The organism is Pseudomonas sp. EA_65y_Pfl1_P113 (assembly GCF_963970525.1).
Classification (GTDB): domain Bacteria; phylum Pseudomonadota; class Gammaproteobacteria; order Pseudomonadales; family Pseudomonadaceae; genus Aquipseudomonas; species Aquipseudomonas tritici.
The window spans coordinates 1-57,671 of the sequence record NZ_CAXAQM010000011.1; the positions used below are offsets into that span (position 1 = coordinate 1).

Annotated in this window: 47 protein-coding genes and 2 tRNA genes (1 of these 49 running past the window's edge); 11 read left to right on the forward strand and 38 right to left on the reverse strand. The window is 60.5% G+C overall.

The annotated features are described in order from the left end of the window. Positions 1 to 194: 194 nt before the first annotated feature. Complete coding sequence (azu, locus tag AACY52_RS12505) at positions 195 to 641, reverse strand: azurin (RefSeq protein ID WP_010213586.1); 447 nt, start codon at positions 639 to 641, stop codon at positions 195 to 197. A gap of 332 nt (positions 642 to 973) precedes the next feature. On the opposite strand from azu, the gene AACY52_RS12510 reads away from it, so the two are divergent. After that, positions 974 to 1,156 (forward strand): hypothetical protein, encoded by a 183-nt coding sequence (locus AACY52_RS12510; protein ID WP_339415674.1) that lies wholly within the window; start codon positions 974 to 976, stop codon positions 1,154 to 1,156. Positions 1,157 to 1,211: 55 nt separating this feature from the next. On the opposite strand, the gene AACY52_RS12515 is transcribed toward AACY52_RS12510, so the two are convergent. The 15 genes from AACY52_RS12515 to rnr all read right to left on the reverse strand — a co-directional run bounded on the left by AACY52_RS12515 (position 1,212) and on the right by rnr (position 21,218). After that, complete coding sequence (locus AACY52_RS12515) at positions 1,212 to 2,102, reverse strand: transglutaminase family protein (RefSeq protein WP_049710283.1); 891 nt, start codon at positions 2,100 to 2,102, stop codon at positions 1,212 to 1,214. Beyond that, positions 2,102 to 4,588, reverse strand: a complete 2,487-nt coding sequence (locus AACY52_RS12520) for a circularly permuted type 2 ATP-grasp protein (RefSeq protein WP_339455636.1) — start codon at positions 4,586 to 4,588, stop codon at positions 2,102 to 2,104. The genes AACY52_RS12515 and AACY52_RS12520 overlap by 1 nt, the downstream gene beginning before the upstream one ends. Positions 4,589 to 4,750: 162 nt before the next feature. Further along, a complete protein-coding gene (locus AACY52_RS12525; RefSeq protein ID WP_339560529.1) occupies positions 4,751 to 8,041 on the reverse strand; it encodes a transglutaminase family protein in 3,291 nt (1,096 codons plus the stop codon). Positions 8,042 to 8,228: 187 nt separating this feature from the next. Continuing rightward, positions 8,229 to 8,666, reverse strand: a complete 438-nt coding sequence (locus tag AACY52_RS12530) for a hypothetical protein (protein ID WP_339415671.1) — start codon at positions 8,664 to 8,666, stop codon at positions 8,229 to 8,231. Next, on the reverse strand, positions 8,666 to 9,592 hold the full coding sequence (locus AACY52_RS12535; RefSeq protein WP_339455632.1) for an NAD synthetase: 927 nt from the start codon (positions 9,590 to 9,592) through the stop codon (positions 8,666 to 8,668). The genes AACY52_RS12530 and AACY52_RS12535 overlap by 1 nt, the downstream gene beginning before the upstream one ends. A gap of 422 nt (positions 9,593 to 10,014) precedes the next feature. Then, positions 10,015 to 10,458 (reverse strand): hypothetical protein, encoded by a 444-nt coding sequence (locus AACY52_RS12540; protein ID WP_339415669.1) that lies wholly within the window; start codon positions 10,456 to 10,458, stop codon positions 10,015 to 10,017. Beyond that, entirely contained in the window at positions 10,458 to 11,375 is a 918-nt protein-coding gene (locus AACY52_RS12545; RefSeq protein WP_339415668.1) for an NAD synthetase, read from the reverse strand. Before AACY52_RS12545 ends, AACY52_RS12540 begins: the two co-directional genes overlap by 1 nt. Before the next feature lie 219 nt (positions 11,376 to 11,594). Next, the gene (locus AACY52_RS12550; protein ID WP_339415667.1) at positions 11,595 to 13,898 is read right to left on the reverse strand and encodes a YgiQ family radical SAM protein; all 2,304 of its coding nucleotides are present in this window, start codon (positions 13,896 to 13,898) and stop codon (positions 11,595 to 11,597) included. 97 nt (positions 13,899 to 13,995) lie between these two features. Next, the gene (gene dnaB, locus AACY52_RS12555; protein WP_049710289.1) at positions 13,996 to 15,390 is read right to left on the reverse strand and encodes a replicative DNA helicase; all 1,395 of its coding nucleotides are present in this window, start codon (positions 15,388 to 15,390) and stop codon (positions 13,996 to 13,998) included. A 110-nt stretch (positions 15,391 to 15,500) separates the two neighbouring features. Next, a complete protein-coding gene (gene rplI, locus AACY52_RS12560) occupies positions 15,501 to 15,947 on the reverse strand; it encodes a 50S ribosomal protein L9 (protein WP_003171376.1) in 447 nt (148 codons plus the stop codon). Between the two features lie 18 nt (positions 15,948 to 15,965). Next, positions 15,966 to 16,859 (reverse strand): hypothetical protein, encoded by an 894-nt coding sequence (locus AACY52_RS12565; protein WP_339560530.1) that lies wholly within the window; start codon positions 16,857 to 16,859, stop codon positions 15,966 to 15,968. Positions 16,860 to 16,895: 36 nt separating this feature from the next. Beyond that, positions 16,896 to 17,126, reverse strand: a complete 231-nt coding sequence (rpsR, locus tag AACY52_RS12570; protein ID WP_002551829.1) for a 30S ribosomal protein S18 — start codon at positions 17,124 to 17,126, stop codon at positions 16,896 to 16,898. Between the two features lie 28 nt (positions 17,127 to 17,154). Further along, positions 17,155 to 17,577: a 30S ribosomal protein S6 gene (gene rpsF / locus AACY52_RS12575; RefSeq protein ID WP_003236224.1), complete on the reverse strand. Its 423-nt coding sequence runs from the start codon at positions 17,575 to 17,577 to the stop codon at positions 17,155 to 17,157. Positions 17,578 to 17,823: 246 nt separating this feature from the next. Continuing rightward, a complete protein-coding gene (gene rlmB, locus AACY52_RS12580; RefSeq protein WP_339415664.1) occupies positions 17,824 to 18,585 on the reverse strand; it encodes a 23S rRNA (guanosine(2251)-2'-O)-methyltransferase RlmB in 762 nt (253 codons plus the stop codon). Beyond that, positions 18,582 to 21,218: a ribonuclease R gene (gene rnr, locus AACY52_RS12585; RefSeq protein ID WP_339560531.1), complete on the reverse strand. Its 2,637-nt coding sequence runs from the start codon at positions 21,216 to 21,218 to the stop codon at positions 18,582 to 18,584. Before rnr ends, rlmB begins: the two co-directional genes overlap by 4 nt. A 224-nt stretch (positions 21,219 to 21,442) precedes the next feature. Between rnr and AACY52_RS12590 the strand changes: the two genes are divergently transcribed. From AACY52_RS12590 to AACY52_RS12605, 4 genes are all read left to right on the forward strand, one after another. Next, positions 21,443 to 21,529 (forward strand) — tRNA-Leu (locus AACY52_RS12590). Between the two features lie 153 nt (positions 21,530 to 21,682). Next, positions 21,683 to 21,769, forward strand: a tRNA-Leu gene (locus AACY52_RS12595). A gap of 158 nt (positions 21,770 to 21,927) precedes the next feature. Next, positions 21,928 to 22,953, forward strand: a complete 1,026-nt coding sequence (locus AACY52_RS12600) for an iron ABC transporter substrate-binding protein (RefSeq protein WP_339415662.1) — start codon at positions 21,928 to 21,930, stop codon at positions 22,951 to 22,953. Next, on the forward strand, positions 22,953 to 24,518 hold the full coding sequence (locus AACY52_RS12605) for an iron ABC transporter permease (RefSeq protein WP_339415661.1): 1,566 nt from the start codon (positions 22,953 to 22,955) through the stop codon (positions 24,516 to 24,518). Before AACY52_RS12600 ends, AACY52_RS12605 begins: the two co-directional genes overlap by 1 nt. A gap of 93 nt (positions 24,519 to 24,611) precedes the next feature. On the opposite strand, the gene AACY52_RS12610 is transcribed toward AACY52_RS12605, so the two are convergent. The 12 genes from AACY52_RS12610 to AACY52_RS12665 form a co-directional block, all read right to left on the reverse strand. Next, a complete protein-coding gene (locus tag AACY52_RS12610) occupies positions 24,612 to 26,546 on the reverse strand; it encodes a methyl-accepting chemotaxis protein (protein ID WP_339415660.1) in 1,935 nt (644 codons plus the stop codon). Positions 26,547 to 26,685: 139 nt separating this feature from the next. Continuing rightward, on the reverse strand, positions 26,686 to 27,975 hold the full coding sequence (locus AACY52_RS12615; protein ID WP_339415659.1) for an adenylosuccinate synthase: 1,290 nt from the start codon (positions 27,973 to 27,975) through the stop codon (positions 26,686 to 26,688). 54 nt (positions 27,976 to 28,029) lie between these two features. Further along, positions 28,030 to 29,217 (reverse strand): ATP phosphoribosyltransferase regulatory subunit, encoded by a 1,188-nt coding sequence (locus AACY52_RS12620; RefSeq protein WP_339435817.1) that lies wholly within the window; start codon positions 29,215 to 29,217, stop codon positions 28,030 to 28,032. Positions 29,218 to 29,511: 294 nt separating this feature from the next. Then, a complete protein-coding gene (hflC, locus tag AACY52_RS12625) occupies positions 29,512 to 30,378 on the reverse strand; it encodes a protease modulator HflC (protein ID WP_017849753.1) in 867 nt (288 codons plus the stop codon). Further along, positions 30,378 to 31,553, reverse strand: a complete 1,176-nt coding sequence (gene hflK, locus AACY52_RS12630) for an FtsH protease activity modulator HflK (protein WP_339415654.1) — start codon at positions 31,551 to 31,553, stop codon at positions 30,378 to 30,380. The genes hflC and hflK overlap by 1 nt, the downstream gene beginning before the upstream one ends. Positions 31,554 to 31,649: 96 nt before the next feature. Then, entirely contained in the window at positions 31,650 to 32,951 is a 1,302-nt protein-coding gene (gene hflX / locus AACY52_RS12635) for a ribosome rescue GTPase HflX (RefSeq protein WP_339415652.1), read from the reverse strand. A gap of 12 nt (positions 32,952 to 32,963) precedes the next feature. Then, entirely contained in the window at positions 32,964 to 33,224 is a 261-nt protein-coding gene (gene hfq, locus AACY52_RS12640) for an RNA chaperone Hfq (protein ID WP_049710299.1), read from the reverse strand. Positions 33,225 to 33,318: 94 nt separating this feature from the next. After that, positions 33,319 to 34,290 (reverse strand): tRNA (adenosine(37)-N6)-dimethylallyltransferase MiaA, encoded by a 972-nt coding sequence (gene miaA, locus AACY52_RS12645; protein WP_339438043.1) that lies wholly within the window; start codon positions 34,288 to 34,290, stop codon positions 33,319 to 33,321. Further along, positions 34,290 to 36,206 carry a DNA mismatch repair endonuclease MutL gene (gene mutL, locus AACY52_RS12650; RefSeq protein WP_370468023.1) on the reverse strand — a complete coding sequence of 639 codons (1,917 nt, stop codon included), beginning with the start codon at positions 36,204 to 36,206 and terminating at the stop codon, positions 34,290 to 34,292. The genes miaA and mutL overlap by 1 nt, the downstream gene beginning before the upstream one ends. After that, positions 36,206 to 37,627 (reverse strand): N-acetylmuramoyl-L-alanine amidase, encoded by a 1,422-nt coding sequence (locus tag AACY52_RS12655; RefSeq protein ID WP_339415648.1) that lies wholly within the window; start codon positions 37,625 to 37,627, stop codon positions 36,206 to 36,208. The genes mutL and AACY52_RS12655 overlap by 1 nt, the downstream gene beginning before the upstream one ends. Before the next feature lie 15 nt (positions 37,628 to 37,642). Further along, the gene (gene tsaE / locus AACY52_RS12660; RefSeq protein WP_049710303.1) at positions 37,643 to 38,113 is read right to left on the reverse strand and encodes a tRNA (adenosine(37)-N6)-threonylcarbamoyltransferase complex ATPase subunit type 1 TsaE; all 471 of its coding nucleotides are present in this window, start codon (positions 38,111 to 38,113) and stop codon (positions 37,643 to 37,645) included. Beyond that, positions 38,101 to 38,961: an NAD(P)H-hydrate dehydratase gene (locus AACY52_RS12665; protein WP_339415647.1), complete on the reverse strand. Its 861-nt coding sequence runs from the start codon at positions 38,959 to 38,961 to the stop codon at positions 38,101 to 38,103. Before AACY52_RS12665 ends, tsaE begins: the two co-directional genes overlap by 13 nt. Positions 38,962 to 39,024: 63 nt before the next feature. Between AACY52_RS12665 and queG the strand changes: the two genes are divergently transcribed. Further along, complete coding sequence (queG, locus tag AACY52_RS12670) at positions 39,025 to 40,089, forward strand: tRNA epoxyqueuosine(34) reductase QueG (protein WP_339560532.1); 1,065 nt, start codon at positions 39,025 to 39,027, stop codon at positions 40,087 to 40,089. On the opposite strand, the gene AACY52_RS12675 is transcribed toward queG, so the two are convergent. Both AACY52_RS12675 and orn read right to left on the reverse strand, forming a co-directional pair. Next, complete coding sequence (locus tag AACY52_RS12675; protein ID WP_069075149.1) at positions 40,086 to 40,700, reverse strand: trimeric intracellular cation channel family protein; 615 nt, start codon at positions 40,698 to 40,700, stop codon at positions 40,086 to 40,088. The two genes, queG and AACY52_RS12675, sit on opposite strands and share 4 nt — an antisense overlap. Before the next feature lie 112 nt (positions 40,701 to 40,812). Continuing rightward, positions 40,813 to 41,355 carry an oligoribonuclease gene (gene orn / locus AACY52_RS12680; RefSeq protein ID WP_010213620.1) on the reverse strand — a complete coding sequence of 181 codons (543 nt, stop codon included), beginning with the start codon at positions 41,353 to 41,355 and terminating at the stop codon, positions 40,813 to 40,815. 109 nt (positions 41,356 to 41,464) lie between these two features. Between orn and rsgA the strand changes: the two genes are divergently transcribed. After that, positions 41,465 to 42,496: a small ribosomal subunit biogenesis GTPase RsgA gene (gene rsgA / locus AACY52_RS12685; RefSeq protein WP_339415645.1), complete on the forward strand. Its 1,032-nt coding sequence runs from the start codon at positions 41,465 to 41,467 to the stop codon at positions 42,494 to 42,496. Between the two features lie 63 nt (positions 42,497 to 42,559). On the opposite strand, the gene motB is transcribed toward rsgA, so the two are convergent. Together motB and motA are read right to left on the reverse strand one after the other, a co-directional pair. After that, positions 42,560 to 43,579 (reverse strand): flagellar motor protein MotB, encoded by a 1,020-nt coding sequence (motB, locus tag AACY52_RS12690; RefSeq protein ID WP_339415644.1) that lies wholly within the window; start codon positions 43,577 to 43,579, stop codon positions 42,560 to 42,562. A 3-nt stretch (positions 43,580 to 43,582) separates the two neighbouring features. Continuing rightward, the gene (gene motA / locus AACY52_RS12695; protein WP_339415643.1) at positions 43,583 to 44,434 is read right to left on the reverse strand and encodes a flagellar motor stator protein MotA; all 852 of its coding nucleotides are present in this window, start codon (positions 44,432 to 44,434) and stop codon (positions 43,583 to 43,585) included. Between the two features lie 166 nt (positions 44,435 to 44,600). Here motA and AACY52_RS12700 point away from each other — a divergent pair, with 166 nt between their 5' ends. From AACY52_RS12700 to asd, 3 genes are read left to right on the forward strand one after another with little or no spacing between them, the layout of a single operon-like run. Beyond that, entirely contained in the window at positions 44,601 to 46,136 is a 1,536-nt protein-coding gene (locus tag AACY52_RS12700; RefSeq protein ID WP_339415642.1) for an HDOD domain-containing protein, read from the forward strand. A gap of 58 nt (positions 46,137 to 46,194) precedes the next feature. Next, positions 46,195 to 47,010 (forward strand): rhodanese-like domain-containing protein, encoded by an 816-nt coding sequence (locus tag AACY52_RS12705; RefSeq protein ID WP_339435812.1) that lies wholly within the window; start codon positions 46,195 to 46,197, stop codon positions 47,008 to 47,010. Between the two features lie 15 nt (positions 47,011 to 47,025). Continuing rightward, positions 47,026 to 47,886 (forward strand): archaetidylserine decarboxylase, encoded by an 861-nt coding sequence (gene asd / locus AACY52_RS12710; RefSeq protein ID WP_339415640.1) that lies wholly within the window; start codon positions 47,026 to 47,028, stop codon positions 47,884 to 47,886. 123 nt (positions 47,887 to 48,009) lie between these two features. On the opposite strand, the gene serB is transcribed toward asd, so the two are convergent. Further along, a complete protein-coding gene (serB, locus tag AACY52_RS12715; protein WP_027604912.1) occupies positions 48,010 to 49,224 on the reverse strand; it encodes a phosphoserine phosphatase SerB in 1,215 nt (404 codons plus the stop codon). Positions 49,225 to 49,357: 133 nt separating this feature from the next. Between serB and AACY52_RS12720 the strand changes: the two genes are divergently transcribed. Next, positions 49,358 to 50,863 carry an AhpA/YtjB family protein gene (locus tag AACY52_RS12720; protein ID WP_339415639.1) on the forward strand — a complete coding sequence of 502 codons (1,506 nt, stop codon included), beginning with the start codon at positions 49,358 to 49,360 and terminating at the stop codon, positions 50,861 to 50,863. A gap of 74 nt (positions 50,864 to 50,937) precedes the next feature. Here the strand turns inward: AACY52_RS12720 and AACY52_RS12725 are convergent, their stop codons facing one another. From AACY52_RS12725 to AACY52_RS12745, 5 genes are all read right to left on the reverse strand, one after another. Next, entirely contained in the window at positions 50,938 to 51,648 is a 711-nt protein-coding gene (locus AACY52_RS12725) for an ABC-type transport auxiliary lipoprotein family protein (protein WP_339415638.1), read from the reverse strand. Between the two features lie 176 nt (positions 51,649 to 51,824). Further along, a complete protein-coding gene (parC, locus tag AACY52_RS12730; RefSeq protein ID WP_339560533.1) occupies positions 51,825 to 54,089 on the reverse strand; it encodes a DNA topoisomerase IV subunit A in 2,265 nt (754 codons plus the stop codon). 73 nt (positions 54,090 to 54,162) lie between these two features. Then, on the reverse strand, positions 54,163 to 55,158 hold the full coding sequence (locus AACY52_RS12735) for an esterase-like activity of phytase family protein (RefSeq protein ID WP_339415636.1): 996 nt from the start codon (positions 55,156 to 55,158) through the stop codon (positions 54,163 to 54,165). Further along, positions 55,158 to 57,062: a DNA topoisomerase IV subunit B gene (gene parE, locus AACY52_RS12740; protein ID WP_339427250.1), complete on the reverse strand. Its 1,905-nt coding sequence runs from the start codon at positions 57,060 to 57,062 to the stop codon at positions 55,158 to 55,160. Before parE ends, AACY52_RS12735 begins: the two co-directional genes overlap by 1 nt. Positions 57,063 to 57,106: 44 nt before the next feature. Continuing rightward, on the reverse strand, positions 57,107 to 57,671 hold the 3' portion of the coding sequence (locus AACY52_RS12745; protein WP_339415634.1) for a YqiA/YcfP family alpha/beta fold hydrolase. Its footprint extends 44 nt past the window's final position; 565 of the gene's 609 nt are visible here — the last part of the coding sequence; the start codon falls outside the window, past its right edge — the gene reads right to left on this strand; it ends in the stop codon at positions 57,107 to 57,109.

Sequence of the window (57,671 nt, forward strand, 5' to 3'; positions counted from 1 at the left end):
GATATTTTGAGTGAAGGTACTCAGGTCAGAAAAGTTGAAAAGGTCGCCGAGGTCGAGCAGGTGCTGCTGAACAGACATAAAAAATCCGATGCCAGATATCTGGCATCGGATTTTCTAGGAACTTCGACGTGAGCTCAAATGCTTAAGTGAACAGCATTAGCCCTTCGGGGCGCTTTTTTTCGACCGGAGTCGGCTTACTTAACGGTCACAGTACCTTTCATCATCGAGATGTGGCCTGGGAACGAGCAGAAGAACGCGTAATCAGTACCGGCGGCCAGCTTCGACACGTCGAAGGTTACCGAGTCTTTCTCGCCAGCACCGATGATCTTGGTGTGGGCGATGATGCGGTCATCGCCTGGCTTGAGGTAGTCTTTGTCGATGCCGGCGGCCATGCCGTCAGTGGCGACTGGCTGCATGTTGGCGGCGCTGGTCAGCACCCAGTTGTGGCCCATGACGTTTTTCGGCAGGTTGCCGGAGTGAGTCAGCTCGACGGTGAAGGTCTTGCAGCTCTTGTCGATTTCGATGGCTTTGGTGTTGAAGGACATTTGGTCAGTGGAGTCGACGGTGACCTTGCACTCTGCAGCAAGCAACTGGCCGCTCGCCAGAGTGAGCAGGGAAACAGCAACGAGTTTGGCAAACATGTGAATCTCCAAGGCAGGGTTTAAAAACGCGTATTGCGACTAGGGTGCCTGAAGCAGGCCGAAATGCTTATGATCTGAATCAACAGATTGTATACAACTTTAGGCTATCAGACCTATCAACACAATCTACCAGCCAAAGTACCGGCACCTGCTTATGATCGGCTCATTCCCCCCTGGAGCCTACGCCATGCACCTCAACCAACTGTTCAACGGCCTGCTGGCTGCCTACGCCTGCGGTAAGTGAGGCACAAGCGCGCTGCTAAGCTGCTACCATAGCGACCCAAGGCAGCTGCCCGCCGCCCACCCTCACCTTCGACCCTAGAGGATCGCCCATGGCCAAACCTAATTACTCCTTCGCCAAACGTCAGAGAGACTTGGCCAAGGAACAGAAGAAAGAGGAAAAACTGCAACGCAAGAAAGCCGCTGCTGACGAAGAAGCGGGCGCACTGAGCCCGGATGCGGAAGGTGAAGTGGCAGTAGACGAAACGGAAACACCGAAAGATCCGGCTGAATAATTTCCTTTGTGCTGAGCCGGCCCGATCGGCGCGACCGGCTCGGCACAATCCACCTCTACTCCAGCGGCATCACCGTCACCCGAACCTCCGGGTCATGACTCCCTCCCCCCAGAATCACCCCTCGCAACGGCGACACATCGGAAAAATCCCGGCCCCAGGCCAGGGTGATGTGCTCCAGAGCCGGCTGCACATTGTTTGTCGGATCAAAATCCACCCAACCTGATACCGGGCAATACACCGAGACCCACGCGTGGGATGCATCGGCGCCGATCAGCCGTGGCTGGCCGGGTGGTGGCTGAGTAAGCAGGTAGCCGCTGATATAGCGCGCCGCCAGGCCCCGTGAGCGCAGGCACGCCAACATCAGGTGAGCAAAGTCCTGGCACACACCGCGCCGGCGCTCCAGCACTTCCACCAACGGCGTCGCGACCTGGGTGGCTTCGGCATCGAAGGTGAATTCGCTGAAGATCTTTTCCATCAGCGCCTGCACGCCCAGCAGTAAAGGCTGGCCAGGCGGGAAACAGCTTTCGGAGAACTCGACGAAGGTCTGCTTCAAGTGCACGTAGGGCGATTCGAAGCGGTAGCGGCACGCTTCGATCAGCTCAGGTGACATGGGATGGCTGCTGTAGGTCAGGCTGTCGCGGGTCTGGTCCCAGGCCGGCGATTGTTGGAAATCCAGCACCGGTCGCGCCAGCACTTCCACGGTCAGCCCGGCATTCACCAGCAATTCGTCATGGGGACGTTCGAACGCAAGACGGGTGATCGGGTTGCCGAACACATCCAGCTCATCACGGCGCGACGTTGGTTCCGGGCTGATCTCCAGCTGCTGCGAGCTGCAACGCTGCCAGGCGCACGGCCGTGGCCACAGGTGCGCCAACTGCTGGGCCAGGGACACCGGGCTGTCGTAGTGGTAATGGGTATCGTGAAAAATCTGGTAGCGCGCACTCATCACACCGACACCGTTTGTTGGCTGACATCATCCACATGGGCAAAGTGGCGTAAGGCCAGGCGATCCGACACTTGCCCACTTTCATCGGCCACCGCTTGCAGCAGGTCGGCCAAGCCGTCCAACGCGGCACGCACGCTGGATTCGCCAAACAGCGGGTTCTCCAGGCAGCCCAGGTCGAAACGCGACAGGCGCTCCACCAACGGCGCGAGACCGGTTTCCCGGGGTACGCCGAAATCGTCGTTGAGACGCCGCAGGGTACGGCTCACCAGTTTGAGCTGGAACAACACCGCATGCGGGTTCTGCTCGTCCAGCAGCAACAGGTCGAGCACAGGGATCAACTGCGGCACCGCCAGGTAGCGCGAGCGATAGGTGATGCTGCTGTTGCCCAGCTCCAACAACCACTCCAGCCCGGCCTGATCGAACACCGCCACACCCCGCAGGAAGGCGGCAAGGCTGCTGCTAAGAAATTGCAGGCGCTCGATGCGCCGGCCCATCATCAAAAAGCGCCAGCCTTCATCGCGTGTCATGTCGTCCAGGGCAAACCCGGACAGCGCCGCCAGGGACATCACCAGGCGGTTGAGGAAATCCAGCAATTCGCCAAAGTCCGGCGTCTCGCTTTCCAGTTCCAGGGCTTCGCGCTGCAGTTCCACCAGGGCCTGCCAGTTTTCCCGGGATAGCTTGCCGCGCACCTGGGACGCCGCCCACTGCAAACGTTGCAGGTTGGCGCGCAGGCTCGAGGGCCAGTCATCACCGAGCAAGGCCGCGAGCAGGCGCTCCGGCAATTCGCCCTCTTCTGGCAGAAGGCGCAGGTTTTCGCCCAACTCGACGGCCGCCTGCAAGGCCAGCGCGTCATCGCCATCGACATACCGCGCCAGCACAACGCGCAACCAGCGAGCGCTGTCATCACAGCGCTCGCAGTAACGACCAAACCAGAACAGGTTTTCTACTACCCGCGACGGCAGATACGGATCGCGGCGCACTAAGTCATGGGCACCAATGGCGCGTTGCGCACGCCAGTGTTCGCTACCGGCTGCGCGTTCGCCGAGCACCCAGGTGTCTTTGCTGGCGCCTCCGCGTTGCATCGACACCACTTCGGCATCGGCCTCGGCGGCCACGCGGGTCAGGCCGCCGGGAAGCACGCGATAACCGTCGGCGCTGGCCACGGCATAAACACGCATGCCGATGGCGCGATGTTGCAGGTGGTCATCCACGGTGTGCCACACCGGTGCCTGGGACAATTGCGCCAGCTCCTGGGCGACGTAGGCGTACGGTCGCGCGCGCATGCGTTCGGCCAGGGCTTGGCGCTCTTCGTCGCTCAGGTCACGGCCGAACACCGGCGCGAAACTTTGCGACGGGAAAGCCGGCTTTATCAGCAGCTCCGGCAACTTTTCCAGAGCCTCGGCCAGCACCGGCGCTTCACCGCACCACCACGTGGCAATGGACGGCAGGATCAGTGTTTCACCGAACAGAAATTCGTTGATCTTCGGCAGGAAGCCGAGCAAACCGGGCGACTCCAGCACACCGCTGCCCAAGGCATTGGCCACCAACACATTGCCTTGGCGCACCGCATCGAGCAGGCCGGGGACGCCGAGGGCTGAATCGGTGCGCAGCTCCAGTGGGTCGCAAAAGTCGTCGTCGAGACGACGCATGATTGCGTGCACCCGGCGCAGGCCGCTGAGGGTTTTCAGGAACACCGTGCTGTCACGCACGGTGAGGTCGCCGCCTTCCACCAGCGGGTAGCCGAGTTGGCGGGCGAGGTAGAGGTGTTCAAAGTAACTTTCGTTGAATCGGCCCGGCGTGAGCAGAACGATCAGTGGCTGTTGATCATTCCCGGGCGCCTGTCGGACCAATGTTTCCTGGAGCGTACGGAAGAACCCCGTGAGGTGCTGCACCTGCAGATCACGGTACAGCTCCGGGAACGCGCGGGACACGATGGTGCGGTTCTCCAGCGCGTAACCAGCACCCGACGGCGCCTGTGTGCGGTCGGCGGTGACCCACCAGCGGCCATCCGGGGTGCGCGCCAGGTCCACGGCGTACAGGTGCAGGAAAGCACCGTCCGGCGGCTGGATGCCCTGGCACGGCCACAGGAAGTTGTTGTGCCCAAACACCAGTTCGGCCGGCAGCAAGCCTTCCTTGATCAGGCGCTGCGGGCCATAGAGATCGGCCAGCACGGCATTGAGCAGCCGTGCACGCTGGGCAATACCGGCCGACAGGTGCTGCCACTCATCGGCTGCGAGCACGTGGGGCAACAGGTCAAGTTCCCATGGGCGGTCGGCGCCCTTGGGGTCGGCGTAGACGTTGTAGGTCACGCCGTTTTCCTGGATCTGCCGGGTCAGCAGCGCCTGGCGTTGGGCCAGTTGCGCGGGTGTGCTGCGTTTCAGGTGGTCGAGCAGGCGCTGCCAATGGGCACGCACCGCGCCGCTGTCGTCCAGCAGTTCATGATAGGTGCCCGCGGTCAGCGGGTAACGGTCGAGCAAATCGGACATGGAACGCTCGGCAGAGGCAAGGGGGCTCAGATTAACTCAACAAACACTGCAAATCCCCTTGTGGGAGCGGGTTTGCTCACGAATGCGGAGGGTCAGTCAATACCTGTATCGGCTGATCTACCGCATTCGCGAGCAAGCCCGCTCCCACATTAGGACCGGCGTTTAGTCATTTTTATTGGGGAAACGCCGTAAGTCCAAGGTCATCGGCAACTCATCGTTAATGACGACTGCCGGCACCGGAAGCTTCCCAGGGCTATGCCCCAACCGGAAAAACCTCGCCATGCGCCGGCTCTCCGCTTCATTGGCATTCACCGGCAAGCTGTCGTAATTGCGCCCGCCCGGATGGGCGACATGGTACTGGCAGCCACCCAGCGCGCGTTGCATCCAGGTATCCAGCAAATCGAACACCAACGGCGCATGCACCGCGATGGTCGGTTGCAGGCAGTTGGCCGGTTGCCAGGCACGGTAACGCACGCCCGCCACAAACTCGCCGACTCGCCCGGTGGGTTGCAAGGGCACCGGAATGCCGTTGCAGGTGAGCAGGTAGCGCTGCGGCGGCAGCCCGGTCAATTTCACCTGAAGGCGCTCAAGGGACGAATCGACATAACGCACCGTGCCGCCCACGGCGCCCTCCTCGCCCAGCACATGCCAGGGTTCCAGGGCCTGGCGCAGCTCCAGTTCGATACCGCTGACGGCATAGTCGCCGACTTTGGGGAAACGGAACCCCAGATGCGCCGCAAACCATTCGGCGCGCAGCGGGTAACCGGCGGCGTTAAGTTCGACGATCACGTCGGCAAAGTCTTGCTCGATGAAGTGCGGCAACAGGAAACGGTCGTGCAGCTCGGTGCCCCAGCGCGCCAGTTTCGGCGGCGCATAGGGTTCACGCCAGAAACGCGCGACCAAGGCGCGCAGCAGCAATTGTTGGGTCAGGCTCATGCGCGCATGGGGCGGCATCTCAAATGCACGCAATTCCAGCAGGCCCAGGCGGCCGGTGGCGCCATCCGGCGAGTAGAGTTTATCGATGCAAAATTCGGCGCGGTGGGTGTTGCCCGTCACATCGATCAGCAGGTTGCGCAGCAGGCGGTCCACCAACCATGGTGGGCACTCTTCGCCGGGCTCCGGCATTTGCGCGAAGGCGATTTCCAGTTCGTACAGCGCGTCGTTGCGCGCCTCGTCCACCCGTGGCGCCTGGGAGGTCGGGCCGATAAACAGCCCGGAAAACAGGTAGGACAAGGAGGGATGGTTATGCCAGTAGCTGATCAGACTGCGCAGCAGGTCGGGCCGGCGCAGGAAGGGTGAGTCCTTGGGCGTCGCGCCACCGAGCACAAAGTGGTTACCGCCGCCGGTGCCGGTGTGGCGCCCGTCGATCATGAACTTCTCGGTGGTGAGGCGGGTTTGCCGCGCTTCCTCGTAGAGAAATTCGGTGCGCTCTACCAGCTCATCCCACGTGGCGGACGGCTGCACATTAACCTCAATCACACCTGGGTCCGGCGTGACGCGGAAGTTGCTCAAGCGTGTATCAGCCGGCGGCTCGTAGCCTTCCAGCAATACCGGGCAATGCAGCTCTTCGGCGGTCGCCTCGATGGCGGCCACCAGTTCCAGGTAGTCCTCGGCGCGCTCCAGCGGCGGCATGAACAGATAAAGGCGCCCGTCCCTAGCCTCCGCGCACAGGGCGGTTCGGGTCAGCCAATCGGCAGACTCGTCGACCTTCGGCACGCGCTCATCGCTGGGAGCGGGTTCGCCGTGGCTTTGCAGCTGAGTGGTGGTCGGCAGCGTCGGCTGATCCTGGTTGGGGTCGGTTGGATGCACAAACGGATATTCCGCCGCCGTGACCCAAGGCTGCGAGGCCAACGGCAGGCGATAGCCCAGCGGCGAATCCCCTGGCACCAGGCGGCAATGGTTATCGCGCAGGTACCAACGACCACTCTGCCAGCGATCATTAGCTGCCGTACGCGCCAGCGGCAGCACTTGGCCGATGACTTTATCCAGGCCCTGACTGAACACTTTGCGCAGGCGTTCGCGCTCCAGGTCGTCGCTCAGGCGCGAGTCTTGGGCGGTGACGTTTTGCGGCAGCGCGCCTTCGCGCCACAGGTAATAGAAATTGTCTTCGAAGGCCGGGAACACAAAGCGCGCCGGCAGCTTCAGGCGCTCGGCGACACTGGCCAGGAAGCGCCCGGCCATGACGCCGTCCGCGCCGTAATCTTCTTGTTCATCGGCAATCAACGCGCTGTTGTGCCAGATCGGCACGCCGTCGCGGCGCCAGTAACAGTTGAGTGACCAGCGCGGCAGTTGTTCGCCGGGGTACCACTTACCCTGCCCGAAGTGCACCAGCCCCTTGGGCGCGTAGTGTTTGCGCATACGCTGAAACAGCTCGGCGGACAGGCGACGCTTGTCCGGCCCGAGCGCGGCGGTGTTCCACTCAGCGCCGTCGGGGTCGTCGATCGAGACGAAGGTCGGCTCGCCGCCCATGGTCAGGCGTACATCGTCTTTGAGCAGGTCGCCGTCGATCTGCCGGCCAAGCGCCTGGATCGCCAGCCATTGTTCTTCAGTGTAGGGCTTGGTAACGCGCGGGGCTTCCCAAATCCGCTCTACGGACATTTCGTGGGTGAATTCGCACTCGCATGGTTCCACCAGACCACTGATCGGTGCCGCTGAAGAGGGATCGGGACTACAGGCCAACGGTATGTGACCTTCACCAGCAAACAACCCGGAGGTGGCATCCAGGCCGATCCAACCGGCGCCGGGCAAATACACTTCGCACCAGGCATGCAGGTCGGTGAAGTCCACCTCAGTACCGGACGGGCCATCGAGGGCTTTGACGTCGGCGGTCAGCTGGATCAAATAGCCGGACACAAACCGCGCTGCCAAGCCGAGGTTGCGCAGCAACTGCACCAGCAGCCACGCTGAATCGCGACAGGAGCCGGAGGCGTTTTCCAGGGTGAATTCCGGCGTTTGCACGCCTGGTTCCATGCGTATCAGGTAGCCGATATCGGCCGCCAGACGCTGGTTGAGGCCGACCAGAAAATCCACGGCAGGCAACGGTGTGCGGTCGATGCCGGCCAGGTAGGCGGCAAACTTCGGCGTCAGCGGCAGCGTTTCCAGGTACGGCGCCAGCTCGCGCTGCTCATCGGCGGCGTAGCTGAAAGGGATTTTTTCGGCGTAAGGCTCAAGGAAAAAGTCGAACGGGTTGAACACCGCCATCTCGGCGACCAGGTCGACTTCGATGCGCAGTTCATCGGTCTTTTCCGGAAACACCAACCGCGCCAAGTAATTGCCCTGGGGGTCTTGCTGCCAGTTGATGAAATGCTGCTCGGGCAGCACTTTCAGCGCGTAGGACAAAATCCGCGTGCGGCTATGGGCCGCCGGGCGCAAACGCACAATCTGCGGGCCGAGTTCGACCGCGCGGTCGTAGCGGTAATGCGTAACGTGGTGCAACGCGACATGAATCGACACGGCGGCCTCCTGCGAGCCAGGGCATGGAAACAAAGCGCGCAAGACTTATGCCAGAGCGGCCGTCATTGCGCTTTATCGTGGGACCCGGTGCAGTACAGCACCAAAACGGCGCCAAAGGGCATGCCGTGGTGCAAGTGACGCACATATTTGTGGCGCCGACGTGAAGGAGGGTGGGGAATCTACCCAGTCAAGCAGCCTTGGCCGCCGTCCGCAGGCGCCGCACCTCAACCAACTTCCTGACCATCGCCCGATAGCCCTTGCTGTTGATCAGCAACAACCCGAGCAATGGCCAGAACAGACTTTCACTGTAGATAAACCAGTGAGGGTGAAATTGCAGCGTCGGAAGCACCACCAGCAGGCACACCACAAAAAAGCTGACCATGCCCCACACCGCCCAGGCGTACCCGCGCACGACCAGGAAGTTGCTGTTGACCACGAACAAGGCCGCGAAGATCACCACGAACCAGGACACGGTGGCATTGGTGGCCATGGGCACGTCGGCAAAATAGGTGGCAGCTGCCAGAGAAATTGCGCCGGAGCCGCCAAGGCAGCCAGCGAGAATCACGCCGATGAACGAGGGGAAATGTTCCAGCAAAAATGGTTTCAACGATGGAGCGCCATTCATTATTCAAGCTCCTCGTACAACCCTATCGCCAAGGTTTTGAGCTGTTTGGGGTTGTCCGAGCGCACCAGCCCCCAGACGCTCAGCCCTGCACTGAAGGCGTCGCCGAGCTGGACGATGGTGGCGTGCTTGAGCTGAGTGTGGGTAAAACGCTTGGGCAAATCGCCACGCAGTTGCAGCAGCTTGCGCATCTTGGTCGACATCTGTGGGTCGGCGATTTTCAGCAGCTCTTTTGTCAGCTTTTCCCGCTCCTGGCCGTTCAGGCCTTTGAGCACTTGGCGCAGGGTTTTGCCGGTGGACGCACGGGCCACATTGACCAATTTGACCGTGGTCAGCGCAGACGCGCCCACGCCAACCAAGGCGGCGCCATCCATGATCTTGGTAGCGGCCTGGTACCACTCCTCATTATCCAGATAGTCATTCATGCCAGGGTTGACGATCTCATTGCGGGTGCGAAATGCCCCCATCAGGCATGACGCCGTACTGGCGGTGGCGCTGGTGTAGCCAATGACCGTGATGACTGAACTGGCGCCACCGCTGAACGGTACCGCGATGGTGCCGCTTAACATCACCAGCCAACCCAGCACCGCTCCGCCGCAGGATAAGGTGGTGTTGAAGGCTTCGCTGATCAACCGTGACTCGCGCGCATTGTTCATCACTTGGTCTGCAAACTGCGCCGGTGCGACGTATTTCTGCGCCTCACGCACAATGATGCGCTTGGGCTGAATGCTGCAGATGGGCTTGAACTCACGCAGGGTGACGACATTGAAGTCGGCGTCGATATACACCACGCCTGCACCGACGATGTTGGGGTCGGCGTCGATGGCGTCAAATATCCGCGGCAGGTTAAGTTCGCTTTCAATGCGCTGGCGCGCCATGAATTGCGAGCGGTTGGAGTCCATGCCGATGCTGAGCAGGGGGTTGCCCAAGGGGTGATCTTCCTTGAAATAGGTGGTGTCTGAACTGACGCCTTCGCGAGCAAGCCCGCTCCCACAGTTGACCGGGTTTCAACATTGGAATGCGGTCCATTGCGGGAGCGGGCTTGCCTGCGATAGCAATCTAATGCGCGCCACCTTAACAAACAGCCTACCCACCCGCTAGAAAGCAAAACGCCAGCACGAGGCTGGCGTTTTGCATGTTCAGGCCGCGATCAACGCGGCACGACCGGGTTGCTGCCGTCGCTGCCACGTGGCGGCAGGCCGGTGTGCTGAGTGAGGATCTGGGTGGTGGTTTCCTTGGCGACCTTGTGGCTGCCGGCTGGCGTCGAGTTCTAAACGGCGCCGTCGTCAGTGCGACGGTGCATGCGCTGATGTGTGGCGTGCGTATGAGTCTAGGTGGTGAATCTACCCCGTCAGCGGGCTTTGTGCTTGGCGATCATGGCTTCGCGCAGGTGGCGGATTTCCAGTAGCTGACGGCGCATTTCCCGATGGCGTTTACTGTTCAGCAACAACAGTCCAAGCATTGGGAACAGTAACCCTATGACATAGGCAGCCATATGCGGCCGATAGCCATAGGTTGGTAATACGATCAAAAAGCACACCACGTAGAAGGCGACGATGGCCCAAACGCCCCAGGTTCTCCCCCTGATCATGACGAAGTGGCTGAACGCCAAGAGCAGCCCCAAGACAACCGCCGCCACAAAGGAATAACGCGCTCGCTCTGGTTCACCGCGAAAAAAGGTACTCGACGCCAATGAAATGGCAGCGGATAGGGAAAAACAGGCAAGGAAAAATGCGCAAATAAACGCAGGGAAGTACTCAGCCAAAAAAGCTTTTAACGAGACTTGGCGCACCATCACTCAAGCTCCTCGTATAACCCTACTGCAATGGTTCGAATGTTGCCGGACAAGGCACTCCCGGTGAAACCAATGGCGGCACCGAGGGAATCCCTGATCTGCGTAACGGTAGCGTGATTGATCTGCGTCGCCGAATAGCGCTTCACCAACTCACCGGAGCGCTGGCGCAACTTCAACAGCTTATTGCTCAGGCGTGGGTCTTTCAGGCTTAGCAACTCGTTGGTGAGCGCCTTACGTTGCTGCCGGGTCAAGCCCTTGGACAACTCGTACCAGCTTCTACCCGTCGTTGCTTTTCGAGCCTGCAACAGTCGAACAGTTGTCAGGGTAGAGGCGCCGACGCCCAATAGCGAAGCCGCGTCCAATACCGGCATTGCATAGCGATACCATTCCTCGTTGTCCATATCGTCGTTGGCGGTCGGGTCGTTGAGTTCGTTGAACGTTCTCATGCCTCCGACCACGCACTGCGCGGTACTGGCCGCCGCAGCGGTGGCGCCGAGGCCCGCCACTACCAGGCTCGCGCCACCCGTGAACGGTACGGCGACAGTGCCGCTGAACACCACAATCCAGCCCAGAATCGCACCGGCACAAGACAAGGTCGTATTGACGGCCTCCCCCACGAGTCGAGACTCACGCGGATTGTTGGTCACCTGATCGGCAAACTGTGCGGGGGCTATGTACTTCTGCGCTTCACGAAGAATGATGCGCTTGGGCTTGATGCTGCAGATGGGCTTGAATTCGCGCAGCGTCACGACATTGAAGTCGGCGTCGATATACACGACACCTGCGCCGACGATGCCGGGGTCAGCGTCGATGGCCGCAAACAGCCGTGGCAGGTTGATCTGGCTTTCAATGCGCTGGCGGGCCATGAATTGCGAGCGGTTGAAGTCCATGCCGATGTCGAGCAGGGGGTTACCCATGGGGTGATCTTCCTTGAAATAGGTGGTGTCTGAACTGACGCCTTCGCGAGCAAGCCCGCACACAGTTGACCGGGTTTCAACATTGGAAGGCAGTCCACTGTGGGAGGTGGCTTGCCTGCGATAGCAATCTAATGCGCGCCACCTTAACAAACAGCTTACCCACCCGCTAGAAAGCAAAACGCCAGCACGAGGCTGGCGTTTTGCATATTCAGGCTGCGATCAACGCGGCACGACCGGCTTGCGCGCAGGCTTCTTGCCTTTGCCCTTCGCCGCATCGGTGCGTTCTTTGGCCGCCTGCTTATTACGCGCCATGGCCGCAGCCTTGGCTTGCTCACGTTTATCCCACGGGTTGCTGCCGTCGCTGCCGCGCGGTGGCAAGCCGGTGTGCTGGGTGAGGATTTTGGTGGTGGTTTCCTTCGCAACCTTGTGGCTGCCGGCCGGCGTCGAGTTCTTGCGACGCGCGCTCTGGTAGCTGTCGGTGCTCGGCTGATGCAGCGGGATCAGTTGCTCCTTGCCCGGCCCGATCAGGTCGGCACGGCCCATGCGGGTCAGCGCTTCGCGTAGCATCGGCCAGCCTTTCGGGTCGTGGTAGCGCAGGAAAGCCTTGTGCAGACGGCGCTGATCTTCGCTCTTGACGATGGTCACCGCGTCGCTCTTGTAGGTGACCTTGCGCAGCGGGTTCTTGCCCGAGTGGTACATCGCGGTGGCGGTGGCCATCGGCGACGGGTAAAACGCCTGCACCTGATCGGCGCGGAAGCCGTTGCCCTTGAGCCACAGGGCCAGGTTCATCATGTCTTCATCGGTGGTGCCGGGGTGGGCGGCGATGAAGTACGGGATCAGGTACTGCTCCTTGCCCGCTTCCTTGGTGTACTTCTCGAACATGCGCTTGAACTTGTCATAGCTGCCAATGCCCGGCTTCATCATCTGGTTGAGCGGACCTTCCTCGGTGTGTTCCGGGGCGATCTTGAGGTAGCCACCGACGTGGTGGGTGACCAACTCCTTGACGTACTCCGGCGACTCGACGGCGAGGTCGTAGCGCAGGCCGGAGGCGATCAGAATCTTCTTCACACCCGGCAACGCACGGGCGCTGCGGTACAGCTGGATCAACGACGAGTGGTCGGTGTTCAGGTTCGGGCAAATGCCAGGGAATACGCACGACGGCTTGCGGCACGCGGATTCGATTTCCGGGCTCTTGCAGGCGATGCGGTACATGTTCGCGGTCGGGCCGCCGAGGTCGGAGATCACCCCGGTAAAGCCCGGGACCTTGTCGCGGATCTCTTCGATCTCGCGAATGATCGACTCTTCGGAACGGTTCTGGATGATGCGGCCTTCGTGCTCGGTGATCGAGCAGAAGGTACAGCCGCCAAAGCAGCCACGCATGATGTTCACCGAGAAGCGGATCATGTCGTAGGCCGGAATCTTTTCCTTGCCGTACACCGGGTGCGGGACACGTGCGTAAGGCATGCCGAACACGTAGTCCATTTCTTCGGTGGTCATGGGAATGGGCGGCGGGTTGAACCACACATCCACTTCACCATGTTTTTGCACCAGAGCGCGGGCGTTGCCTGGGTTGGTTTCCAGGTGCAACACGCGGTTGGCGTGAGCGTAGAGCACTGCGTCGCCACGGACTTTTTCCACCGACGGCAGGCGGATCACGGTTTTGTCGCGGGTCATGCGCGGGCTGGCCAGGATCTGCACAACCTTGGCTTCGTCCGGATCATCAACCGGACCTTTTTCCTGCTCAATGGCGCAAGCCTGGGTGTCCTGGGTGTTCACGTACGGGTTGATGATTTTGTCGATCTTGCCCGGACGGTCGATACGCGTGGAGTCCACTTCGTACCAGCCAGCCGGGGTGTCACGGCGAATGAACGCAGTGCCACGCACGTCGGTGATGTCTTCGATCTTGTGGCCCCACGACAGGCGCTGGGCAACTTCGACGATGGCCCGCTCGGCGTTGCCGTACAACAGGATGTCTGCGGCGGCGTCGATCAGGATCGAGTTACGAACGCGGTCCTGCCAGTAGTCGTAGTGAGCGATGCGGCGCAGGGAGGCTTCGATGCCACCGAGCACGATCGGCACGTTCTTGTAGGCTTCCTTGCAACGCTGGCTGTACACCAGGCTGGCGCGGTCCGGGCGTTTGCCGGCCATGCCGCCGGGGGTGTAGGCGTCGTCGGAGCGGATTTTCTTGTCGGCGGTGTAACGGTTGATCATCGAGTCCATGTTGCCGGCCGCGACGCCAAAGAACAGATTCGGCTCGCCGAGCTTCATGAAGTCGTCTTTGGACTGCCAGTTCGGCTGCGCAATGATCCCGACGCGGAAGCCCTGAGACTCCAGCAGCCGGCCAATGATCGCCATGCCGAACGACGGATGATCAACGTAGGCATCACCGGTGACGATGATGATGTCGCAGGAATCCCAGCCAAGCTGATCCATCTCCTCCCTGCTCATTGGCAGGAATGGCGCAGGACCGAAACATTCGGCCCAGTACTTGGGATAGTCAAATAACGGCTTGGCTGTTTGCATGACGGTGACCGGTGTTGAGATGAAAAATCGCGGGCGCGGAATATAGCACAAAATTTGACCAATTCCGACCTTTGCAGTCGGAATTGGAGGCGTTCATTTACTCGTCTTCGAAGTTGTAACTGCCTGGCGCAAGGTTTTCGAACCGGGTGTATTTACCGATAAACGCCAGGCGCGTGGTGCCGATCGGGCCGTTACGCTGCTTGCCGATGATGATCTCGGCGATGCCCTTGTGCTCGGTTTCCGGGTGATACACCTCGTCGCGGTACACGAACATGATCACGTCAGCATCCTGCTCGATCGCTCCGGATTCCCGCAAGTCGGAGTTGATCGGGCGCTTGTTGGGCCGTTGTTCCAGGGAACGGTTGAGCTGGGACAGCGCCACCACTGGGCAGTTGAATTCCTTGGCCAGGGCTTTCAACGAGCGAGAAATCTCGGAAATCTCGTTGGTTCGGCTGTCACCGCTGGAGCCGGGGATCTGCATCAACTGCAGGTAGTCGATCATGATCAGGGCAATGTCGCCATGCTCACGCACCAGGCGTCGGGTGCGCGCGCGCATTTCTGACGGGCTGATACCGGCGGTGTCATCGATGAACAGCTTGCGGTCGTTGAGCAGATTGACCGCCGAGGTCAGGCGCGGCCAGTCATCGTCTTCCAGGCGACCGGCACGTACTTTGGTCTGGTCGATGCGGCCCAGGGATGAAAGCATCCGCATGATCAGCGATTCACCTGGCATCTCCAGGGAGTAAACCAGCACCGCCTTGTCACTGCGCAGAACGGCGTTTTCCACCAGATTCATCGCGAACGTGGTTTTACCCATCGACGGACGACCCGCAACGATGATCAAGTCAGACGGTTGCAGGCCGCTGGTCATGCCATCGAGGTCGGTGTAGCCAGTGGACAGGCCGGTGATCGCGTTGTCGGTGTTAAACAGGGTATCGATACGGTCGATGGCTTTGGTCAACAGGTCGTTGACGCTGACCGGGCCGCCCGTTTTCGGCCGCGCTTCGGCGATCTGGAAGATCTGTCGCTCGGCTTCGTCGAGGATTTCCTCGGCTGTACGCCCTTCCGGGTTGAAGGCACTGTCGGCGATTTCAGTGGCAATGCCGATCAATTGACGCAACGTTGCCCGCGCGCGGACGATCTGCGCATAGGCCTTGATGTTGGCGACCGACGGGGTGTTTTTTGCGAGCTCACCCAGGTAGCCGAGACCGCCCACCTGTGAGGTCTGACCTTCCTTGTCCAACTGCTCGGCAAGGGTCACGACGTCGATGGGGGAGTTCTGATCGGCCAGCTTGGCGATGGCGCGGAAGATCAAGCGGTGGTCATGGCGATAGAAGTCACCGTCCGAGACTTGATCCAGCACGCGCTCCCAGGCGTTGTTGTCCAGCATCAAACCACCGAGCACGGCCTGTTCGGCCTCGATGGAGTGCGGCGGCACCTTCAGGGCAGCGGTTTGCAGATCGTATTGCTCGGGAGCTGAAATATCGTTCATGGCCACTTGGAATTAGGGGTGTGTAAAAAAACAAAAGGCACGACCTGTAAACAGGATCGTGCCCGATGTTAACCGGCTGTCACGCAAGGTGCCAGCCAGTTGGGTCTTGCTTAAGCTGCTACCACGACAACGCGTACGGTGGCTTCAACTTCGGCGTGCAGGTGCACGGCTACGTCGAATTCGCCTACGTTGCGGATGGTGCCGTTCGGCAGACGAACTTCGCTCTTCTGCACTTCAACGCCGGAGGCGGTCAGTGCATCAGCGATGTCGTGGGTGCCGATCGAACCGAACAGCTTGCCTTCGTCACCGGCGGTGGCAGTGATAGTCACTTCCAGCTCAGCCAGTTGGGCAGCGCGAGTTTCGGCCGAAGCTTTTTTGTCTGCTGCTGCTTTTTCCAGCTCAGCACGACGCTCTTCAAACGCAGCCAGGTTGGCAGCGGTTGCAGCGGTGGCTTTGCCGTATGGCAGCAGGTAGTTACGACCGTAGCCGGCCTTAACGTTCACTTTGTCGCCCAGGTTGCCCAGGTTGGCGACTTTTTCCAGAAGGATCAGTTGCATGTGAAAATCCTCTAACTTTTAACCTTCACCGTTCGCGTTATCGACGTCTTTCGGCGCCAGACGACCGCGAAAATCAATCAGGCCGTCGACAATGGCCAGAACCACGAGTAACGGATAGATCAGCTGCATGAACAGCAACATCGTTACGTACAACCCCACCAGCCAAAACTTGGCCAGGCGCTTCTGCGCGACCAGCCCGTGAATCAGGGCCAGTCCGGCGAACATCAGCGGTACGCTGCAAAACAGCACCATCAAGGCCATCTGCGAACCGAGGTTCGGTCCGATAACCATGAGTGCAAGCAGCAACATCGCTGGGCCCACGGGAATTCTGATGCTGCGAAACTCGCGACCAAAACCACCCGGGTTGTACAACAACGCCTGCCAATATCGCCCAAGCATCAGGCTCAACAAGCTGACGATCTGCATCATTACCGCCATCAGGCCGATCAGGGCCGGTGTAATCAGTGTTGCCAGTCGCGCTCGCTCATCTACCGACAGCTGCTGGTAGAGTTCCCCGAGGGCCATCGGCAGGATCTTGACGATCTCTTGCGACAGCGCCTCGATTTGCGGGCGGAAAGCCGCGTCAATCAACACCGAAAACACCAACCCCAATGCCACGCTGACCAGCAGCGTGCGGACCCAGGACTCACTTGCGCGCAACACCAACGCAAGGCTCGACGACCCCAGCAGCACCAGAAGCACCTTGGGTTCGCCCAGTTGCAGCCACCAGATCAAGGCGGCCAACACTCCCAGGGCCAGGACGCCAACGGCGCCCTGCAAACCGCGCCGCAGGAGCACAAGGCATCCAGCGGCAGCACCCAACCAATACAACAACGGCAATGCTGCACATCCAGCCACTACCAGAGTGGCCTGCACACGACCGCGCATGATGAACTCAGCTAAGGCGCGCATGCATTCAATCCCTTACTACTTGTCGACTGCCCGGTCTCAGCGGCCGTGGCTGTCGGTGTAGGCCAGCAGGGCCAGGAAGCGGGCGCGCTTGATAGCGGTGGCCAGCTGACGCTGATAACGTGCTTTGGTACCGGTGATACGGCTTGGAACGATTTTGCCGGTCTCGGATACGTAGGCTTTCAGAGTGTTGAGATCTTTGTAATCGATCTCTTTCACGTCTTCAGCGGTGAAGCGGCAGAATTTACGACGACGGAAGAAACGTGCCATTTGATAGGCTCCTTAAAAGGTCCGTGGATTACTCGTCAGCGTTATCGCTGTTGTCGCTGTCATCACTATCAGCGCTATCAGCGCCTTCGTGCTCAGGACGGTCGCGACGCTCACGGCGCTCACTGCGGTTTTCTTCAGCCTTGAGCATCTCGGATTGGCCGGTAACGGCTTCTTCGCGACGGATGACCAGGTTACGGATCACTGCATCGTTGTAGCGGAAGTTGTCTTCCAGCTCGGCCAGGGCCTTGCCAGTGCATTCAACGTTCAGCATCACGTAGTGAGCCTTGTGAACATTGTTGATTGCATAGGCCAGTTGACGACGGCCCCAATCTTCCAGACGGTGGATTTTGCCGCCGTCTTCTTCGATCAGCTTGGTGTAACGCTCTACCATGCCGCCGACTTGCTCGCTTTGATCCGGGTGGACCAAAAAGATGATTTCGTAATGACGCATGAATGCTCCTTACGGGTTGTAGCCTGCCGCTCAAAAACGGTCAGACAAGGAGTGAATGACACTTATGGATCTTGCCAAAGGGAGGCACATCGGTGCCCGCCAGGAAGGCAAGGGGCGCAATTGTAGAGAAGGGGGAGGAACGGCGCAAGGTGATTGGTGATTATTTGAACAATCCTCCAAACACCCTAAAACAGATATGGGAGCGGGCTTGCTCGCTCCCACATTTTCGACCTGCGCCAGACTTGGTTATTTCTTAGGCTTGGTTTTGGCCTTGGCGCCACGCTGGCGCTGGGCTTCAAACAGGCACACGCCGGTAGCAACCGACACGTTCAGACTGCTGACACTACCCGCCATCGGCAAATGCACCAGGTAATCGCAGTGCTCACGGGTCAGGCGACGCATGCCCTTACCCTCGGCACCCATGATCAAAATGGTCGGGCCGGTGAGGTCCTGGTCATAAATGCTGACCTCAGCCTCGCCTGCCGTACCCACGATCCACAGGCCACGCTGCTGGAGTTTCTCCAGGGTGCGCGCCAGGTTGGTCACAGCCACCAGCGGAATCACTTCCGCCGCGCCGCAGGCCACTTTACGCACGACTGGCGTCAGGGTGGCCGACTTGTCTTTAGGCACAATCACTGCCAGCGCGCCGGCAGCATCCGCCGAACGCAGGCAAGCGCCGAGGTTATGCGGGTCGGTCACGCCGTCCAGCACCAGCAACAGCGGGGCACCTTCGGTACGGTCAAGCAGCTCGTCGAGCATGGCTTCGCCCCAGACCTGGCTCGGACTGACGTCTGCAACCACGCCTTGGTGAACGCCCTCAACCCACACGTCCATTTCACGACGCTCAGCCTGACCGATAGCCACCTTGTTTTGGGTGGCCAGCTCGACCAGCGATTGCACGCGTGGCTCGCTGCGACCTTCTGCCAGCCACACTTGCTTGACGCGCTTAGGGTGGTGACGCAGCAGTGCTTCTACGGCATGCACGCCGTAGATTTTTTCCAGACTCATGACTTGGCCTTAGGTTTGCGCGACCCACCGCTTTTCGCGGGGGTCGAACCCGCTTTGGGCGGGCCTTTACGGTGCTTACTTGGTTTGCTCGACGGGTTTTCGTCCCCGCGAGACTTTCCCCCAGACACCGCTTTACCACCGCTTTTGGCTTCGTTGAGCAACTTCTGCTTCAACTCGCGGCTTTTGCGCAATTCGGCGTTTTTCGCCGCTGCGTCGCTTGGGCGGTAGGCCTCAGGAGCCTTTTCCTTGGTAGACGAGCGACGACCCGCCTTGGCTGGCGCAGGCTCGGCGGCTGCCGCTTTCGCGGAAGTGCCCCTGCCTTTGCCGGCTGGCGCAGTAGGTTCGCTGCCACGTTTTTTACGGCTGCCCGGCGCCTCGGCAGGCTTCTCAGGCATACCGAAGTCGATCTTGCGCTCGTCAAGGTCGACGCGCATGACCTGCACTTCAACCGTGTCACCCAAACGGAAGCTACGACCGGTGCGCTCGCCCGCGAGGCGGTGATGCACAGGGTCAAAGTGGTAGTAGTCACCCGGCAAGGCGGTGACATGCACCAGACCCTCGACGTAGATATCGGTCAGTTCAACGAACAGACCAAAGCCAGTCACCGCAGTGATCACACCCGGGAACGACTCACCCACGCGATCCTTCATGAACTCGCACTTGAGCCAGTTCACTACGTCGCGAGTGGCTTCGTCGGCACGGCGCTCGCTCATGGAGCATTGCTCGCCCAACTGTTCCAGCGCCGCTTCGTCGTACGGATAGATCCGCGCCTTCGGAATGGTCATCGCACCGGCACGTTTGACGTGCGGGGTGTTTTGCTTGGAATGGATCACGCTACGGATCGCACGGTGCGTGAGCAGGTCCGGGTAACGTCGAATTGGCGAGGTGAAGTGGGTATAGGCTTCGTAATTCAGGCCGAAGTGGCCTTGGTTATCAGCGCTGTACACCGCTTGACTCAGGGAACGCAGCATCACGGTCTGGATCACGTGGTAATCCGGACGGTCCTTGATGCTCGCGAGCAACGCCTGGTAATCCTTCGGCGATGGGCCATCTTTGCCTTTGTGCAGGGACAGGCCCAGCTCACCGAGGAATGCACGCAACTTCTCCAGACGCTCCGGCGGCGGACCGTCGTGCACCCGGTAGAGCGCAGGAATTTCGTGCTTTTTCAGGAACTCAGCAGTGGCCACGTTGGCCGCCAGCATGCACTCTTCGATCAGTTTGTGAGCATCGTTACGCGTGGTCGGGGTGATCGCGGCGATCTTGCGCTCGGAACCGAAGACAATTCGGGTTTCCTGCGTTTCAAAATCGATCGCGCCACGTACGTGACGGGCACCCAGCAACACCTTGTACAGCGCATAGAGCTGCTTGAGGTGCGGAACCACGCCTGCGTACTCGGTACGAAGGGCCTTGGCTTCGCTGGTTTTCGGCGTTTCCAGGATAGTGCTGACCTTGTTGTAGGTCAGGCGCGCCTGGGAGTGGATCACCGCTTCATAGAACTGGTAGTCGGTCATTTCGCCGGTTTTCGAGATGGTCATCTCGCACACCATAGCCAAACGGTCGACTTTCGGGTTCAGGGAGCACAGACCGTTGGACAGCTGCTCAGGCAGCATCGGGATCACGCGCTCAGGGAAGTACACCGAGTTGCCGCGCACCTGGGCTTCGTTGTCCAAGGCCGAACCGATTTTCACGTAGCTGGACACGTCGGCAATGGCGACAAACAGCTTCCAGCCACCCGAGAACAGGCGCAGCTTGCCAGGCTTGGCTTCGCAGTAAACCGCATCGTCGAAGTCGCGGGCATCTTCGCCGTCGATGGTGACAAACGGCAGATGACGCAGGTCGATGCGTTTTTCTTTGTCTTTTTCTTCAACTACCGGCTTGAGCTTGGCGGCTTCTTTCAGCACAGCGTCAGGCCAGACGTGAGGAATATCGTAGGTGCGCAGCGCAACGTCGATTTCCATGCCCGGCGCCATGTAGTTGCCGACCACTTCAACGATATCGCCCTGTGGCTGGAAGCGCGGGGTTGGCCAGTGGGTGATTTTCACCTCGACGAACTGACCGACCTTGGCAGCGCCATTGCGGCCCGGGGTAATCAGCACTTCTTGCTGGACCTTCGGGTTATCCGGCACAACAAAGCCGATACCGCCTTCTTCGAAGTAACGACCGACAATGGACTCGTGGGCGCGGGACACCACTTCAACGATCACACCTTCACGACGACCACGACGGTCCAGGCCGGAAACGCGGGCCAAGGCACGGTCGCCGTCGAACACCAGGCGCATTTGCGCCGGGCTCATGAACAGGTCATCACTGCCGTCGTCCGGGATCAGGAAGCCGAAGCCGTCACGATGGCCGGCAATGCGGCCCAGGATCAGGTCGAGCTTATCCACAGGCGCGTAGGTGCCACGGCGGGTGTAGATCAGTTGAGCGTCGCGCTCCATGGCACGCAAACGGCGGCGCAGGGCTTCGAGCTGGTCTTCGGTGGTCAGACCGAATTCTTCAACCAGTTGCTCACGGCTAGCAGGCGAACCCCGATCGGCGAGATGCGCCAGGATCAGTTCACGGCTAGGAATAGGGTTTTCATATTTTTCCGCTTCACGAGCGGCCTCGGGATCGAGGGACTGCCAATCGGCCATTAGAGAGTTTTCACCTTGTCTATATACGGGTTAGTTTGGCATACGCGTATTGAAACGGGAAATTTCAGGCACGAACAAGCCGTTAAAAGCACTTTACAGCTTCCGAAATGCAGCTTGCACGCCCGGCTGTGATATTTTCCAGTTTTTTTTGATAGCGGGGGTTTACAGTACAAATACCACTCCGTATAGTGCGCGCCATCGACGACGGCAACGTTGTTGATGCTGCCCAGGTGGTGAAATTGGTAGACACGCCAGCTTCAGGTGCTGGTGATCGCAAGGTCGTGGAAGTTCGAGTCTTCTCCTGGGCACCAAATTCAGATAAAACCCGCGAAAGCGGGTCTTTTCGTTTCAAGCCTTTGATTTTTAAAGCAAAACCCGATTTATTTTTTCGAATCAGGGGTTTACAGATCAAAAACCCCGCCGTATAGTTCGCCCCATCGACAGCGGCAACGTTGCTTGATAATGCCCAGGTGGTGAAATTGGTAGACACGCCAGCTTCAGGTGCTGGTGATCGCAAGGTCGTGGAAGTTCGAGTCTTCTCCTGGGCACCAAATTCAGATAAAACCCGCGAAAGCGGGTCTTTTCGTTTCCGGGGATTGAAAACATTAGCGTGGAAACTTCCCCAGCGATTTCCCCCTCGCCCGCACTTGAGAAGTTTTATCGTTTATCCTTGTAAGTATTTGTTGAATACAAGTGAGGAACAACCCGGATGATGATCCGCGATACCCATCTCAAGACATCCCTTCTGCGTGGCCTGACCATCACTCTGCTCGGCCTGACCCTGCTCTCGCCCACCGCCTATTCCGCCGATAAGGCCTCCCTGACCCTGTACAACGGCCAGCACAAAGAAGTCGGTGATGAACTCGCCAAGGCCTTCGAAGCCAAGACCGGCATTCACGTCAACGTACGCAAAGGCAGCAGCAACCAACTGGCCAGCCAGGTCGTCGAAGAGGGTGACCGCTCCCCTGCCGACGTGATCTACACCGAAGAATCGCCACCACTGAACAAACTCGGCGAACAAGGCCTGCTGGCCAAAATCGACGCGAGCACCCTCAACGTATTGCCCAAGGATTATGTCGGCGCCAATGGCGACTGGATGGGCGTGACCGCACGCACCCGCGTCGTGGCCTTTAACCCAAAACTGATTGCTGAAAAAGACCTGCCGAAATCGGTGTTGGATTTCGCCGGCCCCGAGTGGCAAGGCAAGGTTGGCTTCGTGCCCACCAGTGGCGCATTCCAGGAGCAGGCCGTGGCGATCATCAAGTTGCACGGTCGCGAAGCCGCCGAAGAATGGCTGACCGGCCTGCGTGCCTTCGGCAAGGTGTACAGCAATAATATGGTCGCCCTCAAAGCCGTGGAGAACGGCGAAGTGGCCACGGTGCTGGTGAACAACTACTACTGGTTCGCGCTGAAGAAAGAAAAAACCAACCTGGACTCCCAGTTGCACTACTTCACCAATGGCGATGCGGGCGGCCTGATCACCGTGTCTTCGGCTGCAGCGCTGAAATCCAGCAAGCACCCCAAGGAAGCGCAGCAACTGTTGGCGTTTATGGCCAGCGAAGAAGGCCAACGCGTGATCACCAACACCTCGGCTGAGTACCCGCTGCGCAAAGGCATGGAATCCAAGCGCGGACTCAAGCCTTTCAGTGAGCTGCAACCTCCGAAAGTCACCCCTGCCGACTTGGGCAACGCCGAAGAAGCCCTGGAACTGGAACGTGACGTTGGCTTGAACTGATGAACCCATCGCTATCCGCCCCTGCCACGCGCAGGGGGTTCAGCCCAAAGCGCAAGCGCCCTTCTATCTGGCTGTTACTGCCCGTGCTGTTGCTGGTTGGCCTGAGCCTGCTGCCGCTGGCGTATGTCGGGCTGAAGGCATGGCAGGCCGGCTGGGCGGAAGCGGTGCACCTACTGTGGCGCCCGTACGTGTTCGGGCTGCTGCGCAACACCCTGGCGCTGATGGTCGGCGTGACGCTGGCATGCGGCGTGATCGGCCTGTCACTGGCCTGGCTGCTGGAGCGCAGCAACCTGCCGGGGCGACGCATATGGGGCGTGATTTTATGCCTGCCATTTGCGGTGCCGGCATTTGTCAGCAGCTTTACCTGGGTCTCGCTGAGCGCCAACTTCGAAGGGCTCGGCGGCGCGATCCTGGTGATGAGCTTGTCGAAATACCCGCTGGTGTTTTTGCCAGTGGCGGCGACGCTGCGCAACCTTGATCCCTCACTGGAAGAGTCGGCCCGCACTCTGGGGCTGAATCGCTGGAGCGTGTTCTTGCGCGTCACATTGCCTTTGCTATGGCCATCGCTGCTGGCCGGGGCACTGTTGATCGCGCTGCACATGCTGGTGGAATTCGGCGCGCTGTCGATTATCGGACTGCAGACCTTTACCACCGCGATCTACCAGCAATTCGAACTGGAATTCAGCAATGCCAACGCCGCAATGCTCTCGGCAGTGCTCCTGGTGATGTGCCTGACGCTGTTGTGGCTGGAGTTGCGCGTGCGCGGCAACGGCCGACATGTGCGCATAGGCCAAGGCGCAGCGCGGCACGCCGAGCAGGTTCGACTAGGTAAGTGGGCACCGCTGGGCCAGGCGTATTGCCTGGTACTGGCGATAATCGGCAGCGGCATACCACTGGGGATGCTCGGTTACTGGTTGGCAGTGGGCTCTTCCGCCGCATTCCCGGTGGATGAGATCAGTGAAGCGTTGTTGTCTTCGTTGGCACTTTCTCTCGGCGGTGCGGCACTGTGCTTAGTATTGGCGGTGCCAGTGGGCCTGCTAGTGGTGCGTTACAAAGGCCAACTGGCAATCTGGGCCGAGCGCCTGCCGTATCTGTTGCACGCCCTGCCCGGGCTGGTGATTGCGCTGACGCTGGTGTATTTCGCCCTGCATTACGTGCCGGCGCTGTATCAGACATCGGCACTGTTGTTGATCGCTTATGCGTTGTTGTTTTTGCCACTGGCCCAGGCGCCGATTCGCACAGCACTGAACAGGGCCGCGCCGCAGCTGGAAGAGGCCGCACGTACGCTGGGGGCGTCGTCGCTCAGTGCGTTTTGCCGAGTGACGTTGCCAATTATTTTCCCGGCATTGGGTGCAGCGTTTGCGCTGGTGTTTCTGGATGCGATGAAGGAATTGACGGCGACGTTGCTGCTGAGCCCGACCGGGTTGAATACATTGGCGACGGCGGTGTGGGCGCACACTTCGAATGTCGAGTTTGCAGCGGCGGCGCCATATGCGGCGTTGTTGATACTGGTGTCGGGGTTGCCGGTGTACCTGCTGACGACCCGGATGTATCTGAGCCGCTGAGACCGCTATCGCGGGCAAGCCCGACACCCACATTTGGAATGCATTCCAAGGCGGGAGCCAGGCCTGCTCGCGATGACGCCGGAACAGGCGACGCTAGGCCCGGAACTGTCCCAGGCTTGCCTTCAATTGCGCCGCCAACCCATCCAGCACCTTGCCACTGGCCGTCGTCTCCACCACCGCCTGCGCAGCACGCTCAGCCTGGGCATGGATCACTTCAACGCGACCACGCACCGCATGCGCGCCCTGCGCCTGATGCTCAGCCGCGCGCGTCGCCAAGCCAATCGCCGCATGGACCTGCTCCACCGAGGCCTGCACCGTCTGCTGCAAGCGCACGCTATCGCGCAGCACCAGCAAACCCTCATCAGCCTGGCGTCCGGCCTTGCCGATGGTTTCCACCGCCTCACGAGCGCCTTGCTGCAACGCCACGATATGCGCCTGGATATCACCGGTGGAGCTCTGGGTTTTACTCGCAAGCGCGCGCACCTCGTCTGCCACTACGGCAAAGCCGCGACCGGTCTCACCCGCGCGGGCCGCTTCGATCGCCGCATTGAGCGCCAGCAGGTTGGTTTGCTCGGCGATGCCGTGAATCACGGTCAGCACCACCTCGATCTGCTCGCTTTGCTGGGCCAGACGCTCAATCACTTGGGAGCCTGCCTGCACCTGGCCCGCCAGCGCCTCGATCAAACTGCCGACCTGCGCCGAAGTCCGCGAGTTCTCATCCGTGGCCTGGCGAATATCCACCACCTGCTGCAACGCCGCCTGCATCGCATGGCTTTCGGCTTGCGCTTCGTCTGCCATTTGCGACAACGCGCGCAAGCTCTCGGCCACTTCATCACGCTGCAAGCCCGCCGCCGCATCAGCACCGGCATTGCGCAAGGTCATGGCGCCGATTTCCACGCCAGTACGCTGGGCCACATCCCCCGCCTCGCGGACGATAGGCTGCAACTTATCCACAAAGCGATTGACCGCCGAGGCCATGTCGCCGATTTCATCCTTGCTGCTGATCTGCACACGCTTGGTGAGGTCGCCCTCACCCGCCGCCAGGTCATCCATGGCTGCGATCAGCAGCTTCAAGCGGTTGACGACACGGCGCCCCAACACGATGGCGATCAGCAGCAATACACCAAGACCGACCAGCGCGAGCCCCATGCCGATGCGCCAGCGCAAGGTGCCAGCAGCCTCCTGAACGGCGCTGGCGGTATTGGCCGTCATCTGGGTGGCCGTAGCTTGCGCGGATTGCAGGCGGGCGCCCATGGCGGCCGCGCTATCAGCCGACGCGCCTTTGAGGCTGTCGCCGACCAGTTGATCGCCGCTGGCAATCAGCGCCGCGAAACGCTTGTCCAGTGCCTGCAGGTCGGCTTCAACCGACACGGTCGAAACGCCCATGCGGACTTTGCCAATTTCTACCCCATTGGGGCTGATAGACGCCTCGACGTAGTACACGGAAGGGTCGTTCTTGGCAGCGTCGAGCACCTTATCCAATGCGCGATCACCCACTCCCTTGGCCAGCAGCGCCTGGTTGATCGGATTCTCGCGATTCAGGTAGCGGGTCAAATGCTCACCCGCGGCGTCGTCATAAACTACAAATAGTACGTTGGGATTGCGCTGCGCACGGCGCGCAAACTCCGACAACGTCGGCACGTCGCTGTCCCACATGGCGCGAGGCGCTACAGAGGCCAGTAGTTGCGCCATGTCATTGGCGGAGTCTTGCAGGTCTTTTTCCAGGGTCGCACGCAGCTGCTTCTGCTCTTCTTGCAGGCGGGTCGAAAGCCCTGCTGTCAGGCGCTGACGGGTGCTGGTAGACAAGCTATCCAGACTGGACGTGACTTCTTTACCAGCCTGCGCCAGTTCACCAGACAGTTTCTGGCTATCGATGCCCAGGCGATTGCCCAGATCAGCCTCCAGCGCCGTGACCGTGCTGCGTGTGAGAGCAACCGCTACCAGCACTTGCACCAAAAGAGCGATACCTAGGGTAACGAACACCGGCCGCAACAGACGGCTTTGTAACAATGAGAGAACGGCAGACATCGGGAATCCCTCGACCACGGGTGCCATTAATTTGATAGCACCGCAAAAGAGAGAACCAAAGCAAAGGTCGTGCCGCTAAGGCGACAGAAACGACAAAGGGCTCCATTAGGAGCCCTTTGCTTTTTACATCAACAGCTTATTAAGCGAACGGGTGACGCAGAACGATGGTTTCGTTGCGGTCCGGACCTGTCGAAATAATGTCGATGGGTGCTCCGATCAGCTCTTCAACACGCTTGATGTAGGCACGAGCGTTAGCTGGCAGCTCTTCCAGGGTTTTGGCACCCACGGTCGATTCGGTCCAGCCCGGCACTTCTTCGTACACAGGCTGCAGGCCCACGTAGCTGTCAGCGTCAGTCGGGGCAACGTCCTTGCCTTCTGCATCTTTATAGCCGATGCAGATATTGATGGTTTCCAAGCCGTCGAGTACGTCCAGCTTGGTCAGACAGATGCCCGAGATGCTGTTCACATCGATAGCGCGACGCAGGATAACGGCGTCGAACCAGCCACACCGACGAGCACGGCCGGTGGTTGCGCCGAACTCGTGGCCTTGTTTGGCCAGGTGCGCACCGACTTCGTCGAACAACTCAGTCGGGAATGGACCTGAGCCTACACGGGTGGTGTAAGCCTTGGTGATGCCCAGGATGTAGTCCAGGAACATAGGACCAACGCCCGAGCCAGTCGCAACGCCGCCCGCGGTGGTGTTGGAGCTGGTCACGTACGGGTAGGTACCGTGGTCGATGTCCAGCAACGAACCCTGGGCGCCTTCGAACATGATGTCCTTGCCAGCGCGACGCAGGTCGTGCAACTCAGCCGTCACGTCCAGCATCAGCGGCTTGAGCAGCTCAGCGTATTCCTTGCACTCGGCCAAGGTCTTTTCAAACTCGATGGCCGCCTCTTTGTAGTAACCCACCAGCATGAAGTTGTGGTAATCCACCAGCTCACGCAGCTTGTCTTCGAAGCGCGGCATGTTCAGCAGGTCGCCAACACGCAGGCCACGACGAGCCACCTTGTCTTCATACGCAGGGCCGATGCCGCGACCAGTAGTACCGATCTTCAGCTCGCCACGGGCCTTTTCACGGGCCTGGTCCAGCGCTACGTGGAAGGACAGGATCAGCGGGCAGGACGGGCTGATACGCAGGCGCTCGCGCACCGGCACGCCTTTCTCTTCCAGCTTGGTGATCTCGCGCAACAGGGCGTCAGGTGCAACCACCACGCCGTTGCCGATCAGGCACTGCACGCCTTCGCGCAGCACACCCGACGGGATCAGGTGCAAAACGGTTTTTTCGCCATCGATGACCAGGGTGTGGCCAGCGTTGTGGCCACCTTGGTAGCGCACTACGGCGGCAGCATGTTCGGTCAGCAGATCAACGATCTTGCCTTTGCCCTCATCACCCCATTGGGTGCCCAGGACTACGACATTCTTACCCATAACACTTGTCCTCATTCGCGCAAACTTGGTGCCGGCGATGGCCGGCAGGAAAACTCAAGAAGCCAGTGGCGATACTTGCCAAAGCCCGTTCTGCAGAATCAATTGCCGGTCGCAGTCCGCTTCACGGGCGGCGGCCAATGGCTGACCAGGCAAGGCCTGGACAACGCGCTGACCTTCACTGCGCAACTGGCAAACCCGCTGCCAGAGTGCTGCGTCCGTACTGTCGGGCATCCAGATGCCACCAGACGGCAGCTCGACCTCAGCACGCCCCAGGGTCACCAGGGTTTTCAAATCGGTGGAAAAGCCGGTGGCCGGGCGCGCACGGCCAAAATCGGCGCCGATATCGTCATAACGACCGCCTTGGGCGATGGCTTGGCCGACCCCTGGTACAAACACCGCGAACACCACACCGGTGTGGTAGTGATAGCCGCGCAACTCACCCAGGTCAAAATACAGCGGCAGCTGCGGGAACCGTGACGACAACTGCTCGGCAATCGCCAGCACATCGTCCAGCGCAGCCAGTACCGGTGCCGGCGCATTGGCCAGGCGCTCACGCGCAGCCACCAGCACTTCACGGCCGCCGCACAGGTTCACCAGCGCACGCAGCATGTCGGCCAGATCGGCAGGCACGCCAGCGGTCAGGGCAATCACTTCATCGATGGCCTTGCGTTGCAGGGCATCGAACAACTGTTGTTCCACTTCACCGGACAAACCGGCTGCGCGGGCCAGGCCACGGTAGATACCCACGTGGCCCAAGTCCATGTGGACATCAGGTACGTCAGCCAATTGCAGCATGGCCAGCATCAAGCTGATCACCTCAACGTCGCTGCTCGGGCTGGCATCGCCGTACAGTTCGGCACCCAATTGGATCGGGCTGCGCGAAGACGACAGTGCACGCGGTTGCGCATGCAGCACGCTGCCGGCATAGCAGAGGCGGCTCGGGCCTTCGCGACGCAGGGTGTGTGCATCGATGCGCGCCACTTGCGGCGTGATATCGGCACGAAAGCCCATTTGCCGGCCCGATTGCGGGTCGATGACTTTGAAGGTGCGCAGATCCAGGTCCTGGCCCGCGCCGGTCAGCAGGGATTCCAGGTACTCGATATGGGGGGTCACGACAAACTCGTAACCCCAGCTCTGGAACAGATCCAACACCTGGCGACGCGCTACTTCAATGCGCGCAGCCTCCGGTGGCAGTACTTCTTCGATGCCATCTGGCAGCAGCCAGCGGTCTACCGTTGCCATTACGCCATTCCCCTATGATCCGGGCGGCCAGCCCTCGGCCGAGCCTTGAGTAGAGCAGAAAATACCCGCCCCTTGCATAAACCACGCGCAAGAACGACGTGACGAACGACCTATCACCGGCCTCGTCGGGCACTTTCCTCGAAAAACCTGTAACGCCTGCCGAATCAAACATGCAGACGCAAAAAAGCCGGGAATTTCCCGGCTGCCGCATCATACACCCGTTTTCTGAAAGGATCACCCCGCCAGGCGTTTTAGCCGCCCGACGGGAGTGACACCTACAGAATCACAGGCTGGTTACTTGGACTTTTCCAGGTAGCGGAAGAAGTCGCTGCTTGGGTCCAGCACCATGACGTCGGTTTTGTTCGCGAAGCTTTCACGGTAGGCACGCAGGCTACGGTAGAACGCGTAGAACTCCTGGTCCTGGCCGTAGGCCTTGGCGTAGATCGAAGCAGCTTGGGCATCACCATCACCACGGGCCTCTTCAGACTCGCGATAGGCTTCGGCCAACAGTACACGGCGCTGACGATCGGCATCCGCACGGATACCTTCCGCCAACTCGTTACCCTTGGCGCGGTGCTCACGGGCTTCACGCTCACGCTCGGTGCTCATACGCTCGAACACGCTGCGATTCACTTCCTTCGGCAGGTCGATAGCCTTGACCCGAACATCAACCACCTCGATGCCCAGCTCTTTTTCCGCCATCGTGTTCAGCGATCGCGTGATGTCAGCCATCAGCGCATCACGCTCACCGGATACCACCTCGTGCAGGGTGCGCTTACCAAACTGGTCACGCAGGCCCGACTCCAGACGGCGCGACAAACGCTCGTCAGCAATCTGCTTGAGGCCGGAGGTCGCAGTGTAGAAGCGCTCGGCATCCTTGACGCGCCACTTGGCGTAGGCGTCAACCATCACGGCTTTCTTTTCCAGGGTCAGGAAGCGCTGTGTCGGTGCATCCAGGGTCATCAGGCGGGCGTCAAACTTACGCACCTGGTTGACGTAGGGAACTTTCACATGCAAGCCCGGCTGGACATCCGCCTGGACCACGCGACCGAATTGCAGCAGCACCGCACGCTCGGTCTGAGCCACGATGTAGAAGCAGTTCCAGGCAGCGATGACCACGACGACGCCCACAATCAGGGCGGTCAGCGATTTATTGCTCATCAACGACTCTCCCTGGTACGTGTTTGCTGTTGCGACAAGTCAGCGGCCGCACGGGCGCTCGCTTCGTTGGCAGCGGCATTGGAACCGGTGGACGGTGCGCCGGTGCTGCTACGACCACCTTCGATCATCTTGTCCAGCGGCAGGTAGAGCAGGTTGTTCTGCCCGCCTTTGCTGCCAGTCACGAGAACCTTGCTGGTGTTGCTGAAGACTTCCTGCATGGTATCCAGGTACAGACGCTCACGCGTAACTTCCGGCGCCTTGCGGTACTCGGCGACCAATTTGGTAAAGCGATCCGCCTCACCCTTGGCACGGGAGACCACTTCGTCGCGGTAACCATTGGCATCCTCAAGGATACGCTGGGCCTGACCACGGGCTTCCGGCACGACGCCGTTGGCGTAGGTTTCAGCCTGGTTGCGCGAACGCTGCTCGTCTTCACGGGCACGGATCACATCATCAAAGGCTTCCTGCACTTCGCGCGGCGCGGCCGCGTTCTGTACGTTGACCTGGGTGACGGTAATACCGGTGCGATAGGTATCGAGGAACCGTTGCAGGCGCTCCTTGATTTCGCTGGCCATCAACTCACGACCTTCGGTCAGCACCTGGTCCATGGCGGTAGAACCCACCACGTGGCGCAGGGCGCTTTCAGTTGCGTGTTGCAGGCTGATTTCCGGCTGGTCAACGTTCAGCACGTAGTCCTGCAGGTTGCTGATCTTGTACTGCACGGTCAGCGGCACTTCGACGATGTTCTCGTCTTCGGTCAGCATCTGGCCCTGCTTGGTGTAGGCACGCTCACGCGTGACATTCTCCATGTACTTCTTATCGATCGGCGGGAAGTAGATGTTCAGGCCCGGGCCGACGGTTTCGTAGTACTTGCCGAAGCGCAGCACCACGGCTTGCTCCTGCTCGTCCACCACGTAAACGGCGCTGTACAGCCATACGGCCGCCAGCACGACAAGACCCAGGCCAAGCAGGCCATAGCCACCGCCCTTGCTTGTGCGACCGCCGTCGTCACCACCACGTTTTTTCCCACCACCGAACAACCCATTCAGGCTTTCCTGCAGCTTTCGGAAGGCCTCGTCGAGATCTGGTGGCCCTTTGCGGTCGCCATTATTGCGGCGTTTACCACCCCAAGGATCCTGATTATTCGAGTTGCCACCCGGCTCATTCCAAGCCATAGCGCTCTCCATCTGATAAAGCAAAGACGCACCCACGGCGCGCCGACCAATGCTACAGAATGCCTGCCACCGCGGCACAACCGCTTTGGGAGGCTTTTATTGCAAAGTGTGTTGTTCGATGAACTCTGCCGGTATAACGCCTTCACGGCTGACCAGCCGATTCAGCTCCGAGCGCGGCAATCGAACGGCCAGCAAGCTGACCCCCTCTTCGTCGTGTTCTTCTTTCTGTACCGCGCCCAATTCGAAAAACTGTGCACGCAGTCGAGCAAAACGCTGCGGCAAGCGCAAGGTGCCAACGAACAAATCGCCGCCGAGCAATTCGGCAATGGCTTGTTCAAGCAACTCAAGACCACTGCCATCACGCGCCGATAGCCAGACCCGCTGGGGCTTGCCGTTCTCGTCGCGCTGGATTTGTGGCTCAACCCCTTCAAGCAAATCGAGTTTGTTATAGACCTCGAGGATCGGCAAGTCCTGGGCACCAATCTCGCCCAGCACCAGCATCACCTGTTCAATCTGCAACATGCGATCCGGTTCAGCCGCATCAATCACATGCAACAGCAGGTCGGAATTGCTCGACTCTTCGAGCGTAGACCGAAATGCCTCGACCAGCTTGTGCGGCAGGTGACGAATGAAACCCACGGTATCGGCCAGGACAATCGGCCCCAGGTCGTCCAGATCCAGACGGCGCAAGGTCGGGTCGAGGGTCGCGAACAGTTGGTCGGCCGCGTACACGTCCGATTTCGTCACGTTATTGAAGAGTGTGGATTTGCCGGCGTTGGTATAACCCACCAGGGACACGGTAGGGATATCCGCACGGGAACGGCCACGTCGCGATTGCTCGCGCTGGCTGCGCACCTTCTCGAGGCGACCCTTGATCTGGCGCAGGCGAACCCGCAGCAGACGTCGGTCGGTTTCGAGCTGGGTCTCACCCGGGCCACGCATGCCGATACCGCCACCTTGGCGCTCAAGGTGAGTCCAGCCGCGAACCAGCCGGGTACTCATGTGGTCAAGCTGGGCCAATTCAACCTGGAGCTTGCCTTCATGGGTACGGGCGCGCTGAGCGAAAATATCCAGAATCAGACCGGTACGGTCGATCACGCGACACTCGAAAACACGTTCGAGGTTACGTTCCTGACTGGGCGTGAGGACGTGATTGAAGATCACCAGATCAGCTTCTTCAGCGTGGACCAAGTCGCGAAGCTCCTCGACCTTGCCGCTGCCGATCAGGTATTTGGCGGTTGGCCGATGACGCGGCACGTTAAAAAACGCAACGGTCTCGGCGCCGGCCGAATTTGCCAACTCCTGAAACTCCTGCGGATCTTCGCGCGCCTCAGGGTCCTGTCCATCCAAGTGAACGAGGATTACTCGCTCACCACCACCGTGGCGCTCAAAGAACAAAGGAGACTCCTATCAGGCGTTACCTGGCTCAGCGTCAACTGCATCTTCACCTGCTGCGCTAGGCAGACGGATTGGACGAACAGGGACGACTGTCGAGATAGCGTGCTTGTAGACCATCTGGCTGACGGTGTTTTTCAGCAGGATCACGAACTGGTCAAACGACTCGATCGTGCCTTGAAGCTTGATACCGTTGACCAGATAGATGGAAACACCCACTTTCTCTTTACGTAAAGTATTCAAGTAAGGGTCTTGTAGCGAATGCCCTTTTGACATGTGCCGCACTCCTTTAAGGATCAATAATAAAAAATCGGAAAATAGATAACTTATGGCCGTCACACCCCCAAGGATAGACGGCTATTGCAAGGACTCAGCTCAATATGGAGACCGTTCCCAAGTATTTCAAGGCGCGTGACAGATTGTCGCTGTCCAGGCTGTCCAGCCAGTGCAAGTCGCTCCAGCTGCGCAACCAGGTGAACTGGCGTTTCGCCAATTGGCGCGTGGCAATGATGCCGCGCTCCTGCATTTCGGCTGACGTCAGCTTGCCATCCAGATGATCCCAGACTTGGCGATAGCCCACAGCACGTATCGAAGGCAACCCTGGATGCAGGTCACCTCTGGAACGCAGTGCTACGACCTCGTCGACAAACCCCTGTTCCAACATAATTGTGAATCTTTGTGCAATTCGATCATGCAGCACCTGGCGATTTGCCGGAGCGATGGCAAGATTCGCCACAGTATAGGGTAATTGTGGCTGTCCAGATGCGCCTGCGTCAGCACTTTGCGCACTTTGTTTCAGCCGATGTTCAGTCATGGTCTGGCCGCTGACACGCCAGACTTCCAAGGCACGCGTGAGGCGCTGGGGGTCATTGGGGTGGATGCGTGCAGCAGATACCGGGTCCACGACCGCCAACTGGTCGTGCAGGGCTTGCCAGCCAAGGCGTACAGCCTCTTCCTCAAGCTCGGCGCGCACCAGGGCGTCGGCGGGCGGCATGTCCGCCAGGCCTTCCTGCAAAGCCTTGTAATAGAGCATCGTGCCACCGACCAGCAGCGGAATATTGCCGCGTGCGGTGATTTCGGCCATGGCCGCCAGGGCGTCGGTACGGAAATCCGCCGCCGAGTAGCTCTCGCAGGGATCAATGATATCGATCAAACGATGCGGATACTCAGCCAACAGCGCTTTGGAAGGCTTCGCGGTGCCAATGTCCATGTCCCGGTAAACCAGGGCAGAGTCGACACTGATCAGCTCGCACGGCAGCACCTTGGTCAGCTCGATGGCCAGGTCGGTCTTGCCGGCGGCCGTTGGGCCCATCAGGAAGATCGCGGGGGGCGAGGCACTCATCAACGGCCGCGCAAGAACAGTTTGTCCAGATCGTCCAGGCCCATCTGGGTCCAGGTCGGTCGGCCATGGTTGCATTGACCGCTGCGCTCGGTGTTCTCCATATCGCGCAGCAGGCCGTTCATTTCCGGCAGGGCCAGGCGGCGGTTCGCGCGGATGGCGCCGTGGCAGGCCATGGTGCCGAGCAGTTCGTTGATGTGCGCCTGGATGCGGTCGCTGGTGCCGTATTCCATCAGGTCTGCCAGTACGTCGGCGACCAAACGGTTAGCCTCGGCCTGCTTGAGTAACGCGGGAATCTGGCGGATGGCCAGGGTTTCCGGCCCCAGTCGTTGCAATTCAAAGCCCAGCTTCTGGAACACAGCATGGTGCTCTTCGGCACAATCTGCCTCACGCTGGCTGACCGCAAGGGATTCCGGCACCAGCAACGGCTGGCCGCTGAGGCCTTCGCTGGCCATGGCAATCTTCAGGCGCTCGTACATGATCCGCTCGTGGGCGGCATGCATGTCCACCAGCACCAGGCCGTGGGCGTTTTCCGAAAGAATGTAGATGCCCTTGAGCTGCGCCAATGCATAACCCAGCGGCGGAATATCACCGCCACCCTCCGGCAAGGCCACAGCAGCGCCAGGCTCGGCCCCGGGCAGCGGCGCGAAAAACTCGCGATATGCCGCCTGGGCCTCGGCCACTGGCACTGCCGACTGCGGGCGTGGCGTGTATTGGTACTGGTAACCCGCACCCGAGCCAGAACCCGGCGTGGTGTACGACGGCTGCGGCTGTGGCGATTGCAGCAGGTTTGCCGCCAGGCTCATTTCGCCCTGAGGGCCGAACTCACCCGCTTCCGGGCCGCTCGGGCGGACCATCGCCGTCACAATCGGTGCCGACAGTTGATCATCCGGACGCACGTCACCCAAGGTGCGGTGCAAGGTGCCGTAGAGGAAGTCATGCACCATGCGCCCATCACGGAAGCGCACTTCGTGTTTGGTCGGGTGCACATTGACGTCCACCACCGATGGGTCGACTTCGAAGAACAGCACGAACGTCGGGTGCCGCCCATTGAACAACACGTCGCGGTAAGCCTGACGCACCGCGTGGGCCACCAGCTTGTCGCGCACAGCGCGGCCGTTCACAAAGAAGTACTGCAAGTCCGCCTGACTGCGGGAGAAGGTCGGCAAACCGACCCAGCCCCACAGCCGCAGGCCATTACGCTCGATTTCAATCGGCAGAGCCTGCTCCAGGAAACCCGCGCCACAAATCGCCGACACCCGGCGCGCGCGCGCGGCGTCATCATGGGCTTCATGCAGGCTGAGGATGGTCTTACCGTTGTGGCGCAGGTGGAAAGCCACGTCGAAACGGGCCAGGGCCAGACGCTTGATGACTTCTTGCAGGTGATCGAATTCGGTTTTTTCGGCCTTGAGGAATTTGCGCCGCGCCGGGGTATTGAAGAACAGGTCGCGCACCTCTACCGATGTACCGACCGGATGGGCTGCCGGCTGAACCCGAGGCGCCATGTCGCGGCCTTCGGTTTCCACCTGCCAGGCTTGGTCGGCGTCACGGGTGCGCGAAGTCAGGGTCAGGCGCGCTACGGAGCTGATCGAGGCCAGAGCCTCACCGCGAAAGCCTAGGCTCATCACGCGCTCAAGGTCTTCCAGGTCGCGAATCTTGCTGGTGGCGTGACGGGCCAGGGCCAGCGGCAGGTCATCGGAGGAGATGCCGCTGCCATCGTCACGTACGCGCAGCAGCTTGACGCCGCCCTGCTCCACATCGACATCAATGCGCTTGGCACCGGAGTCGATACTGTTTTCCAGCAGCTCCTTGATCACCGACGCCGGGCGCTCAACAACCTCGCCCGCAGCAATCTGGTTAGCAAGGCGCGGGCTCAGCAGCTCAATGCGCGAGCCGCTGTTCAGGGTGGACTCACTCATTACTGCGCCGCCAATTCAGTGCCAGGGATGGTCAACACCTGGCCGACTTTCAACTCATCCGTCTTCAGTTTGTTAGCACTGCGCAAGGTAGCGGCCGACACTTGAAAACGCACCGCCAGCATGGCCAGAGTATCGCCCGGCTGCACGCGATGGTCACGCGGGCCTTGGGCGATTTTCCCCGAGTCACGCAGCCAGGCGATGTAAGTGCCCGGCGGTGGGTTCTGCTGGAAGAACTGGCGAATACCGGCGCTGATGGAGCGCGACAGGGCCTGCTGGTGGCTGGCGCTGGCCAGCTTAGAGGCTTCCTTGGCATTGGAGATGAACCCGGTTTCTACCAGGATCGACGGGATGTCCGGCGACTTCAACACCATAAACCCTGCTTGCTCCACACGATGCTTGTGCAGCGAAGTGACTCGACCGATATTGCTCAAGACCTTCTGGCCGACGTTCAAGCTGGAGGTCAGCGAAGCCGTCATCGACAGGTCGAGCAGCACCCCCGCGAGCATTTTGTCCTTGTCATCGAGGGACACGTTGCCGGCGCCGCCGATCAAGTCGGAACGGTTTTCACTGTCGGCCAACCAACGCGCGGTCTCGGACGTAGCGCCGCGATCCGACAGGGCAAACACCGAAGCACCGAATGCAGCGGTCGAGGGCGCGGCGTCGGCGTGAATCGACACAAACAGGTCGGCGCCTTTCTTACGGGCGATTTCAGTTCGGCCGCGCAACGGAATGAAGTAGTCACCGGTACGGGTCAGCTCGGCGCGGTAGCCTTTCATGCCATTGACCTGGCGCTGCAGCTCACGGGCGATGGCCAATACCACGTCTTTCTCGTGCTGGCCGCGCGAACCGGAAGCACCTGGGTCTTCACCGCCGTGGCCGGCGTCGATCACTACAATAATGTCGCGCTTGCCTGCCGGGGCCGGTGGCGGCGGTGGCAGCTTGACCTGGGGTTGCGACGGGCTCACCGGGACTGCCGGTACCGTTGCCACGCTTGGCGTTGGGGCCGGCGGCGGCGCGGCATCGGCGGCGTTGTCGAACAGGTCGACCACCAGCCGGTTGCCATATTGGGCGTTTGGCGTCAGCGAGAAGCTTTTCGGCGTTACAACCTTTTTCAGGTCGATCACCACGCGCAGGTCAGTGGGCGTGCGCTGGGCCGAGCGTATAGAGGTAATCGGGGTGTTGGCAGTGGATACCTTCAACGGCGCGGCCAGGGTCGCGCCGTTGATGTCGATCACCAGGCGATCAGGAGACGTGAGAGTAAAGACGCTGTGCTGGACCGGGCCAGACAGGTCGAACACCAGCCGCGTGTTATCCGGCGCTCGCCACAGGCGAACACTCTTCACCTGTGAAGCAGCCAGAGCATTGACAGTCATTGCCGCAAGCAACACCCCCACGACAGCAACCAACGCGCGAAAGCGCATACCTAACCCCACCAATTATTTGAATTCCAATGCCAAAGCGGCGCACCACGACTGGCCGCGCGCGCTCTGGGGCAACAACTTCAACTGACGTCCGTGCTCATGCGGCGTAATGGTAATGGTCAGGTCCGGCTTTGGCAAAAAGCCTGTGCCTTTATCTGGCCACTCAATGAGGCACAACGCATCTTCATCGAAGTAATCACGGATGCCCATGTACTCCAGCTCTTCGGGGTCTACCAGGCGATAGAGGTCGAAGTGGAAGGCGCGTACTGCACCGATCTCATAGGGCTCGACCAGGGTGAATGTCGGACTCTTCACCGCCCCCGCATGACCCAAACCGCGAATAATCCCCCGGGACAACGTGGTCTTGCCCGCCCCCAAGTCACCTTCAAGGAAGATCAGCCCGGCCCCGGCCGTGACCTGGGCGATGCGCTGACCGAAGGCAACCATGGCGTCTTCATCGGCCAGGAAAAGAATTACTTCAGGCACGGCGACTGTTCCTCCAACAATTGACGAATGGCGGGTATCAGATCGCTCGCAGCCAGCCCTCGTCCAAAAGTACCCTGACGGTCCCCCGCCGTGGCGTGCAACCACACGGCCAGGCAGCTTGCTTCATAGGCGTGAATGCCCTGGGCCAGCAGTGCGCCCACCAGGCCGGCCAACACATCGCCGAGCCCTGCCGTTGCCATCGCCGGGTGGCCTTGGTCACATCGCGAAACACGTCCGTCTGGGCTGGCAATCAAACTGCCAGCACCCTTGAGGATAGTCACTGCGTTGAATGTCTGGCTCAACGCGCGCGCCACCTTAAGGCGATCGGCCTGAACCTCGGCTGTCGAAATGCCCAACAAGCGCGCGGCCTCCCCTGGATGCGGGGTGATCACACAGTTGGCCGGCAGAGCCACGGTGCCGGTGGCGAGTTGATTCAAGGCGTCGGCGTCCCAGACCTGCGCCTGTTTAGCGTTTGCGGCAGCAGAAAGCAGGCTTTTGCCCCAGGAGGCGTCTCCGAGCCCTGGCCCGATCACGATGACCGAGATCTTTTCCAGCAAGCCCATTAATTGATTAGCCGAGCTGACCCCCACGGTCATGACTTCCGGCAAACGCGCCAACGCAGCAGGCACATGCTCCAGGCGCGTTGCCAGGGACACCATGCCGGCGCCACTGCGCAAGGCACTTTCGGCGCTCAACAGCGCAGCGCCGCCAAAGCCGCGGTCACCGCCAATGACCAGCAGGTGACCGAACTGACCTTTATGGGCGTCCGGGGAGCGCGCAGCCAGTTGCGGCAAATGGCCGGGCAACAGGGTCTGTACGTCGGTTATTGCGTGTTTTGTCTGCGGCATGCGTCTTCAAGCTCCGATGTCTGGCAGAATTATACCTATCTAACCTGTGGTTTCCCGTGTCTCATGCCCGCCATTACCTCCGATCTGCCCGCCCTCGCCCAATCAATCAAAGACTGGGGCCGCGAGCTGGGCTTTCAACAAGTCGGCATCAGCGGCCTGGACCTGGCCGAGCATGAGCAGCACCTGCAACGCTGGCTCGACGCGGGCTACCACGGCGAGATGGAATACATGGGCGCCCACGGCAGCAAACGCTCCCACCCCGACGAGTTGGTGCCGGGCACGTCGCGCGTCGTCTCGCTGCGCATGGATTACCTGCCAGGCGATACGCAGATGGCTCAACTGCTGGCCCAGCCAGAAAAAGCCTACATCTCGCGCTACGCCCTGGGCCGCGACTACCACAAACTGATTCGCAAGCGCGTGCAGCAATTGGCTGACCGCATCCAGGCGCAGATCGGCCCCTTCGGTTTCCGTGCCTTTGTCGACAGCGCGCCGGTGCTGGAAAAAGCCATCGCCGAGCAAGCTGGCCTGGGCTGGATCGGCAAAAACACCCTGGTGCTCAATCGCAAGGCCGGCAGCTACTTCTTCCTGAGTGAGCTGTTTGTCGACCTGCCGCTACCGGTTGACGCCCCTCACAGCACCGAACACTGCGGGCGCTGCACCGCGTGCCTGGACATCTGCCCCACCAACGCCTTTGTCGGCCCCTATGTGCTGGACGCGCGGCGTTGTATTTCCTACCTGACCATCGAGCTCAAAAGCGCCATTCCTGAAGACTTGCGCCCATTGATCGGCAACCGAGTGTTCGGCTGCGATGACTGTCAGATCGTTTGCCCATGGAATCGTTTCGCCCGCGCCACCGCAGAAAACGATTTCAAGCCACGCCACAACCTGGATAACGCAGAATTGGCCGAGCTGTTTATGTGGGACGAGGATAAATTCCTCAGCAGCACCGAAGGCTCGCCCCTGCGCCGTGCCGGATACGAGCGCTGGCTGCGCAACCTGGCGGTGGGCCTGGGTAATGCCCCCTCAAGCATTCCGGTGCTGGAAGCCTTGAAGGCGCGTCGGGACTATCCGTCGGAACTGGTGCGCGAGCATGTGGAATGGGCACTGAACCAGCACGCCACCCGCTAGTGCACGTCGTCGTTATAGACGAACTTGGGCATTTCCCAATGGAAACGGATCGCCAGCAGGCGCAATAGAAAGCCGCTGAACAGGGTCAGGAGTATTGCCTGTTCGCTGGGCAGCTCCAGATAAAGGCACAGCAGGTAAAACCAGGCGGCGAGGAACGACACGCTGGCGTACAACTCGCGGCGGAAAATCAACGGAATGTCGTTGCAGAAGATGTCCCGCAGGATGCCACCGAACACGCCGGTAATCACGCCGCTGACCGACGCGACCAGCATGCCGTGGCCCATTTCCAGGGCGGTCATACAGCCGATCAACGTGAACGCCACCAGGCCGACGGCGTCCAGCGCCAGGAACAACGAGCGTAGGTGGCGCATCAGCGGGGCAATAAAAATCGTCACTAACGCCGCGATGGAGGTCAGCACCAGGTATTCCGGGTGCTTGACCCAGGTCAGCGGATAATGGCCTAGCAACACGTCGCGCACCGAGCCACCGCCCAACGCCGTTACACAGGCGATCAGCACCACGCCAAACCAATCCATGCCACGCCGGCCGGCGGACAGGGCACCGGTCATGGCTTCGGCGGTGATGGCGATGAGGTAGAGCATCAGCAGCATGGTGGCGATCCTTGCGATTAGGCCGGCAGTCTAATCATTTGGTGGTGGCACCAAAAGGGGGCGCTAGTCGAAAGACCGAGTCGCCCCTATCGCAGGACCAGGCGCCACAGACTCAAGCCTTGATGAAATGCTTACGGTAATGCTGCAACTCGGCAATCGACTCGCGAATATCATCCAGCGCCAAGTGGGTGCTGCCTTTATGGAAGCTGTCTTTGACTTCCGGCGCCCAGCGCGCAGCCAGCTCTTTAAGCGTCGATACATCCAGGTTGCGGTAGTGGAAGTAACTCTCCAACGCCTTCATATGCGTATAGAGGAAGCGACGATCCTGGCAGATGCTATTGCCGCAGATCGGCGACTTGCCCTTCGGCACCCATTTTTCCAGGAAGGCGATGGTTTCAGCTTCGGCTTCGGCCATGCTGATGCGGCTGTCGCGCACGCGCTGGGTCAGGCCAGAGTTGCCGTGAGTGCGGGTGTTCCACTCATCCATGGTGGCCAATACGGCATCGCTGTGGTGGATGGCGATCACCGGACCTTCGGCCAAGGTGTTGAGGTTGCTGTCGGTGACAATGGTCGCCATCTCGATGATGACGTCAGTGTCGGGGTTCAGACCGGTCATTTCCAGATCGATCCAAATCAGGTTCTGTGGGTTTTGCATGGCTTGATTCTCTTGGCACCTTGGCGTAGCTGCGCAGTTTAGCAGGCAGGGCCGTGCTAGACTCGCGACCGTTTCACCTAAACCTTTGCATTATCGACACGGAACACCAATGGCCAAACGCCAGCTCAATCGACGCCAAAACTGGCGCATCGAAAAGATTCAAGGTGAGCGCGCCGCACGCGCCGCCAAACGTGAATCCTCCGCGGTAGAAGCGCTCGAGGGCGGCGACCTGGGGCCCGAACAGACGGGCCTGGTGATCGCGCACTTTGGTGTGCAGGTCGAAGTCGAGGCGCTGGAAGGCGAACTCGCAGGCTCGGTCTCCCGCTGCCACCTGCGCGCCAATCTGCCTGCGCTGGTCACCGGCGACAAAGTGGTCTGGCGTGCCGGCAACCAGGGCATCGGCGTGATCGTCGCCCAGTTGCCGCGCAACACCGAACTGCGCCGCCCCGACAGCCGAGGTCAACTCAAGCCGGTAGCGGCCAACGTCGATATGATCGTGATCGTGTTCGCGCCGTTACCTGAGCCGCATGCCAACCTGATCGACCGCTATCTGGTAGCAGCCGAACATGCCGGCATTCGCCCGCTGTTGCTGCTGAACAAATTCGACCTGATCGACGAGCAGAATGCCCCGGCGCTGAATGCGCTGCTGGCGGTCTACCGCACGCTGGGTTACCCGGTGCTGGAAGTCTCGGCGCATCACGGTAACGGCATGGAACAACTGCAACAGCAGTTGGACGGGCACATCAGCGTGTTCGTTGGCCAGTCGGGCGTGGGTAAATCCTCGCTGGTCAACAGCCTGTTGCCGGAAGTCGACACCCGCGTGGGCCCGCTGTCGGAACTGTCCGGCCAGGGCACCCACACCACCACCACCGCGCGGTTGTTCCACTTCCCCGGCGGCGGTGAGCTGATCGACTCCCCAGGCATCCGTGAATTCGGCCTCGGCCACGTCAGCCGCAGCGACGTGGAAGCGGGCTTCATCGAATTCAATGACCTGATCGGCACCTGCCGCTTCCGCGACTGCAAACACGACCGCGAGCCAGGCTGTGCGCTGCTCAAGGCGCTGGAAGATGGCCGTGTGCAGCAGCAGCGGATGAACAGCTATCGGTCGATTATTGCGAGTCTGCCGCAAAGCACTCACTAAACCGCTCCCAGAAGGTAGATACAACAAGGCCGCGATCATCGCGGCCTTGTTGTATGTGGACATCTACGAACCCGTACCAGGCACCGTAGGATCCTTCACGCCACCATCATCAAACAAATTCAGCTTCTGACGCAGCTCATGCGCCGGCAACGGCTCCTGCCCTGGCGGTATGGCGTTCGGGTCGGCCGGTACTTCACCCGGCGCACCTGCGCCTGGGGTGGGTTGCGGCGCCGGCGGCTGATCACCTTCAATCGCACGCTGGGCCTTTTTGGTCAGCACCACGATATCGATACGGCGGTTGGACGGGCTTAACGGGTCTTGATGATCAAACAGCTGCGAGGAGGCAAAACCCACCACGCGTGCCACTTGCGGGTCCGGGTAGCTGCCGGCCACCAACACGCGGCGTGCAGCGTTGGCGCGATTGGCCGAGAGTTCCCAGTTGCCGAAGTCGCCCTGGACCGCATACGGCTGGGCGTCGGTGTGGCCGCTGATGCTGATCTTGTTCGGCACCGTTTTGATGGTGTCGGCCATGGCCAGCAGGATGTCTTCAAAGTACGGCTTCAGGCGCGCGCTGCCGGAGTCGAACATCGGCCGGTTGGCCGCGTCGATGATCTGGATGCGCAGGCCTTCAGGCGTGATTTCGAACGAAATCTGATCCTTGAATTTCAGCAGTTGCGGGTTTTCCTCAACCTTGGTCTGCAACTCTTGAAGCAACAGCCCAAGGCGTTCCTGCTCGACCTGCTCAGCCATGGATTCGACAGTGTCGCGCTCGATCGGGATTTTTTCCTGCGGCGCTTCGGTCTTGACCTCTGGGTTAATGGTGCGCTCAGGCGCCAACTGCGGGGAACCGCCCAGGTCGATCACGAAGGGCGTGCCGCTTTCCGAGAAACCAATCGGGTCTTTGAAGTAGCCGGCGATGGCGATTTTTTGTTCGGGGGTGGCGGTGGACATCAGCCACAGCACCAGAAAGAACGCCATCATCGCCGTCGCAAAGTCGGCGAAAGCGATTTTCCAGGCACCGCCATGGTGCCCCGCGGCGAAGCGCTTGACGCGCTTGATGATTATCGGCTGGTTGTTTTCCATGGCTTAGCGACCGCGAACCGCTTGTTCCAGCTCGGCGAAGCTTGGGCGATGTTTCGGGTACAGCACCTTGCGACCGAACTCCACCGCCAGCGAGGGCGGCACGCCGGAAGCGGAGGCTACCAGGCTGGCTTTGATCGATTCGTACAGGTTGATTTCTTCCTTGGCATCATGGGCCAGCGAGGTGGCCAGCGGGCCGAAGAAGCCGTAGGCCGCGAGAATACCGAAGAAGGTACCTACCAGCGCCGCACCCACGTGCATACCGATGGCTGCCTGGTCGCCTTCGCCCAAGGAGGCCATGGTCACAACAATACCGAGTACTGCCGCAACAATACCAAAACCCGGCATGCCGTCGGCGATGCCTGTCACCGCGTGAGAGGGATGCTCCAGCTCTTCTTTAAGGCTGAACAATTCCATGTCGAACAGGCCTTCCAACTCATGGGGGGCCATGTTGCCGGAGGACATGATGCGCAGGTAGTCACAGATGTAGGCGGTCATGCGCTCATCTTTGAGCACGGCCGGGTACTTGGCGAAAATCGGACTGGCCGAGGCGTCTTCGATGTCGGCCTCGATGGCCATCATGCCTTCGCGGCGGCTTTTGTTGAGGATCTCGTAGACCAGCCCCAATACCTCCAGGTAGAAGGTGTGGGTGAAGCGCGAACCGAACATGCTCAGGGATTTCTTGAGCACGTGCATGGTCATGTAGCCAGGGTTCGCCTGCAAGAATGCGCCGAACGCCGCACCACCGATGATCAGCACTTCGAAGGGCTGGATCAGCGCAGCAATTTTACCGTGGGACAGGACGTAGCCACCTAGCACACTTGCGATGACGACGATGATGCCGATAATTTTAGCCATAGGAGATGAGTACTTGCGCCGTCGGGTTCATGGACATATTGGGGGGAACTGAAAACTCTTGTTCCTCTTATCGGCAAAACTGCGCCAGACTATAGCCCGTTAAGGCGAAAAGCCAGTTCGGCCCGCTCCGGGCGTGTTGACCGCAAGTGATGATCTCGCCCCAATCATGGCTAATGAAACGACAGTCCCAACTGCAAAACCTACTTCTCTCGCCGCTTGGATCAAGCGCCTGGACGATGTGCTGCTGCCTGTTCCCCAGGCCAGCCACGACCGCGTGTGCAAAGGCATCCGCGACAGCCGCAGCTCATTACGAGATATTGCCGAGCTGATGCAAGACAGCCCGGCCCTCGTGCTCAGCGTGATGCGCGAAGCCAACAGCCACACCCATGGCAGCCTGGCGGAACCGGCGGAAAACCTCGAAGTGGCACTCAACCGCCTGGGCCTCAAGCGCGCCGAGGAACTGTTGGCGCGCCTGCCTTCGGTGCCCGCCAACGAGATTCCCGTGGCGCTGCGCCAACTGTTGTTGATAAGTCAGCACGCTTCGCAGCAAGCCAACGGCTTGTTTGGCAGCCGCCTGGCACGACTGTGGCAGGACATTCACTGGGGCAGCCTGCTGTTTCTATCGCCGCTTTGGCCGATGGCGGTCGCCTACCCCAAGCTCCTGGAAGAATGGGAGCTGCGGGTTATCCACAAAGGCCAGCCAGCCCGTCTGGTCGAGCAGGAATTGTTCGGCGTGCGCCTGCTGGACCTGTGCGTCGGCCTGACCGAAGCCTGGCACCTGCCGATTTGGGTCTCCCAAGGCTACAAGCTGCTATTGAGCGAACAGCGCTTGCTGGTCAAGGCATTGCATATCGCCCGCGAAGATGACCCGCTGCACCATCAGCAATTGCTCGACGCCGAACCCAACCTGCGCCGCTGGCTGAACCAGCCGGCCAATACCGTGTTGCTGGCCAACGGCTTGGCGATGTCGGCGCAAGAGTCTTGGACCTGCCCGCACACCGAACGCTGGCAGCTCCTCACTGCGCTATACCTGCAGCAACCCTTGGGCGAGTTACAGCAACACGTCCATCAACAAGCCGTGACCAGCGCCCGCAGCACGCTGATGCCCGACCTGTGGCACCCGGCGCTGTCACTGATCTGGCCCTGGCATGTGCAGAAGATTCATCGCGGCCTGCTGCCGGCACCGCCGCCTACCGCCGAGTCGCTGGCCGTCTGGCGTAAACGTTGTACAGAACTGCTGGTAGAGCCGAGCCGTTTTGCCAACGCGATGCACCTGACCACCTGCGCCAAGGAGGCCCTGGTGGCCAGTGGCATGCAACGGGTCATGCTGCTGATGACTGATCGCGCCCAGAGTACTTTGCGCGTGCATCAGGTCGACGGCCTGCCGAAGGACGCCGCTAACCTGAGCCTGGACGTGGTCAACAGCACGCTGCTGCTGCGCCTGCTGGAAAAGTCCGCGCAGGTGCGTCTCAACCCTGAAAACCACACCCAGTTCTCAGCCTTGCTGCCACCGATCCTGCGCCGCCTGTTTACCGGTGAACACCTGCTACTGCGCTCCTTGAGCTGCAATGGCAAGGTGGTGATGCTGATGGTGGCCGACCAGGGTGGGGGACCGTTCTCGGAAACCACCGTGCAGGCCTTCGGCAAAACCGCCCAATGCATCGAGAAAGCCCTGCTCTGCTTTACCAACCGCAGCGCCTGATGCTTGCGCTACAATCGCCCTCTTTATATCGCCAACATTTGTGCCCAGGAGACCTCACATGCCTGACTTCTCTGGCTTGCCGCTGGTGATCGAACCCAGCGACCTGCTCGGTCAACTGGATGCCGAACACCTGATTCTGGTGGACCTCACCAGTGCCGCCCGCTACGCCGAAGGGCATATCCCCGGCGCGCATTTCGTTGACCCCAAGCGTACCCAATTGGGCCAGGCGCCGGCACCCGGCCTGCTGCCCAACAAGGCGGACCTGGAGAAGCTGTTCGGCGAACTGGGCCACACCCCGGACGCGACCTACGTGGTCTACGACGACGAAGGCGGCGGCTGGGCCGGGCGGTTCATCTGGATGCTCGACGTGATCGGCCATCAGAAATACCATTACCTGGATGGTGGCCTTCTGGCCTGGCTGGAAGAGGAACGCCCGGTCTCCACCGATGTACCCGCCCCGGTCGACGGCCCGGTCAGCCTGACGCTGCACGAAGGCCCCACCGCCACCCGTGAATACCTGCAAAGTCGCCTGGGTGCTGCCGACCTGGGCATATGGGACGCACGCGGCCCGCTGGAATATTCCGGTGAAAAAGTCCTCGCCGCCAAAGGCGGGCACATCCCCGGTGCCGTGAACTTTGAATGGACTGCTGGCATGGACCCGACACGCAACCTGCGTATCCGCCGCGACATGCCGCAGATCCTCGAAGGCCTCGGACTGACCAAAGATAAAGAAATCATCACCCACTGCCAGACTCACCACCGCTCTGGCTTCACCTACCTGGTGGCCAAGGCACTCGGTTATCCGCGAGTCAAAGGTTATGCCGGTTCGTGGGGCGAATGGGGCAACCACCCCGACACCCCCGTCGAGATTTAAGGTTTAAGGACAGTTATGAAAAAGCAGTTGTTTATCCTCAGCCAGTACTTGCTGCCACACCACTTGCTATCGCGCCTGGCCGGCTGCATCGCCGAGTGCCGCGTGCGCTGGTTCAAGAATGCCTTCACCACCTGGTTCGCCAAGCGCTATCAAGTGGACATGTCCCAGGCGCTGGTTGAAGACGTGACCGCCTACGAGCACTTCAACGCCTTCTTCACCCGCGCGTTGAAAGACGGCGCGCGCCCACTGGATCAAACCCCAGGCGCGGTGTTGAGCCCAGCCGATGGCGCGGTCAGCCAGCTCGGCCCGATCGAACATGGCCGCGTGTTCCAGGCCAAGGGCCACAGCTTCAGCGTGCTGGAGTTGCTGGGCGGCGATGCCGCTGTAGCGGCGCCGTTCATGGGCGGCGATTTCGCCACCATCTACCTGTCGCCAAAGGACTATCACCGGGTGCACATGCCACTGGCCGGTACCCTGCGCGAGATGATCTACATCCCGGGCCGTATCTTCTCGGTGAACCAGACCACAGCCGAAAACGTACCAGAGCTGTTTGCACGTAACGAACGTGTTGCCTGCATTTTCGACACCGAACGCGGCCCGATGGCCGTGGTTCTGGTGGGCGCGATGATTGTGGCGTCGATTGAAACCGTGTGGGCCGGCTTGGTGACCCCGCCGAAGCGTGAGCTGAAAACCTTCCGTTATGACGAAGCTGCGCGCGCGCCGATCCACCTGGAAAAAGGTGCGGAGCTGGGTCGCTTCAAACTGGGGTCGACGGCGATTGTGCTGTTTGGGCCGGATCAGGTGAAGTGGGCGCAAGAGCTGGTGGCAGGTACGCCGGTGCAGATGGGCCAAGGCATCGCTGCACCTAAAGCCTGACAAAAAACCCAATGCGGGCGCGGGCTTGCTCGCGAATGCGGGGTATCGGTCGACACATCAGTGACTGAACCACCGCTGTTCGCGAGCAAGCCCGCCCCCACATTTTTTACCGCACTTATTCAGTTACAGCTGACCGTCGCGATCGCGGAAGCCCAGCAGATACAACACCCCATCCAACCCCAGGGTCGAAATCGCCTGCTTCGCCGACTGCTTCACCAACGGCTTGGCGCGGAACGCCACACCTAACCCGGCAATTGCCAGCATCGGCAAGTCATTCGCCCCATCGCCCACCGCAATGGTCTGCTCCAGACGCAAACCTTCCTTGTGAGCCAGCTCCTTCAGCAGATCTGCCTTGCGCTGTGCGTCGACAATCGGCTCCACGGCCACGCCAGTCACCTTGCCATCCACCACTTCCAACTCGTTGGCGAACACGTAGTCGATGCCCAGCTTGGCCTGCAATTGCTTGGCGAAGTAAGTGAAGCCACCCGACAGGATGGCGGTCTTGTAGCCCAGGCGCTTGAGTTCGGCGAACAGGGTTTCTGCGCCTTCGGTCAGGCGCAGGGACGCACCGATGGAGTCCAGCACGCTGACGTCCAGACCTTTGAGCAGCGCCAAGCGCTCCTTGAAGCTGGCGCGGAAGTCGAGTTCACCGGCCATGGCGCGCTCGGTAATTTCCGACACCTGCTCGCCGACGCCAGCAGCCTTGGCCAACTCGTCGATAACTTCGGCCTCGATCAGCGTGGAATCCATGTCGAACACCGCCAGGCGACGGTTGCGGCGGAACAGTGAGTCTTCCTGGAAAGCGATATCCACGTTCAGTTCCTGCGCCACGCTGAGGAACTCGGCGCGCAGAGCTTGCGGGTCGGCTGGCTCACCGCGTACGGAGAACTCGATGCAGCCCTTGCCCTTGTCAGCGGGCGTGTCCAGCGGCATGCGACCCGACAAACGGTCGATATGATCGATATTCAAACCGTACTGCGCGGTGATCGAGCTGACACGCTGCAATTGCTCAGCGGTGACCTTGCGGGTCAACAGGGTCACGATGTGGCGCTTTTTGCCCTGACCGGCCACCCATTGCTGATAATCGGCTTCGGACACCGGGGTGAAACGCACCTGTTGATCCAGCTTGTACGCCGTAAACAGGATGTCCTTGAGTACCGATGACGCCTGTTCAGTGCTCGGGATCTCAACCAGAATGCCGAACGACAAGGTGTCGTGGATCACCGCTTGGCCGATGTCGAGAATGTTCACACCACCCTGGGCCAGCACACCGGTAATCGCTGCGGTCAGACCTGGGCGGTCTTCCCCCGTGATGTTAATCAGGACAATTTCGCGCAAGGCGCACCCCCAGGCTGGAAAAAAACCGCATTCTACCCACTTTCAGTGACCATCGGGCACAGCCAGCGCTTTGCCGGCCCTAGGGCTGTCGCTATACTGCGCGTCAACTTCACGGACCAAGAGCCGAGCGCAAGTGAACCGGCCCACGCCAGTAAAAACCGATAACTTCTTCCTGCTGATCTTCCGGGCACTGCGCCACCGCCGTGTACCGATCGCATTACGCATCGCCAGCCATAACGTGATCCTGGTCGCCCTGGCCCTGGTGATCTACGCCTGCGTGATGGGTTTGCAGTTCAAACAGGCCATGCACGAGCAAGCCGACGCCCTGGGCGAGAGCCTGACCACCCAGACCGCGACCTCGGCGACTGAGCTGCTGGTGTCCAACGACATCCTCAGCCTCAACGTGCTGCTCAACAACCTGACCAAAAACCCGCTGGTGGCCCACGCGGCCATCTATAGCGTGGACAACCGGATCATGGCTGAAGCCGGGCAACGCCCGAAAAACGGCCTGCTGGGTGAAGCGCAAGGGCTCTACCAGAGCAATATCACGTTTCAGGATGTAAAGGCCGGCCAACTGCGTATCAGCCTGGACATGCAGCAATTCCAGCAGCCGATGACCATCAGCCTACAAAGCATGGGCATCCTCAGCGCGATCCTGCTGGCATTGGCCCTGGCGTTGAGCCTGCGTCTGGGCCGGCACATCTCTACGCCGCTGATGCAACTGCGCATCTGGCTGCGGGACATCGATGAAAACACCCCGGCCACTGACCGCCAGGATGAAATAGGCGACCTGGCCCGCCAACTGCACGCCAGCTTCGCCCCGGAACCGATAGTGCGTGAGGTTGAACCTGAGCCTGAGTTCGATGATACGGACTACGACGACGAGCCCGAATTTGAAGTGCAAGACGCTCCGGTAGCGGGCTTGAAGCCTGCCACCCGCCGCGCGTTCAAAGCTGAAGAAGACGAACTGGACGATGAAGACCCGTTCGCCGACCTGCGCGACACCTCGGCAAGCGCCCCGGCCATGGCGCCAAAACCGGCCCCGATCAAGAGCACTGAACCCCAGTACAGCGCCGTACTGGCTGTGCAACTGGGTGCGCAGGACCAACTGCGTCGCCTGCCCCGTGCGCGCCTGACCGAATTGCTGGAACGCTACCGTGACTGTCTCGACCAGGCCGCTTCGCTGTACCAGAGCGAACTGCACACCCTGAACGATGGCAGCACGCTGATGTTGTTCCACAGCGAAGACAGCGGTGAGGACTACCTGACCAACGCTATCTGCTGCGGTGAACTGCTGCGCGCCCTGGGTCACGCCCTGCAAATCGAAGTGGCTGACAGCGGCATTACCCTGCAATTGCAACTGGGCCTGACCGTAGGCGACGACCTGTTCGGCATGAGCCAGATCGACCTGTTGCTGACCGAGATCGCACAGGACGCCTTGGCCTTGTCGCAACATAGCCGCAATTTGCTGCTGGTGGAGCGCAAGATCAGCGAAGACACGCTGATCCGCCAACGCGCACGCATCCGCCCGATTGCCAGCCCAGAGGGCGCCAGTTGCGTGGAACGGTTGATGGAGCCGTATCCGTCGATGCTGGAGCGGCAGTTGGCACGGATGCACGAGACCCGCACCAAGAACTAACGCGCTCAGTCAAATCGTGTACAAACAAAAAGGCCCGCTGAGTCAGCGGGCCTTTTGTTTGTGCGCGATTCAGATCAGAACCTGAACACTTCCATATCTGTACGAATCGGCACCGCCATCGGCATCTTCGGCTTCTGCGGCTCTGCCGGTTTGGCCTGTGCCGGGGCACTTTGCTTGCGGGGTGCCTCGGCGATCGGCGGCTGGTTGGCCAACGGCTTGAGCGCCACCGACAATTGCTGCGCCAGATGCTGCAGCAGTACACCCTGGGCCTGGACCTGGGACGCAGTGGTGCCGGCGTGTTCTTCCTGCAGATGCACGATGCGGTTATCGCGCACCTGGCCACGACGGTCGATCAAGCGCCATTGCGCATCGAGGATCGCCGGTTGCGATGTACCAGAGTCAAGCCGGGTAATAGTCAGCAACACCTGCACATCCGGGCTAAACCCGGTGGGCGCAGGCGCGAGTACAACACGCTGGCTATCCAAATGCCCCGCCACCTGGCGCAGCATCAATTGGCTGATGTCGGAGGACAAACTGCCCGCCCAGCGACCATCGGTGGAACCTCGCAGGCTGCCGTCGTTTTGACGTTGCAGCAGTGTTTCGCGTTGCAGGTAGTCGGCTACGACCACCGGCCCCAACAAAACGGCCAGGCCAGCGCTCTGTGCTGGCTGAGCCGGACTTCCGCTGTCCAGTTGGTACAGCGACACAGGCTGATGTGTGCTGCAACCCGCCAACCCCAAAAAGCCAGCGAGCACGAAAATAAAAGGAAGGCGTGGAGCAGTCATCATCCCATCCAGGTGGCTGCCACAAGGCGAACCACAATGTAATACTAAAAATAACCTAAACACGCTCGGCCACGCCGGCGCTGGAAAGGCCATATCATCCGTGAATATGCGCCATGACTCCAGCGCCAAAGCGTCGATCTACGCTTTAAATCCTAGATCGAGGGCTCTAAACCGCCTTAAACAGGCGTTTCCACCAATAAAGCATCCACTCGCTGGAAGCCACGAGGCAATTTGTTACCACGGCGACCGCGCTCGCCCTTGTAATGTTCAAGGTCGTCAGGGCGCAGCGACAGGGTGCGTTTACCGGCTTGCAGCACCAGCGTGGAGCCTTCTGGTATGACAGCAATGTCGGTCACGTACTCTTCGCGGCTGGCAACCCGCTCGCCGGGGATACCAATAATCTTGTTGCCCTTGCCTTTACCCAGTTGCGGCAGGTCGCTGATCTTGAACACCAGCAAGCGCCCTTCGGTAGTGACCGACGCCAGCCAGTTGCTCTCGCGGTCGTCCACCGGCCGCGGGAGGATCACCTTGGCGTTGTTCGGCAGGTTCAGCAGGGCCTTGCCCGCCTTGTTCTTGGCCTGCAGGTCTTCACCCTTGACCACAAAACCGTAACCCGCGTCAGACGCAATCACGTATAGCGCATCGTCGTCCGGCAGCAGCACGCACTCGAAATTCGCCCCAGGCGGCGGTGTAAGGCGCCCAGTCAACGGCTCGCCCTGCCCCCGTGCAGATGGCAAGGTGTGGGCCGGCACCGAATAACTGCGCCCGGTGGAATCGATAAACACCGCAAACTGGTTGGAACGCCCGGCCGCAGCGGTCTTGAACCCGTCGCCAGCCTTGTACGACAAACCAGTGGCGTCGATATCATGCCCCTTGGCAGAGCGAACCCAACCCTTTTCCGACAGAACGACGGTGATTTTCTCGTTCGGCAGCAGCTCGGTCTCTGTCAGAGCCTTCGCTTCGGCGCGTTGCACGATCGGCGAACGGCGGTCGTCGCCATAGGTTTCGGCGTCTTTGATCAGCTCGCTGCGCACCAGTTTCTTCAGCTTGGCTTCACTGCCCAGCAGCGCTTGCAGCTTGGCTTGTTCCTTGAGCAGCGCGTCCTGTTCGTCGCGCAGCTTCATTTCCTCCAGTCGCGCCAACTGGCGCAAGCGGGTGTCGAGGATGTAGTCAGCCTGGATTTCGCTCAGTTCGAAACGCGCGATCAACTCGGCTTTCGGGTGCTCGGCGGTGCGGATGATGTGGATCACTTCATCCAAGTTGAGGTAGGCGATCAGCAAGCCGTCCAACAGGTGCAGGCGGCGCTCGACCTTATCCAGGCGGAATTGCAGGCGGCGGCGCACAGTGTTGACGCGGAATTCCAGCCATTCCACCAGCAGATTGCGCAGGTTTTTCAGCTGCGGCTTGCCATCCAGGCCAATGATGTTGACGTTGACCCGATAGCTCGACTCCAGGTCCGTGCTGGCGAACAGGTGCTGCATCAGCACTTCGTGGTCGACCCGGCTGTTGGTCGGGATGATCACGATGCGGCATGTGTTTTCGTGGTCAGACTCGTCACGCAGGTCGGCAACCTGCGGCAGTTTCGACGGTTTCGCCTGCATCAACGCGGCGATCTGCTCCAGCACCTTGGCGCCCGACACCTGGTGCGGCAGCGCGGTGACAATAATGTCGCCGTCTTCAATGTGGTACACGGCGCGCATGCGCACCGAGCCTTTGCCGGTTTCGTACATCTTCAGCAGGTCGGCACGCGGCGTGATGATTTCCGCTTCGGTCGGGTAGTCCGGGCCCTGGATATGCTCGCAGAGCTGCTCGACCGTGGCTTTCGGCTCGTCGAGCAAACGCACGCAGGCCGTGGCAACTTCGCGCAGGTTGTGCGGCGGCACGTCGGTCGCCATGCCGACCGCAATACCGGTGGTGCCGTTGAGCAGGATATTCGGCAAACGTGCCGGCAACACCAGCGGTTCGTCGAGGGTACCGTCAAAGTTCGGCCCCCAGTCCGCAGTGCCCTGGCCCAGCTCGCTGAGCAACACTTGCGAATAACGCGACAGGCGTGCTTCGGTATATCGCATGGCGGCGAAGGACTTAGGATCATCCGGCGCACCCCAGTTACCCTGGCCGTCCACCAGGGTGTAGCGGTAGCTGAACGGCTGGGCCATCAGCACCATGGCTTCGTAGCACGCCGAATCGCCGTGGGGATGGAACTTACCGAGCACGTCACCGACGGTACGCGCCGACTTCTTGTGCTTGGAATCGGCATCCAGGCCCAACTCACTCATGGCGTAGATGATGCGCCGTTGGACGGGCTTCAGGCCGTCGCCGATATGCGGCAAGGCACGGTCCATGATCACGTACATGGAGTAGTTGAGGTAGGCATTTTCGGTGAAGTCAGCCAGCGACCGGCGTTCTACGCCATCTAAGCTGTCTGCGAGGATGTCACTCATGCGGGCCTCATCATTGTCGGGTAAGGCGCAGCGGAACTGCCGCTGCGCCGGGTCAATTCAAAAAAACAGCGTTTCATGGCTGGGCGCTCCAACCACCGGCAGGGGCGGCCAAACGATAGACCACGGGGCGCTTTTCACCATCGGCACGCGGGCCGAAATTGTTGTCGATGCCCAGCCAGGCACCTTCTGCGTCCACCACCAGGGCTTCAGCCAGACCGTAAGGTTGGGGATAACGCCGCTCGGGCGTCAGGGTTTCGTCGGCAAACGACCAGCACCGCTCGACCTTGGCCGTGACCGCATCACGCCGGCAAATCTGGAACGCATTGCGCTCCAGTGTGAACAGCTTGCCGTTGAACAGCGCCAGGTCGGCGAAATCCTTGGACACCGCCTTGGCGTTAGGGAACTGCGCCGGTTGTACTTCCTGGCCGGCCTGGCTCAACAATACACAGGGGCCGTCACAGTCCCATAAGCTTTGCGGACGCTTGATCGAAATCAGGCCGCGCCTTTCACGCTCGGCTGCCAGCCAAATCTGATTGCCCTCGGGATTGATCGCCAACCCCTCGAATAACGCATTAAAGTGCAACAACATGCCGCTGGCTCGCGCTTCACGCACCATGCCCGGCGCGATCTTCAACCACTCAGGCGCGCCCGTCACCGGCACTTGCAGCACCGCCGCATGGGCTTCACTGACAATGTAACGATTACCCACGGCATCGCAGGCAATGCCTTCAAAATCCAGGTCGCCGCCACGAATGAACGAGGCGGCCTTGGTGCGCGAACGCAACCCCCACGGCAACCCGGATTCCGGCACCGGTGGCACGTCGATCTTCACAACCTCGGCTTGCCAGGTCGGTGCGCTGATATCCAGGCGGTAGATCTGGTCGTCATCGCGGTCGGAAACTGTCCACAGCTCGTGACCGCAGATGGCCAGGCCCGACAGGTTACCGCCGCGCATGCCGTCCACTGGGTGTTCGGAGAGAAGCTTGAGCTCTGCAACGGGCGCGGCGACCACCTCGGTGGCCGCCAACCCGCTCAACATCAGGATCGCCAGGGCGAAACCTGTGCGCATCAGCCCAGCACCTCGGCCAGGTTGCCTTTGGATTCCAGCCAGGACTTGCGGTCCGGCGCGCGCTTCTTCGCCAGCAGCATGTCCATCATTTCCGACGTGGCGGCGTAGTCTTCCAAGGTCAACTGCACCAGGCGCCGAGTGTTCGGGTCCATGGTGGTTTCGCGCAGTTGCGGTGGGTTCATTTCACCCAGGCCTTTGAATCGCGTGACCTGCGGCTTGCCGCGCTTCTTCTCGGCCACCAGGCGGTCGAGGATGCCATCGCGCTCGGCTTCGTCCAGGGCGTAGTAAATCTCCTTGCCCAAGTCGATACGGTACAGCGGCGGCATGGCGACGTAGACGTGGCCGGCATCCACCAACGGGCGGAAGTGCTGGACGAACAGCGCGCACAACAACGTGGCGATGTGCAAGCCGTCGGAGTCGGCGTCGGCGAGGATGCAGATCTTGCCGTAGCGCAGCTGGCTCATATCGGCCGCGCCCGGGTCGACACCGATGGCCACGGCGATGTTATGCACTTCCTGGCTGGCCAGGACTTCGCTGCCATCGACTTCCCAGGTATTAAGGATCTTGCCGCGCAACGGCAGGATCGCCTGGAACTCCTTGTCCCGCGCTTGCTTGGCGGAACCACCGGCGGAGTCACCTTCCACCAGGAACAGCTCGGAGCGCATCGGGTCCTGCCCCGCGCAATCGGCCAGCTTGCCCGGCAGTGCCGGGCCCGCCGTGACGCGCTTGCGCTCGACCTTTTTACTGGCCTTGAGACGACGGCCGGCGTTGTTGATCGCCAGTTCCGCCAGGGCCAGGCCCAGCTCAGGGTGCTCGTTGAGCCACAGGCTGAATGCGTCCTTGACCACACCGGAGACAAACGCTGCCGCTTCACGGGATGACAGACGCTCTTTGGTCTGGCCGGAGAATTGCGGCTCCTGCATCTTCATCGACAGTACGAACGCAATGCGCTCCCACACGTCTTCCGGCGCCAGCTTCACGCCGCGTGGCAGCAGGCTGCGGTACTCGCAGAATTCGCGCATGGCATCCAGCAGGCCTTGGCGCAAACCATTGACGTGGGTACCGCCCTGGGCCGTCGGGATCAGGTTGACGTAGCTTTCCTGCACGCTGTCGCCACCTTCCGGCAGCCACAGCAGCGCCCAGTCGACGGCTTCTTTATTACCGGCCAGGCTGCCGCAGAACGGCTCGTTAGGCAGGCGCTCGAAATCGCTGACGGAATCTTCCAAGTAGGAGCGCAGGCCGTCTTCGTAGTGCCACTCGACCTTCTCGCCGGTGCCTTTGTCTTCAAAGGTCACCAGCAGGCCTGGGCACAGAACAGCCTTGGCTTTAAGTACGTGCTTGAGGCGGCTGATGGAAAATTTAGGCGAATCAAAGTATTTCGGGTCCGGCGCGAAGTACACGCTGGTGCCGGTGTTGCGCTTGCCAACGGTGCCGATCACCTGCAGGTCGGTGGCTTTGTAGCCATCGGCGAAGGTCATCTCGTACTCGTTGCCGTCGCGCTTGACCTTGACCCGGACGTGGTTCGACAGGGCGTTGACCACCGAAATACCGACACCGTGCAGACCACCGGAGAACTGGTAGTTCTTGTTGGAGAACTTGCCGCCAGCATGCAGCTTGGTGAGGATCAGCTCGACGCCCGACACGCCTTCTTCAGGGTGAATGTCCACCGGCATGCCGCGACCATCGTCGGACACTTCCAGGGAGTGGTCAGCGTGGAGAATGACGTGCACCGACTTGGCGTGCCCGGCCAAGGCTTCGTCGACGCTGTTGTCGATGACTTCCTGGGCAAGGTGGTTCGGCCGACTGGTGTCGGTGTACATGCCGGGGCGTTTGCGCACCGGGTCGAGGCCCGAGAGGACTTCGATGGCGTCGGCGTTATAAGAGCTAGCGCTGGGAGTGGCCATGGGGTCTCGTCGTGAGTCGTTCGATTAAAAAATGACCTGCGACTTTACAGTGCTGCAAAGTCGAAGGATTGATACTGATCTGCGCCAATCCCGGCAAAGCTCAGCAACGCCGGTAATTGCTGGGCGAACCCCTGGTAACCATGGTCGCCACCGGCCTGGATGCGCAAGGCACAGGCCCGGTAATACTGTTGGGCGAGGCGATAGTCCAGGGTTTCGTCCCCGGTCTGCAACCACACCTGATAACGCGCGGCGTCCTGGGGCGCCGGGACTTCCAGCTCGGCCAGCGCCGTCACGTGGTCGTGGGTCAGTTCCCAGGTTTCGTCGGTGTAGAGGTTCTTTTGGGTGCCCAAATAACCGTCGAACATCCGATGGGGGCTGACCGCAGGGTTCACCAGCAGCGCCTTGAGGCCATGGCGTTCGGCAAGATGGGTGGCATAGTAGCCGCCGAGTGAGCTGCCGACCAGCAGTGGCCGCCCCAGTTCAGCGATAGCGGTTTCCAACTGGGGAATCGCCTGACGGGGATGGTGATGCAGCGCCGGAACCCGCAACTGGCCGGAAAGGCCGATCGCCTCCATCACGGTGATCAACTGGCTGGCCTTGTTGGACGCC

Coding starts and splice junctions, on each gene's coding strand:
- AACY52_RS12700 (WP_339415642.1), top strand. CDS start 44,601: ATGGCTAATGAAACGACAGTCCCAACTGCAAAACCTACTTCTCTCGCC.
- orn (WP_010213620.1), bottom strand. CDS start 41,355: ATGCAAAACCCACAGAACCTGATTTGGATCGATCTGGAAATGACCGGT.
- AACY52_RS12675 (WP_069075149.1), bottom strand. CDS start 40,700: ATGCTGCTGATGCTCTACCTCATCGCCATCACCGCCGAAGCCATGACC.
- hflC (WP_017849753.1), bottom strand. CDS start 30,378: ATGAGCAATAAATCGCTGACCGCCCTGATTGTGGGCGTCGTCGTGGTC.
- AACY52_RS12610 (WP_339415660.1), bottom strand. CDS start 26,546: ATGTCTGCCGTTCTCTCATTGTTACAAAGCCGTCTGTTGCGGCCGGTG.
- rnr (WP_339560531.1), bottom strand. CDS start 21,218: ATGGCCGATTGGCAGTCCCTCGATCCCGAGGCCGCTCGTGAAGCGGAA.
- AACY52_RS12725 (WP_339415638.1), bottom strand. CDS start 51,648: ATGACTGCTCCACGCCTTCCTTTTATTTTCGTGCTCGCTGGCTTTTTG.
- rsgA (WP_339415645.1), top strand. CDS start 41,465: ATGGCCAAACGCCAGCTCAATCGACGCCAAAACTGGCGCATCGAAAAG.
- motA (WP_339415643.1), bottom strand. CDS start 44,434: ATGGCTAAAATTATCGGCATCATCGTCGTCATCGCAAGTGTGCTAGGT.
- AACY52_RS12550 (WP_339415667.1), bottom strand. CDS start 13,898: ATGCAAACAGCCAAGCCGTTATTTGACTATCCCAAGTACTGGGCCGAA.
- rpsR (WP_002551829.1), bottom strand. CDS start 17,126: ATGGCACGTTTCTTCCGTCGTCGTAAATTCTGCCGCTTCACCGCTGAA.
- queG (WP_339560532.1), top strand. CDS start 39,025: ATGCCCGCCATTACCTCCGATCTGCCCGCCCTCGCCCAATCAATCAAA.
- hfq (WP_049710299.1), bottom strand. CDS start 33,224: ATGTCAAAAGGGCATTCGCTACAAGACCCTTACTTGAATACTTTACGT.
- AACY52_RS12520 (WP_339455636.1), bottom strand. CDS start 4,588: ATGTCCGATTTGCTCGACCGTTACCCGCTGACCGCGGGCACCTATCAT.
- AACY52_RS12530 (WP_339415671.1), bottom strand. CDS start 8,666: ATGAATGGCGCTCCATCGTTGAAACCATTTTTGCTGGAACATTTCCCC.
- AACY52_RS12600 (WP_339415662.1), top strand. CDS start 21,928: ATGATGATCCGCGATACCCATCTCAAGACATCCCTTCTGCGTGGCCTG.
- mutL (WP_370468023.1), bottom strand. CDS start 36,206: ATGAGTGAGTCCACCCTGAACAGCGGCTCGCGCATTGAGCTGCTGAGC.
- AACY52_RS12540 (WP_339415669.1), bottom strand. CDS start 10,458: ATGGTGCGCCAAGTCTCGTTAAAAGCTTTTTTGGCTGAGTACTTCCCT.
- AACY52_RS12545 (WP_339415668.1), bottom strand. CDS start 11,375: ATGGGTAACCCCCTGCTCGACATCGGCATGGACTTCAACCGCTCGCAA.
- AACY52_RS12605 (WP_339415661.1), top strand. CDS start 22,953: ATGAACCCATCGCTATCCGCCCCTGCCACGCGCAGGGGGTTCAGCCCA.
- azu (WP_010213586.1), bottom strand. CDS start 641: ATGTTTGCCAAACTCGTTGCTGTTTCCCTGCTCACTCTGGCGAGCGGC.
- miaA (WP_339438043.1), bottom strand. CDS start 34,290: ATGAGTGCCTCGCCCCCCGCGATCTTCCTGATGGGCCCAACGGCCGCC.
- rplI (WP_003171376.1), bottom strand. CDS start 15,947: ATGCAACTGATCCTTCTGGAAAAAGTCGCCAACCTGGGCAACCTGGGC.
- asd (WP_339415640.1), top strand. CDS start 47,026: ATGAAAAAGCAGTTGTTTATCCTCAGCCAGTACTTGCTGCCACACCAC.
- AACY52_RS12515 (WP_049710283.1), bottom strand. CDS start 2,102: ATGAGTGCGCGCTACCAGATTTTTCACGATACCCATTACCACTACGAC.
- AACY52_RS12735 (WP_339415636.1), bottom strand. CDS start 55,158: ATGCGCACAGGTTTCGCCCTGGCGATCCTGATGTTGAGCGGGTTGGCG.
- motB (WP_339415644.1), bottom strand. CDS start 43,579: ATGGAAAACAACCAGCCGATAATCATCAAGCGCGTCAAGCGCTTCGCC.
- hflK (WP_339415654.1), bottom strand. CDS start 31,553: ATGGCTTGGAATGAGCCGGGTGGCAACTCGAATAATCAGGATCCTTGG.
- parE (WP_339427250.1), bottom strand. CDS start 57,062: ATGGCCACTCCCAGCGCTAGCTCTTATAACGCCGACGCCATCGAAGTC.
- AACY52_RS12655 (WP_339415648.1), bottom strand. CDS start 37,627: ATGCGCTTTCGCGCGTTGGTTGCTGTCGTGGGGGTGTTGCTTGCGGCA.
- rpsF (WP_003236224.1), bottom strand. CDS start 17,577: ATGCGTCATTACGAAATCATCTTTTTGGTCCACCCGGATCAAAGCGAG.
- parC (WP_339560533.1), bottom strand. CDS start 54,089: ATGAGTGACATCCTCGCAGACAGCTTAGATGGCGTAGAACGCCGGTCG.
- AACY52_RS12665 (WP_339415647.1), bottom strand. CDS start 38,961: ATGCCGCAGACAAAACACGCAATAACCGACGTACAGACCCTGTTGCCC.
- AACY52_RS12620 (WP_339435817.1), bottom strand. CDS start 29,217: ATGGCAACGGTAGACCGCTGGCTGCTGCCAGATGGCATCGAAGAAGTA.
- AACY52_RS12705 (WP_339435812.1), top strand. CDS start 46,195: ATGCCTGACTTCTCTGGCTTGCCGCTGGTGATCGAACCCAGCGACCTG.
- AACY52_RS12565 (WP_339560530.1), bottom strand. CDS start 16,859: ATGCGCGCCTTAGCTGAGTTCATCATGCGCGGTCGTGTGCAGGCCACT.
- dnaB (WP_049710289.1), bottom strand. CDS start 15,390: ATGAACGATATTTCAGCTCCCGAGCAATACGATCTGCAAACCGCTGCC.
- rlmB (WP_339415664.1), bottom strand. CDS start 18,585: ATGAGTCTGGAAAAAATCTACGGCGTGCATGCCGTAGAAGCACTGCTG.
- AACY52_RS12510 (WP_339415674.1), top strand. CDS start 974: ATGGCCAAACCTAATTACTCCTTCGCCAAACGTCAGAGAGACTTGGCC.
- AACY52_RS12615 (WP_339415659.1), bottom strand. CDS start 27,975: ATGGGTAAGAATGTCGTAGTCCTGGGCACCCAATGGGGTGATGAGGGC.